At 68.3% G+C, this 56306-nt stretch carries 57 protein-coding genes (1 of these 57 running past the window's edge); 29 read left to right on the forward strand and 28 right to left on the reverse strand.

All coding sequences use genetic code 11. The features are described 5' to 3' along the window. Positions 1-647: 647 nt before the first annotated feature. Both AB0M48_RS23250 and AB0M48_RS23255 read right to left on the reverse strand, forming a co-directional pair. Positions 648-1070, reverse strand: a complete 423-nt coding sequence (locus tag AB0M48_RS23250) for a DUF1203 domain-containing protein (RefSeq protein WP_363845620.1) — start codon at positions 1068-1070, stop codon at positions 648-650. 16 nt (positions 1071-1086) lie between these two features. Continuing rightward, complete coding sequence (locus AB0M48_RS23255) at positions 1087-2001, reverse strand: SAM-dependent methyltransferase (protein ID WP_363845622.1); 915 nt, start codon at positions 1999-2001, stop codon at positions 1087-1089. Positions 2002-2031: 30 nt separating this feature from the next. Between AB0M48_RS23255 and AB0M48_RS23260 the strand changes: the two genes are divergently transcribed. The 5 genes from AB0M48_RS23260 (at position 2032) to AB0M48_RS23280 (ending at position 6355) form a co-directional block, all read left to right on the forward strand. Next, positions 2032-3177: a PrsW family intramembrane metalloprotease gene (locus AB0M48_RS23260; protein ID WP_363845624.1), complete on the forward strand. Its 1146-nt coding sequence runs from the start codon at positions 2032-2034 to the stop codon at positions 3175-3177. A 102-nt stretch (positions 3178-3279) separates the two neighbouring features. Further along, entirely contained in the window at positions 3280-4170 is an 891-nt protein-coding gene (locus AB0M48_RS23265) for a DUF2520 domain-containing protein (RefSeq protein ID WP_363845626.1), read from the forward strand. 1 nt (position 4171) lies between these two features. After that, positions 4172-5071: a pantoate--beta-alanine ligase gene (gene panC, locus AB0M48_RS23270; protein WP_363845628.1), complete on the forward strand. Its 900-nt coding sequence runs from the start codon at positions 4172-4174 to the stop codon at positions 5069-5071. A 1-nt stretch (position 5072) separates the two neighbouring features. Then, positions 5073-5543 carry an aspartate 1-decarboxylase gene (gene panD / locus AB0M48_RS23275; RefSeq protein WP_266044007.1) on the forward strand — a complete coding sequence of 157 codons (471 nt, stop codon included), beginning with the start codon at positions 5073-5075 and terminating at the stop codon, positions 5541-5543. Positions 5544-5554: 11 nt separating this feature from the next. Next, the gene (locus AB0M48_RS23280; protein ID WP_363845631.1) at positions 5555-6355 is read left to right on the forward strand and encodes a type III pantothenate kinase; all 801 of its coding nucleotides are present in this window, start codon (positions 5555-5557) and stop codon (positions 6353-6355) included. On the opposite strand, the gene AB0M48_RS23285 is transcribed toward AB0M48_RS23280, so the two are convergent. Continuing rightward, positions 6345-7100 carry a class I SAM-dependent methyltransferase gene (locus AB0M48_RS23285; protein WP_363845633.1) on the reverse strand — a complete coding sequence of 252 codons (756 nt, stop codon included), beginning with the start codon at positions 7098-7100 and terminating at the stop codon, positions 6345-6347. The two genes, AB0M48_RS23280 and AB0M48_RS23285, sit on opposite strands and share 11 nt — an antisense overlap. A 362-nt stretch (positions 7101-7462) precedes the next feature. On the opposite strand from AB0M48_RS23285, the gene lysS reads away from it, so the two are divergent. The 5 genes from lysS to AB0M48_RS23310 all read left to right on the forward strand — a co-directional run bounded on the left by lysS (position 7463) and on the right by AB0M48_RS23310 (position 12560). Further along, positions 7463-8917, forward strand: a complete 1455-nt coding sequence (gene lysS / locus AB0M48_RS23290) for a lysine--tRNA ligase (protein WP_363845984.1) — start codon at positions 7463-7465, stop codon at positions 8915-8917. 113 nt (positions 8918-9030) lie between these two features. After that, positions 9031-9381, forward strand: a complete 351-nt coding sequence (locus AB0M48_RS23295; RefSeq protein ID WP_030477509.1) for an Lsr2 family protein — start codon at positions 9031-9033, stop codon at positions 9379-9381. Between the two features lie 313 nt (positions 9382-9694). Then, entirely contained in the window at positions 9695-10687 is a 993-nt protein-coding gene (locus AB0M48_RS23300; protein WP_363845635.1) for an iron ABC transporter permease, read from the forward strand. Positions 10688-10698: 11 nt separating this feature from the next. Further along, positions 10699-11766: an iron chelate uptake ABC transporter family permease subunit gene (locus AB0M48_RS23305; protein WP_363845637.1), complete on the forward strand. Its 1068-nt coding sequence runs from the start codon at positions 10699-10701 to the stop codon at positions 11764-11766. After that, the gene (locus AB0M48_RS23310) at positions 11763-12560 is read left to right on the forward strand and encodes an ABC transporter ATP-binding protein (RefSeq protein ID WP_363845639.1); all 798 of its coding nucleotides are present in this window, start codon (positions 11763-11765) and stop codon (positions 12558-12560) included. Before AB0M48_RS23305 ends, AB0M48_RS23310 begins: the two co-directional genes overlap by 4 nt. A 124-nt stretch (positions 12561-12684) precedes the next feature. Here the strand turns inward: AB0M48_RS23310 and AB0M48_RS23315 are convergent, their stop codons facing one another. Beyond that, complete coding sequence (locus AB0M48_RS23315) at positions 12685-13482, reverse strand: (2Fe-2S)-binding protein (protein ID WP_363845641.1); 798 nt, start codon at positions 13480-13482, stop codon at positions 12685-12687. A gap of 318 nt (positions 13483-13800) precedes the next feature. On the opposite strand from AB0M48_RS23315, the gene AB0M48_RS23320 reads away from it, so the two are divergent. The 5 genes from AB0M48_RS23320 (at position 13801) to AB0M48_RS23340 (ending at position 19577) form a co-directional block, all read left to right on the forward strand. Further along, a complete protein-coding gene (locus AB0M48_RS23320; protein WP_363845644.1) occupies positions 13801-16365 on the forward strand; it encodes an ATP-dependent Clp protease ATP-binding subunit in 2565 nt (854 codons plus the stop codon). Positions 16366-16554: 189 nt separating this feature from the next. After that, positions 16555-17256, forward strand: a complete 702-nt coding sequence (locus tag AB0M48_RS23325; protein ID WP_363845646.1) for a YbaB/EbfC family nucleoid-associated protein — start codon at positions 16555-16557, stop codon at positions 17254-17256. After that, positions 17253-17567: a type VII secretion target gene (locus AB0M48_RS23330; RefSeq protein ID WP_363845648.1), complete on the forward strand. Its 315-nt coding sequence runs from the start codon at positions 17253-17255 to the stop codon at positions 17565-17567. Before AB0M48_RS23325 ends, AB0M48_RS23330 begins: the two co-directional genes overlap by 4 nt. Positions 17568-17574: 7 nt before the next feature. Then, positions 17575-18705: a hypothetical protein gene (locus tag AB0M48_RS23335; RefSeq protein WP_363845650.1), complete on the forward strand. Its 1131-nt coding sequence runs from the start codon at positions 17575-17577 to the stop codon at positions 18703-18705. Between the two features lie 2 nt (positions 18706-18707). Beyond that, positions 18708-19577 carry a hypothetical protein gene (locus tag AB0M48_RS23340; RefSeq protein WP_363845652.1) on the forward strand — a complete coding sequence of 290 codons (870 nt, stop codon included), beginning with the start codon at positions 18708-18710 and terminating at the stop codon, positions 19575-19577. Positions 19578-19686: 109 nt separating this feature from the next. Here the strand turns inward: AB0M48_RS23340 and AB0M48_RS23345 are convergent, their stop codons facing one another. Next, on the reverse strand, positions 19687-20319 hold the full coding sequence (locus AB0M48_RS23345) for a hypothetical protein (protein WP_363845654.1): 633 nt from the start codon (positions 20317-20319) through the stop codon (positions 19687-19689). A gap of 96 nt (positions 20320-20415) precedes the next feature. Here AB0M48_RS23345 and AB0M48_RS23350 point away from each other — a divergent pair, with 96 nt between their 5' ends. After that, positions 20416-21435, forward strand: a complete 1020-nt coding sequence (locus tag AB0M48_RS23350) for an endonuclease/exonuclease/phosphatase family protein (protein WP_363845656.1) — start codon at positions 20416-20418, stop codon at positions 21433-21435. Here AB0M48_RS23350 and AB0M48_RS23355 read toward each other — a convergent pair. Genes AB0M48_RS23355 through AB0M48_RS23365 form a run of 3 tightly spaced genes read right to left on the reverse strand, consistent with a single transcriptional unit; the run spans position 21407 to position 23977 of the window. Next, entirely contained in the window at positions 21407-22201 is a 795-nt protein-coding gene (locus AB0M48_RS23355) for a Sir2 family NAD-dependent protein deacetylase (RefSeq protein WP_363845986.1), read from the reverse strand. The two genes, AB0M48_RS23350 and AB0M48_RS23355, sit on opposite strands and share 29 nt — an antisense overlap. Continuing rightward, positions 22201-22512, reverse strand: a complete 312-nt coding sequence (locus AB0M48_RS23360; RefSeq protein WP_089910289.1) for an antibiotic biosynthesis monooxygenase — start codon at positions 22510-22512, stop codon at positions 22201-22203. Before AB0M48_RS23360 ends, AB0M48_RS23355 begins: the two co-directional genes overlap by 1 nt. Positions 22513-22522: 10 nt before the next feature. After that, on the reverse strand, positions 22523-23977 hold the full coding sequence (locus AB0M48_RS23365) for a M1 family metallopeptidase (RefSeq protein ID WP_363845659.1): 1455 nt from the start codon (positions 23975-23977) through the stop codon (positions 22523-22525). Between the two features lie 6 nt (positions 23978-23983). On the opposite strand from AB0M48_RS23365, the gene AB0M48_RS23370 reads away from it, so the two are divergent. Further along, positions 23984-24739: an alpha/beta hydrolase gene (locus tag AB0M48_RS23370; RefSeq protein ID WP_363845988.1), complete on the forward strand. Its 756-nt coding sequence runs from the start codon at positions 23984-23986 to the stop codon at positions 24737-24739. Here the strand turns inward: AB0M48_RS23370 and AB0M48_RS23375 are convergent. The 3 genes from AB0M48_RS23375 to AB0M48_RS23385 form a co-directional block, all read right to left on the reverse strand. Beyond that, complete coding sequence (locus AB0M48_RS23375) at positions 24688-25197, reverse strand: 2'-5' RNA ligase family protein (RefSeq protein WP_363845661.1); 510 nt, start codon at positions 25195-25197, stop codon at positions 24688-24690. The genes AB0M48_RS23370 and AB0M48_RS23375 overlap by 52 nt on opposite strands. Further along, on the reverse strand, positions 25197-26096 hold the full coding sequence (locus AB0M48_RS23380) for an A/G-specific adenine glycosylase (RefSeq protein WP_363845663.1): 900 nt from the start codon (positions 26094-26096) through the stop codon (positions 25197-25199). Before AB0M48_RS23380 ends, AB0M48_RS23375 begins: the two co-directional genes overlap by 1 nt. 77 nt (positions 26097-26173) lie before the next feature. Beyond that, complete coding sequence (locus AB0M48_RS23385; protein ID WP_363845665.1) at positions 26174-26686, reverse strand: carbonic anhydrase; 513 nt, start codon at positions 26684-26686, stop codon at positions 26174-26176. A gap of 153 nt (positions 26687-26839) precedes the next feature. Between AB0M48_RS23385 and AB0M48_RS23390 the strand changes: the two genes are divergently transcribed. Beyond that, positions 26840-27511 carry a hypothetical protein gene (locus AB0M48_RS23390; protein ID WP_363845667.1) on the forward strand — a complete coding sequence of 224 codons (672 nt, stop codon included), beginning with the start codon at positions 26840-26842 and terminating at the stop codon, positions 27509-27511. Here the strand turns inward: AB0M48_RS23390 and AB0M48_RS23395 are convergent, their stop codons facing one another. Both AB0M48_RS23395 and AB0M48_RS23400 read right to left on the reverse strand, forming a co-directional pair. Continuing rightward, positions 27512-28615: a LacI family DNA-binding transcriptional regulator gene (locus tag AB0M48_RS23395; protein ID WP_363845669.1), complete on the reverse strand. Its 1104-nt coding sequence runs from the start codon at positions 28613-28615 to the stop codon at positions 27512-27514. A 116-nt stretch (positions 28616-28731) separates the two neighbouring features. Continuing rightward, positions 28732-29787, reverse strand: coding sequence for a LacI family DNA-binding transcriptional regulator (locus AB0M48_RS23400; RefSeq protein ID WP_363845671.1), 1056 nt, complete (start codon positions 29785-29787; stop codon positions 28732-28734). 222 nt (positions 29788-30009) lie between these two features. Here AB0M48_RS23400 and AB0M48_RS23405 point away from each other — a divergent pair, with 222 nt between their 5' ends. Genes AB0M48_RS23405 through AB0M48_RS23415 form a run of 3 tightly spaced genes read left to right on the forward strand, consistent with a single transcriptional unit; the run spans position 30010 to position 33140 of the window. Beyond that, complete coding sequence (locus tag AB0M48_RS23405; RefSeq protein WP_363845673.1) at positions 30010-31269, forward strand: extracellular solute-binding protein; 1260 nt, start codon at positions 30010-30012, stop codon at positions 31267-31269. 57 nt (positions 31270-31326) lie between these two features. Beyond that, the gene (locus AB0M48_RS23410; protein ID WP_319985286.1) at positions 31327-32244 is read left to right on the forward strand and encodes a sugar ABC transporter permease; all 918 of its coding nucleotides are present in this window, start codon (positions 31327-31329) and stop codon (positions 32242-32244) included. Continuing rightward, positions 32244-33140 (forward strand): carbohydrate ABC transporter permease, encoded by an 897-nt coding sequence (locus AB0M48_RS23415; protein ID WP_363845674.1) that lies wholly within the window; start codon positions 32244-32246, stop codon positions 33138-33140. Before AB0M48_RS23410 ends, AB0M48_RS23415 begins: the two co-directional genes overlap by 1 nt. Before the next feature lie 7 nt (positions 33141-33147). Here the strand turns inward: AB0M48_RS23415 and AB0M48_RS23420 are convergent, their stop codons facing one another. Beyond that, on the reverse strand, positions 33148-33690 hold the full coding sequence (locus AB0M48_RS23420; RefSeq protein WP_363845676.1) for a dihydrofolate reductase family protein: 543 nt from the start codon (positions 33688-33690) through the stop codon (positions 33148-33150). A 181-nt stretch (positions 33691-33871) separates the two neighbouring features. Between AB0M48_RS23420 and ugpC the strand changes: the two genes are divergently transcribed. From ugpC to AB0M48_RS23440, 4 genes are all read left to right on the forward strand, one after another. Further along, positions 33872-34966 (forward strand): sn-glycerol-3-phosphate ABC transporter ATP-binding protein UgpC, encoded by a 1095-nt coding sequence (gene ugpC / locus AB0M48_RS23425; protein WP_363845678.1) that lies wholly within the window; start codon positions 33872-33874, stop codon positions 34964-34966. Between the two features lie 98 nt (positions 34967-35064). After that, entirely contained in the window at positions 35065-35997 is a 933-nt protein-coding gene (locus tag AB0M48_RS23430; protein ID WP_363845680.1) for a zinc ABC transporter substrate-binding protein, read from the forward strand. Next, positions 35994-36785 carry a metal ABC transporter ATP-binding protein gene (locus AB0M48_RS23435; protein WP_363845682.1) on the forward strand — a complete coding sequence of 264 codons (792 nt, stop codon included), beginning with the start codon at positions 35994-35996 and terminating at the stop codon, positions 36783-36785. Before AB0M48_RS23430 ends, AB0M48_RS23435 begins: the two co-directional genes overlap by 4 nt. Next, positions 36782-37597, forward strand: coding sequence for a metal ABC transporter permease (locus AB0M48_RS23440; protein ID WP_363845684.1), 816 nt, complete (start codon positions 36782-36784; stop codon positions 37595-37597). Before AB0M48_RS23435 ends, AB0M48_RS23440 begins: the two co-directional genes overlap by 4 nt. On the opposite strand, the gene AB0M48_RS23445 is transcribed toward AB0M48_RS23440, so the two are convergent. The 6 genes from AB0M48_RS23445 to AB0M48_RS23470 all read right to left on the reverse strand — a co-directional run bounded on the left by AB0M48_RS23445 (position 37583) and on the right by AB0M48_RS23470 (position 45039). Next, complete coding sequence (locus tag AB0M48_RS23445; protein ID WP_319985279.1) at positions 37583-38941, reverse strand: GGDEF domain-containing protein; 1359 nt, start codon at positions 38939-38941, stop codon at positions 37583-37585. The genes AB0M48_RS23440 and AB0M48_RS23445 overlap by 15 nt on opposite strands. Before the next feature lie 319 nt (positions 38942-39260). Further along, positions 39261-40487 (reverse strand): MFS transporter, encoded by a 1227-nt coding sequence (locus AB0M48_RS23450; protein WP_319985278.1) that lies wholly within the window; start codon positions 40485-40487, stop codon positions 39261-39263. A 590-nt stretch (positions 40488-41077) separates the two neighbouring features. Beyond that, the gene (rlmB, locus tag AB0M48_RS23455) at positions 41078-42049 is read right to left on the reverse strand and encodes a 23S rRNA (guanosine(2251)-2'-O)-methyltransferase RlmB (protein WP_319985277.1); all 972 of its coding nucleotides are present in this window, start codon (positions 42047-42049) and stop codon (positions 41078-41080) included. Positions 42050-42054: 5 nt separating this feature from the next. After that, a complete protein-coding gene (gene cysS, locus AB0M48_RS23460; protein ID WP_363845687.1) occupies positions 42055-43449 on the reverse strand; it encodes a cysteine--tRNA ligase in 1395 nt (464 codons plus the stop codon). Further along, complete coding sequence (locus tag AB0M48_RS23465; RefSeq protein ID WP_363845689.1) at positions 43446-44069, reverse strand: HAD-IA family hydrolase; 624 nt, start codon at positions 44067-44069, stop codon at positions 43446-43448. Before AB0M48_RS23465 ends, cysS begins: the two co-directional genes overlap by 4 nt. A 25-nt stretch (positions 44070-44094) precedes the next feature. Beyond that, a complete protein-coding gene (locus AB0M48_RS23470; RefSeq protein ID WP_363845691.1) occupies positions 44095-45039 on the reverse strand; it encodes a TIR domain-containing protein in 945 nt (314 codons plus the stop codon). Positions 45040-45092: 53 nt separating this feature from the next. Between AB0M48_RS23470 and AB0M48_RS23475 the strand changes: the two genes are divergently transcribed. Then, complete coding sequence (locus AB0M48_RS23475) at positions 45093-45389, forward strand: DUF6191 domain-containing protein (protein WP_363845693.1); 297 nt, start codon at positions 45093-45095, stop codon at positions 45387-45389. Here the strand turns inward: AB0M48_RS23475 and AB0M48_RS23480 are convergent. The 4 genes from AB0M48_RS23480 to AB0M48_RS23495 are packed head-to-tail and all read right to left on the reverse strand — an operon-like array spanning position 45386 to position 47464. Then, positions 45386-45781: a PPOX class F420-dependent oxidoreductase gene (locus AB0M48_RS23480; protein WP_363845990.1), complete on the reverse strand. Its 396-nt coding sequence runs from the start codon at positions 45779-45781 to the stop codon at positions 45386-45388. The two genes, AB0M48_RS23475 and AB0M48_RS23480, sit on opposite strands and share 4 nt — an antisense overlap. 2 nt (positions 45782-45783) lie before the next feature. Next, positions 45784-46251: a 2-C-methyl-D-erythritol 2,4-cyclodiphosphate synthase gene (ispF, locus tag AB0M48_RS23485; RefSeq protein ID WP_363845695.1), complete on the reverse strand. Its 468-nt coding sequence runs from the start codon at positions 46249-46251 to the stop codon at positions 45784-45786. Next, the gene (gene ispD / locus AB0M48_RS23490; RefSeq protein WP_363845697.1) at positions 46248-46940 is read right to left on the reverse strand and encodes a 2-C-methyl-D-erythritol 4-phosphate cytidylyltransferase; all 693 of its coding nucleotides are present in this window, start codon (positions 46938-46940) and stop codon (positions 46248-46250) included. The genes ispF and ispD overlap by 4 nt, the downstream gene beginning before the upstream one ends. Positions 46941-46975: 35 nt before the next feature. Next, positions 46976-47464, reverse strand: a complete 489-nt coding sequence (locus tag AB0M48_RS23495) for a CarD family transcriptional regulator (protein ID WP_012782996.1) — start codon at positions 47462-47464, stop codon at positions 46976-46978. 260 nt (positions 47465-47724) lie between these two features. On the opposite strand from AB0M48_RS23495, the gene AB0M48_RS23500 reads away from it, so the two are divergent. Next, positions 47725-48489: a hypothetical protein gene (locus AB0M48_RS23500; RefSeq protein ID WP_363845699.1), complete on the forward strand. Its 765-nt coding sequence runs from the start codon at positions 47725-47727 to the stop codon at positions 48487-48489. Positions 48490-48677: 188 nt separating this feature from the next. Here the strand turns inward: AB0M48_RS23500 and AB0M48_RS23505 are convergent, their stop codons facing one another. Next, positions 48678-49112 (reverse strand): hypothetical protein, encoded by a 435-nt coding sequence (locus AB0M48_RS23505; protein ID WP_363845701.1) that lies wholly within the window; start codon positions 49110-49112, stop codon positions 48678-48680. A 98-nt stretch (positions 49113-49210) separates the two neighbouring features. Here AB0M48_RS23505 and radA point away from each other — a divergent pair, with 98 nt between their 5' ends. Both radA and AB0M48_RS23515 read left to right on the forward strand, forming a co-directional pair. Further along, the gene (radA, locus tag AB0M48_RS23510; protein WP_363845703.1) at positions 49211-50689 is read left to right on the forward strand and encodes a DNA repair protein RadA; all 1479 of its coding nucleotides are present in this window, start codon (positions 49211-49213) and stop codon (positions 50687-50689) included. Between the two features lie 45 nt (positions 50690-50734). Next, a complete protein-coding gene (locus tag AB0M48_RS23515) occupies positions 50735-51268 on the forward strand; it encodes a hypothetical protein (protein ID WP_363845705.1) in 534 nt (177 codons plus the stop codon). Positions 51269-51595: 327 nt separating this feature from the next. On the opposite strand, the gene otsB is transcribed toward AB0M48_RS23515, so the two are convergent. The 3 genes from otsB to AB0M48_RS23530 form a co-directional block, all read right to left on the reverse strand. After that, complete coding sequence (otsB, locus tag AB0M48_RS23520) at positions 51596-54127, reverse strand: trehalose-phosphatase (RefSeq protein ID WP_363845707.1); 2532 nt, start codon at positions 54125-54127, stop codon at positions 51596-51598. Positions 54128-54171: 44 nt separating this feature from the next. After that, positions 54172-55605 (reverse strand): trehalose-6-phosphate synthase, encoded by a 1434-nt coding sequence (locus tag AB0M48_RS23525; protein WP_363845992.1) that lies wholly within the window; start codon positions 55603-55605, stop codon positions 54172-54174. A gap of 69 nt (positions 55606-55674) precedes the next feature. Next, positions 55675-56306, reverse strand: partial view of a threonine/serine exporter family protein gene (locus tag AB0M48_RS23530; RefSeq protein ID WP_363845709.1) — the 3' portion only. 712 nt of this gene lie beyond the right edge of the window; the window shows 632 of its 1344 coding nt (coding positions 713-1344); the start codon falls outside the window, past its right edge — the gene reads right to left on this strand; the stop codon is at positions 55675-55677.

The following is a 56306-nucleotide window of genomic DNA, read 5'->3' on the forward strand; positions in this document are numbered from 1 at the left end:
CACGGGCCGCGAATCCGCCGCCGCACGGTCGAGGGCGCCGCGATCCGGTGCCTGGGTACGTCGGGCAAGGCCGCGCCGGAGGTGGCTGAGTCGGGTTGGCCGCTCCTGCTCGGCCGCTGGGCTTGGCCGCGTCGGGTCTGGCCGTGTCGGGGGGCTTGGGGGCGGGCGTGGCCGCGGCGAGTCTGGATGGGCGGGTCTAGCTGGGGCGGATGCGGCTGGGCGGGCGTGCCCAGTCCGGCTGAATCGGACGGACGTAGCGCGTCAGAGTCGACCGAGTTGGCCCGACCGGGTTGGCGCGACCGGGTTGGCGCGACCGGGTTGGCCCGACCGGGTTGGCCCGACCGGGTTGGCCTGGACTGAGCCGAATCCGCGGCATCGGGGGACTTGTTCGAGTCGGGTCCGGCGACATCGGACCTTGCCGAGCTGGGTTCGGCCATATCGGACCCTGCCGAGTCGGGTCCAGTTGCAGTGGGTTTGGTCGAGTCGGGTCTGGCCGCGTCGACCGTGCAGGTCCAGTCCGGCCTAGTCGGGTCTCGCCGAGTCGGGTGCCGCCGAGTCGGGTGTCGCCAAGCAAGTTCCTGCCGAGTCAGCCCCGCCGAGCCGGGTCGGACCAAGCCGGGTCGGGTCGTATCAGTCCAAGGCCAAGCTCACGACCTCGTGACCGCGAAGAAGAAGCACCCGTGCGACAAGCTCCGCACCTGGATCGCCTCGATTGCGGGATCGTTGAACAATCCTTCGATCACACGATCGAACGATCCGGGCTCCACCACCTCGCCGTCGTGGATCTGGCCTGCGGCGTTGTAGGAACGTAGGATCCGGGGATTGTTCAACAATTCAACGGGGAGACGATCCAACGAAGGCGCGTCCGGGCAGTCGACGTGCGTGAAGATCGGACCGACCTCGCAGTAGGGCCCCTTGCCGACCGACGGCGAGTGCCGGAACAGCCAAACCGGCTCACCGGCCAGCGACTTGCGCAGGCAGCAGCGCAACGGCACGCCGGGCTCGGAGGCGCGGTACTCACGGCCAGGATCGGCCAGCGCGGCCGAAGGCAGGACGTTGTGGATTCGCATGCCCCAACGATCGCCATCAGAACCCCGGAAAGCTGGCGGGATTCGGACGCCAGGGCGGTAGCGAGGGCAGCAGGTCCGCGACCGCCACCCCGCGCCCGTGCAGCAGCCACCCGAAGCCCCCCAGCCCGGAAGGATCGCGCAACTCGGCGATCCGCCCGGCCCGAGCGGCCGACTCCAGCCAGTCCCACCCGGAACCCGACACAGCACCGCTCAACCCCAAGGCGCGCAAAGCATCCCGCTGGGACACCAGCACCCAGTCCCCGCCTGCCGCAAAAGCGCAGGCGTCGAAAGCGACGTGCGCCGTGATGTCGCAGGACCCGTCGAACACGGGCTCCACCTGCTGCCCACCCCGGTACCCGGTCAGCGTGAACCGCCGCGAAGACACGAGATGCCCGTAGTCGATCGCCAACGCCGCACCGCGCACCGACGACACCGCCGAAGCCCAGGCCCGGTCCCGAGGCGCCCCCACCTCGGCCAGGTCGCCAACCCCCAACGAAGGCCACCACCGGGTGATCCACGGGTCGGTGGAAGGCCCGGTCACCACCGGGCAGGGGATCGCGTCGAGCCACTCGTGCCCGACCAGCAGCCCGACGCACGAGGGCACCGACGAGGTCCACCGAACCCCTGGCAGCTCAACGGGAGGACCGAGCTCGACCGCGGTCACCCGAAGGCGCGACGCCAGCGAACCGGACGCCCGCGAGCGCACCGCGAACGCCAGTTCGCCACCGCCCGCACCCACGTCCACGAAGTCCACGACCGGGGGAAATCCGAGCGCGGCGTCCACACGCGACAGCAACGTCAGCAGGGCCTCCGCCAGCTCCGGGCCGACCAGCGGAGACGTCCGGAAGTGCGCTGACGGCTTCTCGCCGCGGGCGAAGAAGCCACCGGGGCCGTACAGCGCGGCGTGCCAAGCGGCTTCCCAGTCGAACATCGGACAAGTGTGCATCTAAGGTCATTTCCCGTGACCGACGCCGACCCCATGCCGACGCCGACGAAGAAGCGCATCGAGCAGCGCCGCTGGACCGTCCTGTTCCCCGTCGTGGCGCTGATCGCACTCGCCGCGGCCGGGCTCGTGCTGTTCGCACTCGGCACGTCGAGCATCGGCATCGAGCCGCTGCTGGTCGGTGCCGCCGCGGCGCTCATCCCCGTCGCGTTCGTGGTGAGCGCCTTCCTCTGGATCGACCGCTGGGAACCGGAACCGGCGAAGATGCTGCTCTTCGCGTTCGTCTGGGGCTCGTGCGGCGCGACCATCAGCTCGCTCGCGTTCAACCAGACGTCCAGGGTGCTCGGCAACCTGCTGACCGACGACGGCACGACGTTCACGGCCGTCGTCGGCGCGCCGATCGTCGAGGAGGCCACCAAGGCCGTGTTCCTCATCGCCGTGTTCGTCCGCCGCCGCCACGAGTTCGACGGGGTCGTGGACGGCATGGTCTACGCCGGCATCACGGCCGCGGGCTTCGCGTTCACCGAGAACATCTGGTACTTCGGCCGGGTCTTCCTGGAGAACGGCCTCGGCGACCTGAGCGGCGGCGTGATCGCGCTGTTCGTGCTGCGCGGGGTGCTCTCGCCGTTCGCGCACCCGCTGTTCACGGCCATGACGGGCATCGGCGTCGGCATAGCGGCGACCACCGGCAACCCCACGGTGCGCGTCATCGCGCCGATCGGCGGCTACCTCACGGCCGTCGGGCTGCACTCGCTGTGGAACTTCTCGACCACCGTCGGGACCGGCTCGGCCTTCATCAACCTGTACTTCCTGATCATGGTCCCGGTGTTCGCCGGCGCCGTCGCGATCGTGGTGTGGCAGCGCAGACGCGAGCAGCGGATCGTCGCGGGGCAGCTCGCCGCGATGGCGCAGAACCGGTGGATCGCCAACAGCGAGGTCGCCCTGCTGGCCAGCCTCAACGGCCGGCGGAACTGGCTGCGGGCGGTCAAGCGCAAGTCGGGTGAGGCGTCGGTCAAGGCCGTGCGGAACTACCAGATCGCCGTCACCGAACTGGCCTTCCTGCGGCACCGCATCGAGCAGGGAACGGCCGGTCAGAGCGCCGAGCAGCGCCACGGGGTGCTGCTCGACACGTTGCACGCCGCCAGGGCCGCCGCCCGTCGGTGAATCCGGTCACCGAGCGGGTCCACGGGCACTCGGCGGAGCTACCCTCGGCGGCGTCGTCCGGTACCCGCACCAGGGACTGGAACGTCAGAAGGAGTTAGTCGCATGGACGCGACCCCACGTCCGGCGAGGCTCGCCGTCGGTGTCATCTCGGCAGGCCGCGTCGGTTCCGTGCTGGGCGCCGCGCTGGCCAGGACGGGCCACGTGGTGACCGGCGTTTCCGCCGTTTCGCAGGCCTCCCGCGACCGCGCGGAGGAGCTGCTGCCCGGCATCCCGATCGCCGACCCCACCGAGGTCGCCGCGCGCGCCGACCTGGTGCTGCTGGCCGTGCCCGACGACGAGCTGGAAGGCCTGGTCAAGGGCCTCGTCGCCACCGGGTCGCTGCGCGCGGGCCAGATCGTCGCGCACACCAGCGGCGCGATGGGCGTGCGGGTCCTCGAACCCGCTGCCGAACTGGGCGCGCTCACGCTCGCGCTGCACCCCGTCATGACGTTCACCGGCCGCTCGGAGGACCTGCAGCGGATGAGCGCCGCGTGCGTCGGCGTCACGGCCGCGGACGGCGACGAGGTGGCCTGGAACGTCGGCGAGGCGCTGGTCGTCGAGATGGACGCGGAGCCCGTCAGGGTCCCCGAGGCCGTCCGCCCGCTCTACCACTCGGCGCTGGCCCACGGCGCGAACCACCTGATCACGCTGGTCCGCGACGCCGCGGACCTGCTGACCAACTCCGGGGTCGCCAACGCCGAGCGCCTGCTCGGCCCGTTGCTGTCCGCCGCGCTCGACAACGCGCTGCGCCACGGTGACCGCGCCCTCACCGGTCCTGTCGCCCGTGGCGACACGGGTACCTTGCGCAAGCACCTCGACGTGCTCGCGCAGCAGGCACCCGAGATCCTTCCCAGCTACCGCGTGCTCGCCCGCCGCACCGCCGAGCGGGCCGAGGACTCCGGGCTGCTCAAGCCCGGCGCGGCCAACGACGTTCGCACCACTCTTGAGGACTGACGTGACGAAGCCACTGACCAAGGACGACTACCGCCCGGACGACGTCACGGTGCACCGCGACCCGGTCCGCCTCAACAGGGTCATCAGGGCGCTGCGCAACGCCGGGCGCAACGTCGCGCTGGTGCCCACGATGGGCGCCCTGCACGCGGGCCACCGGCAGCTGATCCGCGAGGCGCAGGTCATGCAGAACACGGTGGTCGTCGTGTCGATCTTCGTGAACCCGTTGCAGTTCGGGCCGAACGAGGACCTCGCGAAGTACCCGCGCCAGTTCGAGTCCGATGTGGACATCTGCCGCGAGGAGCGCGTGGGCATCGTCTTCGCACCGTCCGTCGAGGACATGTACCCCGAGGGCGCGCAGGTCACCGTGCATCCCGGCCCGCTGGGCGAGGAGCTGGAGGGCGCTGTCCGCCCCGGCCACTTCGCGGGCGTGCTCACCGTCGTGTCGAAGCTGTTCAACATCGTGCAGCCCACGTACGCGGTGTTCGGGCAGAAGGACTACCAACAGCTGCAGCTCATCCACAAGATGGCGCGCGACCTCAACTTCCCGCTCGACGTCGTCGGCGTGCCGACCGTCCGCGAGTACGACGGCCTCGCGCTGTCGTCGCGCAACGCCTACCTGAGCCCGGAGCAGCGCCACCACGCCGTGACGCTGTCGGCCGCGCTCACCGCCGGCGCACACGTGTCGTCGCAGGGTGCGGACGCGGTGCTCAAGGCCGCGAACGACGTGCTGGCGCAGACGCCCGAGGTCGAAGTGGACTACCTGGAGCTGCGCGGGGCCGACCTCGGTCCCGCACCCGAGAACGGCGACGCCCGGCTGCTGGTCGCGGCCCGCGTCGGTTCCACCCGGCTGATCGACAACATCGCGGTGTTGCTCGGCGACGGCGACGAGCAGGGGGAGTGACATGTTCCGCACGATGCTGAAGTCCAAGATCCACCGCGCCACCGTGACGCAGGCCGACCTGCACTACGTCGGTTCGGTGACGGTGGACGAGGACCTGATGGAGGCCGCCGACCTGCTGGCGGGCGAGCAGGTCGCGATCGTCGACGTCACCAACGGCGCCCGACTGGAGACCTACGTCATCCCCGGCGAGCGCGGCACCGGTGTGCTGGGCATCAACGGCGCGGCGGCGCACCTGGTGCACCCCGGCGACATCGTGATCCTGATCGCGTACGGGCAGATGGACGACGCGGAGTCGCGCACCTACCAGCCGCGGGTCGTGTTCGTGGACGCCGACAACAAGGTCGTCGACCTCGGCAGCGACCCCGCGCACGCCCCGGAGGGGTCCGGTCTGGTGAACGGCTCCACGAGCGCGCCTTCGTCTGAGACCGTGGAAGCGACAGCGCTCGACGCGTTGATCCAGGCCGAGAACTAAGGAAACGCACCGTGCTGCTCGCCATCGACGTCGGCAACACCAACATCGTGCTCGGTCTGTACGACGGGGTCGGCGACTCGGCCCCGCTCGTGCGCGACTGGCGGATGCGCACCGACGCCAGGATGACCGCCGACGAGCTCGCGCTGACCATGCGCGGGCTGCTCGGCGAGTACGCCGACAAGATCACCGGCATCTCCGCGCTGTCCACCGTGCCCGCGGTGCTGCGCGAGCTGCGGGTGATGCTCGGCCGCTACTACGACGCGGTGCCGAAGATCCTGGTGGAGCCGGGTGTGAAGACCGGCGTCCCGCTGCTCGTCGACAACCCGAAGGAGGTGGGCTCGGACCGCGTGATCAACACGCTGGCGGCCCACCACCTCTACGCGACCTCGTGCATCGTGGTCGACTTCGGCACGTCCACGAACCTCGACGTGATCTCGTCTCGCGGCGAGTTCCTCGGCGGCGCGCTGGCACCGGGCATCGAGATCTCGGTCGACGCCCTCGCCTCCCGCGCCGCCCAGCTGCGCAAGGTGGAGCTGGTCAGGCCGCGCAACGTGATCGGCAAGAACACCGTGGAGTGCCTGCAGTCCGGCATCGTCTACGGGTTCGTCGGCCAGGTGGACGGGCTGGTGCGCAAGATCACCGAGGAGCTCCAGCAGACCGACCCCGGTCCCGTGACGGTCATCGCCACGGGCGGGCTCGCTCCTCTGGTCGTCTCCGAGTCCTCGACGATCGCGCACCACGTGCCCGACCTGACCCTGCTGGGCCTGCGCATGGTGTTCGAGCGCAACCTGCCCGCTACTCCTACTCGCTGACGCGCACCATCCGGTAGACCTCCGCGCGCAGGGGGACGTCGAACGGTCCGTTCGACGTCTCCGGCCGCGCGCGGAGGAACGCCAGGATCTTGTCGTTGATCGCGGCCCGCTCCGCCTCGTCGATGACGAGCAGGCGTGAGTGCGTGTTGATCCACGCGATCGTGTCTTCCGGCGAGTCACGGCGGTGCGTGTGCGGGAACGTGGCGCGCTCCGCCTTCGTGAACGACGGGTGCGCCATGAACGAGACGGGGTCCTGCCGCTGCGACTCGACGCTGGTCGCCGACACCTGCTCCAGTTCGCGCACCCACTCGACGTCCATGACCGGCTCGACCCACATGGCCGTCAGCACCCCGCCGGGCCGCAGCACACGCGCGATCTCCGGCAACGCCTTCTCCTGGTCGAACCAGTGGAACGCGGTGCCGACGAACACGGCGTCGACGGTCTGGTCGGGAACGGGGATGTGTTCGGCATGACCCGGCAGCGCGCGCACGCCGTGAACGCGGCGCACCAACTCGGACAACATCTGCTCGTTGGGTTCCACGGCTGTCACGCGGTGGCCCTCCGCGCACAGTCCCGCGGTCAGCTTGCCGGTGCCGGCGGCCAGGTCGAGCACGTCGAGCCGCTCGTCGGTGCCCAGCGGCTCCAGAGCCCACCGGATCGCCGCCACGGGATAGTCAGGCCGGTGTTCGGCGTAGGCCTCGGCCTGCTCGCCGAACGAGTCCGCTCGCCTCGCGTGTAGATCCATCACTCCAACTTAGTGAGTGGCGCGGTGCCCAGAATGGTCTGGTGAGGTTCTTCGAGGCGCAGGACGAGTCGGTTCGCACGTCTGACGTAGTGGCCGATCGCCCGCGCGGCACGGCCGTTCGCGATACCAGGAGGCGGCTCGCCCGTCGCGGTCAGGGATTTGAGCGGTACCACCGGTGTCAGGAGGACGACGGCGGCTCGTCCGCAGGTTCAGCCTCTCGTGCAGCGCGTCGGCGTGTTGCGGCCACCTCGTGAAACGGGTATCCGGTTCGCTTCGGCCTCACGGGTGTCCGTACCCTTCTCCGCGTGAGTGAGCAGCCGAAGCAAAACCTCGTGACCAGCGAAGAAGACCTGCCAGAGCAGATGCGCGTGCGCCGGGAGAAGCGTGCGCGGCTGCTCGCTTCCGGCAAGGAGCCCTATCCCGTCGAAGTCGCGCGCACGCACACGTTGCGCGAGATTCGCGACGCGCATCCCGAACTCGAACCCGACACCCGGACCGGGCAGCAGGTCGGCGTCACCGGGCGCGTGATGTTCATGCGCAACACCGGAAAGCTGTGTTTCGCGACGTTGCGCGAAGGCGACGGCACCGAACTGCAGGCGATGCTGAGCCTCGCCGGTGTCGGTGAAGAAGCACTTTCCGAGTGGAAGACCGACGTCGACCTCGGCGACCACGTTTTCGTGAGCGGTGAGGTCATCAGCTCACGTCGTGGCGAGCTTTCCGTGATGGCGGACGGGTGGCAGCTGACGTCGAAGTCGCTGCGTCCGTTGCCGGTCGCGCACAAGGAACTCGGCGAGGAAACCCGCATTCGTCAGCGATACGTCGACCTGATCCTCAGGCCGATGGCGCGCGACACTGTTCGGACCCGTGCGAACGTCGTTCGTTCTCTGCGCGACTCGTTCCACCGGCGTGGATTCCTCGAAGTCGAGACGCCGATGTTGCAGACGCTGCAGGGAGGTGCCTCCGCGCGTCCGTTCATCACGCACTCGAACGCGCTCGACATCGACCTGTTCCTGCGCATCGCGCCGGAGCTGTACTTGAAGCGCTGCGTCGTCGGTGGCATCGAGAAGGTCTTCGAGATCAACCGCAACTTCCGCAACGAGGGCGTGGACTCGTCGCATTCGCCCGAGTTTTCGATGCTGGAGTACTACGAGGCGTACGCCACGTACGACTCGAACGCGGTACTGACGCGCGAGCTGATCCAGGAAGCGGCGGAAGCCGTGACGGGTTCTCAGATCGTCACGTTGGCGGACGGCACCGAGTACGACCTCTCGGGTGAATGGACGACGCTGAGCATCTACGAGTCGTTGTCCGGAGCGGTTGGTGAGGAAATCACCCCCGAGACGTCCGTCGAGGCGCTGCGCAAGCTTTGTGACCGGCACGAACTCGAGCTGAACCCGAAGTTCGGGCACGGCAAGCTGGTCGAGGAGCTGTGGGAGCACCTGGTGTGCGACTCGCTGTACGCGCCGACGTTCGTGCGGGACTACCCGATCGAGACGTCCCCGCTGACCAGGCAGCACCGCAGCAAGCCGGGTGTGGCCGAAAAGTGGGATCTCTACGTGCGCGGATTCGAACTCGGAACCGGTTACTCCGAACTGGTCGACCCGGTCATCGAGCGGGAACGCCTGGAAGCACAGGCGCGTCTCGGGGCGGCCGGTGACCACGAGGCGATGCCGATCGACGAAGACTTTCTGCGATCACTGGAGTACGGAATGCCACCGAGTGGTGGTGTCGGAATGGGTATCGATCGGCTGCTGATGGCGCTCACCGGTCTGGGTATCCGGGAGACCATCTTGTTCCCGCTCGTTCGCCCTGAATGAGTAACTTTCCGGATGTCGATAGGTGCAATGCGGCACCCGTGCGCTAACCTGCCTCGCAGAAGGCTTTAGTTGGCACGCGGGTGACCGCGCATTCGGGGTCCAGGAGGATACGCATGGCGCAGAAGGTCACGGTGACCCTCGTCGACGATCTGGACGGTTCCACCGCTGAGGAGACCGTCGAGTTCGGACTGGATGGTGTCAGCTACACCATCGACCTTTCCTCGGGCAATGCGGGCAAACTGCGGGATGCTCTTGCCGACTTCGTGGGAAGTGCACGTCGCGCGGGTGGTCGTAAGCGTCTTGGGCCCGGCCGTCCGGCCGGCAGCGTGAAGGCGCGCCCCGCATCGGCGGATCGTGAGCAGAACCAGGCCATTCGCGAGTGGGCCCGCAAGCAGGGCATGAAGGTGTCGGACCGCGGCCGCATCCCGGCCGAGGTGCTCGACGCCTACCACCAGCAGGGCTGAAATTCGGCAAAACACGAAGGGGTTCCGGGGGACGATTCCCGGAACCCCTTCGTGCTATATGCGTGACCGATCAACTACCGCTTGGTGCACAGAAGGTGGAACGGTGCTATCCAAACGAGATCGTGAACACTCTTGCTGCTGACTTTTTAGTTGACCCGACAACGGGTTGGCCGAACATTGTTTCGCGATCTTTCCGGGCTCGTTCTTCTGCGGTGGGGCCGGCGGTGTGACCGGAACCGCCGCCCTGGACCTCGGTGCGACCACTTGGTTCGGTTAGGCTTACCTCTCCTGTCTTGATCGAGGAGGGTGGGCCTTGGGTCGTAGGTCGTTCGGCCTGCTCTTCCTGCTGGTCGTGCTGGTCGCCGTGTGCGTGGCGAGCATCGCGATCGGCTCGAAGGAGATCCCGCTTTCCGGGGTGTGGCACGGTCTCTTCACGCCGACCGGCGTCGAGGACGACGTGGTGGTCCGCGAGCTGCGGATCCCGCGCACGTTGCTCGGCGTCGCGGTGGGCATCGCGCTCGGTGTGGGTGGCGCTCTCATGCAGGGCCACACGCGCAATCCGCTGGCGGACCCCGGCATCCTCGGAGTCACGCACGGCGCGGCGCTGGCGGTCGTGCTCTCGATCTTCCTGCTCGGCGTGAACTCCCTGGTCGGTTACATCTGGTTCGCCTTCGCGGGCGCGATGGTCGCGAGCGTCCTGGTGTTCCTGCTCGGGTCGGCCGGGCGAGGCGGGCCGTCGCCGGTCACGCTGGCGCTGGCCGGTGCCGCCGTCTCCGCGCTGATGAACGGCCTGGTGTCGGCGATCGTGCTGCTCGACCAGCAGTCGCTCGACGCGTTCCGGTTCTGGCAGGTCGGCGCGATCGCCGGTCGCGACCTGACGGTGCTGGCGCAGGTGGCGCCGTTCCTGCTGGCCGGCCTGGTGATCGCGGCCTTCAACGCGCCGGGCCTCAACGCCATGTCGCTGGGCGAGGACGTCGCCAAGTCGCTGGGCGTCCACGTCGGCAGGACGCGGTCGCTGGGCATCTTCGCCATCACGCTGCTGGTCGGCGGGGCCGTCGCCGCGTGCGGGCCGATCGGGTTCCTCGGGCTCGTGGTGCCGCACGTCGCGCGCGCGTTCACCGGGCCCGACTACCGCTGGATCCTGCCGTACTCGGCACTGCTCGGAGCGACCCTGATCCTGATCGCCGACATCGTCGGACGGGTGGTCGCCCGTCCCTCCGAAGTGGAGGTCGGCGTGATGCTGGCGCTGCTCGGCGCTCCGTTCTTCATCTTCCTGGTGCGGCGCAAGAAGCTGGTGAAGATTTGACGACGACCGCTGTGAAGACCCCTGCGGCCGAGGCGCCCGCCCTGCGGCTGGGCGCGGCCTCGTTCCGGCTGCGCCGCCGGCCGATGCTGGTGGTGGCGACCTCGCTGGTCGTGCTGGCGGCGTTGCTGGTCGCCGACATCATGGTCGGCGACTTCCCGCTGACGGTGATGCAGGTCGTCGACACGCTGCTGGGCGGCGGCACCCGCCGCGACCAGTTCGTGGTGATGGAACTGCGGATGCCGCGAGCGTTGACGGGCCTGCTGGTCGGCGGCGCACTGGGACTCTCCGGCGCGATCTTCCAGGCCATCGTGCGCAACCCGCTGGCCTCGCCGGACATCCTCGGCGTGACGTGGGGAGCCGGCGCCGGCGCGGTCTCGGTGATCACGTTCGCCGGTTCGCTGGGCGTGGTGACCGGCACCGCTGCCTCGATCGGCGTCCCGCTGGCGGGCCTGGCCGGTGGCCTGCTCGCGGGCCTGCTGGTCTACGCGCTGGCGTGGCGGCAGGGCATCGAGGGCTTCCGGATGGTGCTGGTCGGCATCGGCATCACCGCCGTGGCCGGCAACTTCACGCACTACCTGCTGACCGTCGGCGACGTGCAGGACGCGGGCCGGGCGATGGTGTGGATCACCGGGTCGCTGAACGGCCGCGGCTGGGAGCACGTCGTGCCGGTCGCGCTGGCGCTGGTCGTGCTCGTTCCCGTGGCCTTGATCGGTGGCCACGTCCTCGGGGCTCTGCAGTTCGACGACCAGACCTCGCGCGGGCTCGGCGTGCGGGTGAACGCGGCGCGGTCGTTCCTGATCATCGTGGCGATCGTGCTGGCCTCGGTTGCCACCGCCGCGGCCGGGCCGATCATCTTCGTCGCGCTGGCGTCGCCGCAGATCGCTCTGCGTCTGTCCGGCACCGCTCAGCCGCCGTTGTTCGGCTCGGTGGTGATCGGTGGTGCGCTGGTGATGTTGTCTGACCTGGTCGCTCGGACCATTTACCGCACTGAGCTGCCGGTCGGTGTGGTCACCGCGGTGCTCGGGGCGCCCTATCTGATGTTCCTGCTGATCCGAAGCCGCCGGGAGGCGCGGGTATGAGTGTGCGTCTTGAGGCTTCGTCGTTGTGCGTGGGCTACGGGGAGCGGCAGGTCGTCGACTCCCTCGACCTGTCGATCATCGGTGGCACCGTTACCGCGGTGATCGGGCCCAACGGGTGTGGCAAGTCGACTCTGTTGAAGGCTCTTGGGCGGTTGTTGCCTGCTCGCTCTGGTGCGGTGTTGCTGGACGGCAAGCAGATCGATTCGATGTCCACTCGGGATGTTGCCCGGGTTCTCGGGATGTTGCCGCAGGCTCCTTCTGCGCCTGAGGGGCTGACCGTGGCTGATCTCGTTGCTCGGGGGCGGCATCCGCATCAGTCCTGGTATCGGCAGTGGTCTTCTGATGACGCTGCTGCTGTTGATGCTGCTCTGGCGATGACCGGGATTCTGGATCTGGCTGAGCGGACTGTGGACGAGCTGTCCGGGGGGCAGCGGCAGCGGGCCTGGATCTCGATGGCTCTTGCCCAGGGGACTGATCTGTTGCTGTTGGACGAGCCGACCACCTACCTGGATCTTGCTCATCAGATCGATGTGCTGGATTTGGTGCAGGAGCTGCATTCGTCCATGGGGCGGACGATTGTCATGGTGTTGCACGATCTGAACTTGGCTGCTCGGTATGCGGACAACATCGTGGCCATGCGGGATGGGCGGATTGTGGCTTCCGGGGCGCCTGGGGACGTGCTGACCGAAGCGATGTTGCTGGAGGTTTTCGGCCTGGATGCTCGGGTTGTCGAGGATCCAGTTTCCGGGACGCCGTTGGTGGTGCCTGTGGGGTCTCGGCATCGGTTGCCGTAGAGCCGTTACCGGGCGCGGCCTGGCGGGTGGTCGCCTTTGCGGGCGGCGAGCTCGTGATGGGACCCACCGCCCAGCCCGTATGGAAAGCTGGCTCGCCTTCGGCCTCGCGAGCGGTTGGGCGTGGTTATTTGCAGGTTCGCGGGCAGGCCGTGCACGGCTCTGCGTTCGGAAGGACGTAGTGGAAGCAGCAGCTGTTGCGCTTGCGCTTCCAGCCCTCGTCGGTGAAGTGGAGGGAGGAGGCCGCCACGAACGGCTCGAGCTTCTCCGGGAGGATCATCGCCGCGTCCGTGACGCCTGCGTTCTCGTCGCCGAACTGGCGGCCTGCTGCCCATGCGCCGTACTCGAGCATGTCGGTCGCCGCTGCCCAGAGTTGGCGGCGGCCGAAGCGGACCACCTGGCCGAAGGAGGCCACGAACTGGGCTGCGTGGGCCGCGTAGCGGGCGCGGAGGATTGCGGCCAGGGCCGCTTCGTTCGCCACCACGGTTGCCGCTGGGTGGTTCGAGGCCGGGTCGTCCGGGAGGCAGGCGAACTCGTCGCACATCACGGCCGTGCCGTCGGGGTGCGGGCGGCCCGTCGGGTTGATGCGGAACGCCATGTCCGAGGGCCTGAGCGTCGGTACTCGGCGGGCCGTGTGGAAGAGGAGACCGGCGAGGTAGCCGGGCTGGTGCAGGTACCAGCCCATGATGTAGCCGGCCGTCGCCCGGTCGTCGGACTCGCCGTACTGCTCGACCATCCACTCCGCGAGGTCTTTGCGCCACAGGTCGAACCGGGTGGGCTCCGCCAGCAGGTCCGAGCAGATCGTCCAGTCCTCGGACGGTGTGCCGAAGACGATCTCGGCGCCGGTCTGCAGGCGGGCGATGGATTCGGCCAGTGGCGTGAGCGCACGCGGGTTCTGCTGTGAGACCCTCGCAGGTACGGTCAACGCGCAAGTCCAATCTCATGCGTATGAGGCTTGCCTAACCTTACCCAGGATGCTCTTCTTTCGCCTCCCCAGGTGTCCCCGATCACAGGAGCATCGCTCAACGGTCGGTTGTTCGCGTTCAGCGGACATCGCCCGATCTGTGGAATCCGTTGCTTCCGACCTGCGTTGATGCTGATGTCAATGTTCGCCGGACGCGGCTTGCCGCTGATGGGAGCCACAGGCCTCGGGACCGCCCACTACAGTGGAGCCACGGTGCCGCGCTCACCAGGGTAGATCGGTGGAGCCGAGGACCGCCGACGCAGCAGTCAGGGAGTGCGAATGTTCGAAAGGTTCACCGACCGCGCGAGGCGGGTGGTTGTCCTTGCCCAAGAAGAGGCTCGGATGCTCAACCACAACTACATCGGCACCGAGCACATCCTCCTGGGTCTGATCCACGAGGGTGAAGGTGTCGCCGCCAAGGCGCTCGAGTCGTTGGGGATTGCGCTGGAGGGCGTCCGCCAGCAGGTCGAAGAGATCATCGGCCAGGGCCAGCAGGCTCCGAGTGGACACATCCCCTTCACCCCCCGTGCGAAGAAGGTCCTGGAGCTCTCGCTGCGCGAGGCGCTTCAGCTCGGCCACAACTACATCGGCACCGAGCACATCCTGCTCGGCCTGATCCGCGAAGGCGAGGGCGTCGCCGCCCAGGTCCTCGTGAAGCTCGGGGCCGACCTCAACCGGGTGCGTCAGCAGGTGCTGCAGCTGCTGTCCGGTTACTCCACCGAGAAGGGCGCGGCGGAGTCGACCGGTCGCGGCGAGGGCACGCCGTCGTCCTCCTTGGTGCTCGACCAGTTCGGGCGCAACCTCACGGCCTCTGCCCGTGAAGGCAAGCTCGACCCGGTGATCGGGCGCGCCAAGGAGATCGAGCGGGTCATGCAGGTGCTGTCCCGCCGCACCAAGAACAACCCGGTCCTCATCGGCGAGCCCGGCGTCGGCAAGACCGCCGTCGTCGAGGGGCTGGCGCAGATGGTCGTCAAGGGCGAGGTGCCCGAGACGCTCAAGGACAAGCAGCTCTACACGCTCGACCTCGGCTCGCTGGTCGCGGGCTCGCGCTACCGCGGTGACTTCGAAGAGCGCCTGAAGAAGGTCCTCAAGGAGATCCGCACGCGCGGCGACATCATCCTGTTCATCGACGAGATCCACACCCTCGTCGGTGCGGGTGCCGCCGAGGGCGCGATCGACGCCGCGTCGATCCTCAAGCCGATGCTGGCTCGTGGCGAGCTGCAGACGATCGGTGCCACCACGCTCGACGAGTACCGCAAGCACGTCGAGAAGGACCCCGCGCTGGAGCGCCGCTTCCAGCCGATCCAGGTGGGCGAGCCGTCGCTCGAGCACACCATCGAGATCCTCAAGGGCCTGCGCGACCGGTACGAGGCGCACCACCGCGTCTCGATCACCGACTCCGCGCTGGTCGCCGCCGCCACGCTGGCCGACCGGTACATCAACGACCGGTTCCTGCCGGACAAGGCGATCGACCTCATCGACGAGGCCGGCGCGCGCATGCGCATCCGCCGGATGACCGCGCCGCCAGACCTGCGCGAGTTCGACGAGAAGATCGCGGACGTTCGTCGCGACAAGGAGTCCGCGATCGACGCGCAGGACTTCGAGCGCGCGGCGAAGCTGCGTGACGCGGAGAAGCAGCTCCTGGGCCAGAAGGCCGAGCGGGAGAAGCAGTGGAAGGACGGTGACCTGGACGTCGTCGCCGAGGTCGACGACGAGCAGATCGCCGAGGTCCTCGCCAACTGGACCGGCATCCCGGTGTTCAAGCTCACCGAGGAGGAGACCACGCGTCTGCTCCGCATGGAGGACGAGCTGCACAAGCGGATCATCGGCCAGGTCGACGCGGTCAAGGCCGTGTCGCAGGCGATCCGCCGCACCCGCGCCGGTCTGAAGGACCCGAAGCGCCCCTCCGGCTCGTTCATCTTCGCCGGCCCGTCCGGTGTCGGTAAGACCGAGCTCTCGAAGGCGCTCGCGAACTTCCTGTTCGGCGAGGACGACGCGCTCATCCAGATCGACATGGGCGAGTTCCACGACCGGTACACCGCGTCGCGGCTCTTCGGTGCCCCTCCCGGTTACGTCGGCTACGAAGAGGGCGGCCAGCTCACCGAGAAGGTGCGCCGCAAGCCGTTCTCCGTCGTGCTCTTCGACGAGATCGAGAAGGCCCACCAGGAGGTCTACAACACGCTGCTCCAGGTGCTGGAGGACGGCCGCCTGACCGACGGTCAGGGCCGGACGGTGGACTTCAAGAACACCGTCATCATCTTCACGTCGAACCTGGGCACGTCGGACATCAGCAAGGCCGTCGGCCTCGGCTTCACCTCGGGTCAGGACACCGCGTCCAACTACGAGCGCATGAAGAACAAGGTCAACGACGAACTGAAGAAGCACTTCCGGCCCGAGTTCCTCAACCGCATCGACGACATCATCGTCTTCCACCAGCTGACTCAGGACGAGATCATCAAGATGGTGGACCTGATGATCGCCCGCGTCGAGACGCAGCTGAAGAACAAGGACATGGCGATCGAGCTCACGGATCGCGCGAAGATGCTGCTCGCGAAGCGCGGTTTCGACCCGGTGCTGGGCGCCCGCCCACTGCGCCGGACGATCCAGCGCGAGATCGAGGACACCCTGTCGGAGAAGATCCTGTTCGGCGAGATCCAGCCGGGCCAGATCATCATCACCGACGTCGAGGGCTGGGACGGCGAGTCGGACCAGCACGACAAGGCGAAGTTCGTGTTCCGCGGCGAGGCCAAGCCGAACCGCGTGCCCGACGCCCCGCCCGTCGACCTCACCGCCACGGCTCCCGCCGCCGAGTCGCAGGACGCTCCGGCGAACGAGACCGAGTGATCTAGGCAGTGCACGAGAACGGCCCCCAGGCTTCCGGCCTGGGGGCCGTTCTCGTCTGCAGCGGCTGTCCGCATCCGGGTTCGCACGGTCGTCGGACGGCCCTCTGTCGCTCAAGTCACTCGGACACACCGATTCGTCCGTTTCGCGGCGCGCGCGAAACTCCACCTGCCACTATGGCGCCCGCTCCGCGTGATCTTGCGCGAGCAGGTGTCCCAGGAGGAGGTCCCAGTGCCGTCGGCGGCGTTCGAGCAACTGGTAGCTCAGTTCGAGCAGTTCCAGTCACGGATGCAGCGTGTTGACCAGCAGTTCGCCAACATCGGCGAGATGCAGCAACAGCTGACCGAGATGGAAGCGGTGGCCACCTCGGCCGATCGCGCTGTGACAGTCGTGGCAGGTCCGTCCGGCAGCATCAAGGCCATCAAGCTGACCGAGCACGCCATGCGCAGGTCCGCGCACGCCCTGGCCGCCGAACTGATGTCGACGCTGCAGCAGGCCGTGGCCGAAGCCGCCCGCCGCCAGGCAGGCATCGTCGAGGACGCCATCGGGGACGGCATGAAGCTCTCCGACCAGGTCCTCGAAACCCAGGCGCAGCTCTTCGGGATGTCCAAAGAGGAGCTCCGGGCCGTGAGCTCCGACGACACCGCCCCCGCCGCGCCGCCTCGCCCGCCGACGCCTCCCGCACCGCCGATGCCCGCGCCTCCGAACGCGGGCCAGGTCCGGCAGCCGCCCGTGCCGTCGCGCAGGCCCGCGCCTGAGCCGCAGGACGACTTCACCGACCAGAACATCCTGCGCGGCAACGCGTGGAATGACAGGTCGCCACAGCCTCCTGCGGCTCCGCCCAAACAGGACGGCAAGTTCCTCAACCTCTTCGACGACGAGGACGGCCGGTGAGCGGGTTCAGCGTCAGCCCGGAGGAGCTGCGGTCGTTCGCCGGCAAACTCGACGGCCACCACAGCACGGCGAGCAAGATCGCCGAGCTGGTCGCGATGGCCGACATCGGCGACAAGTCCTGGGGCGTGGTCGGGATTTTCGTCAAGGACCAGTACACGCAGATGCTCGGCGACCTCAAAGAGACGATGCAGGCGATGCAGGACGGCCTGCAGTCGGGTGCCGACAAGTTCCGCGACACCGCCGAGGGCTATGCGCGACAGGAAGAAGCGTTGAAGCAGCTCCTCGACGGCATCCATGTCGAGCGGGGGTAGCGCGGCCGTGACGGAATCAGACCTCACCGTTCCGGGCCTGACCGGCGGCGGTGACGAGAGCAAGATCCAGGTCGAGGAGAAGACCACAGGAGAGAAAGCGCTCGAGGCCACGCCGTTCGTCGGCAGCTTCATGAAAGCCCTGGAAGCCTCGGGAAACGTCGGAGAGCCCGGTGGTATCACCGCACTGGCTTCGGAAGGCAGTGCGCTGGTCAGCTCGTTCAGCGAGGCCGGTCAGATTGCGGTGGACCCGATCGGGTGGCTGGTCAACCAAGGTCTGAGCTTCCTCATCAGCATCTGCGAGCCGCTGGAAGACGCGATCCACTTCGTCAGTGGCGACGGGCCCGCGCTTCAGCAGGCAGGCGAGAACTTCGGCAAGCTGGCGGAGGGCCTCACCAAGCTGAAAGAAGGCTTTACCCAAGACCTCTCGAGCTCGGTGCAGAGCTGGGGAGGTGAGACTGCGGACGCGGCCGCGTCGAAGCTCGGTGAGTTCGCCAGCGGCATCGACGGTGTCATCGGTCAAGCCGGTGAGCTTTCCCAGCTCCTGCTCATGTCCTCGATGATCATGCAGGTCATCGAGGACCTCATCAAGGCCATCCTGACCGAGTTGATCATTTGGCTTGTCATGATCTGGATACCCGCCCTGGCGGCCGCCGTCCCGAGCCTCGGGTCGTCGACCGCCGCGGCAGGCGCTGCGACCGGTGTACGGGTCGCGAGCACCGCAAGCCGGGTGTCGCGCATCGTCGCGCGGCTCAAGGGCTTCCTCGGCAAGATCCTTCAGTTCCTGCGCAATCTGGTGACCCGGACGAAGAATCTGGGCGCCGGCATGAAGAAGGCCATGGCGGACAAGAAGGCCAACGTGTCGGTCGCGGACGACCTCCTGAAGAAGAAGGAGAACCAGGGCCTCTTCAAGAGCTGGGGTGCCAAGAAGGACGGCTCGCACGGCATCGTCGGCGAGCGGATGAACCAGGGCTTCTGGAGGTCGATGGGCGAAGCCGTCGGCATCGAGGCGGCCGCCCAGGTCGACGGGCGCAATGAAAAGGGACTGCGAAACGAAACGCTTCGGCAGCAGTCCGCTGAAGCGGGCGAGACCGGAACCGACTACTCGAAGCACCAGATCAAGGGATACCTGGACATCTGATCATGGACAAGCTCATCAAGGGTCTCTCGGAATTGCTGACCAGCCCGTTCTTCTTGGCGATGGTCGTTGGAGCCATCGCGGTCACCCTCGTTCGGCGGTGGCTCCACATCCGCAACCACAGGACGGCACGGGACGAGCAGATCGCCGCGTTGAGCCCGTTGGCCGCGAGACTCGGCGGAACGGTGATCAATCCGGAGCAGGGTGACACCGCGGCCTGGTCGGCCGGTTTCCTGGAGCCCGTGAGGAGCGACGGAAGTGCCTACGACACGGTGCTGAAGGGGAAGTGGCTGCGGCGGTCCAAGCCCCAGTGGGACCTCGCCTTGGACTTCCGGCGGGGCGACTGGCACGTCCGGGTGACCGAGGCGGCGGTGCGGATCGCGGCGTACACCGGCTACGGGGTGCGCTGGGAGCAGGAGCACCGGATCGAGGTGGCCACCGCGCGCATGGCGCCGATGCGGATGGTCCGGCCGACCAGGTACATCGCCCCCGGCCAGCCGGTCTTGGCCGCGGACTTCGAGAACCAGTGGAAGGACTGGCTGTCCGAGCCGCCGTCGATGGTGGGGGATCAGGCGGAGTGGCAGTGCGTGCAGCTCCCGTCCCCGATGGACAAGGAGTTCTTCGTCTGGGGGAGCGACCCTGCCGCGGCGGCCAGGGATCTGAACTTCGAAGCACTGCACTGGCTGATCGAACACGGGAAGCATCTGCCACCGCACGCGGAGTCGATGCGGGTCACGTTCGAGGCCGGGATTGCCTACGTCGTCCTGGACAACCACATCGATCAGACCAGTCTGATGGCTGTGGTCGACATGGTGGTCGGGTTGCTCGACCGCATGCCCGGCGCACGGCCGCGGCACCCTGCTGCGACTGTTTGACGACGCAGTCATGGGAAGCGCGGCTCTGGCTCTGCGGAGGGCTCGGTAGCCGGCGGACCTGCGAGATTCCGAGAACCTTCGGGCACGAGGACCGTCGGCTTCCCGGCAGTCAGCGGGGCGTCACGGCGTAGCCCGCCAGCACGACCTCCTCCAGCTCCGGGTCGTCGTCCTCGTACGCGCCCTCGTAGTTGAAGCCGAACAGCTCGCGCAGGGCGGCCTCGGCCAGGTCGAGCGGGTGGAAGCGGAACGGGTACTCGTCGTCGGGGTCGAGGCTTTCGAGGAACTCCGGGTCGCCCGCCCGGTACTTCTCCTCGAACGGTAGGGGAGTGCCGACGTCGGCGATCACACCGCTGTCCGGGGAGAGGCTGTACGCGCGGCGCAGCGTGCCGTCCGGCTCCCAGATGGCGTACGAGAAGAAGTCGACGACGCTGTGCATGGCGTGCAGGTACAGGGTGCGGCCGGCGGCCTCGCGGACGAAGTGTTCCGGCAGGTCGGTGTAGGAGTCGCCGGCGGCCTCCCACGTGCAGATGATCGACAGGCAGGGGAAGACGCCGGCGTAGACGGTGCCTTCCGGCGGGTTGCCGTAGTGGAGGTTGCCGTCCTCGATCGGGCGGATGTCGTGCGCCGGGTAGAGGCGTTCCACGAAGGCCGCCGTGGCTTCGCGGTCGATCTTCGGTGCTGCGCGCAGGACCTTGCTGACGTCGTCGGATGCGTAGAAGAGCATCCAGTCCTTGGCTCCCATCTGGCCCCCCTCTGAGTCGGTTGTGATCAGCATGGCGGAGGGGTCTGACAATTTCCGGCGGGCAACGGGACAGGGGCGCTGACCGTCCTTTCAGGTGTGAGCACACCGAAGACCGACGCGCGCTCGGGCACACTGCACGACGTGGTCACCACCGAGGTGAAGCCGCCTCGAAGCGGTTTCACCACGTTCCTGCTGGTCGTGTGCGCGATGGCGTTCGTCACGGCGGCGCTGGTCAGGCTGCTCGGCATCGACGGCACGCGGTACATGATCGCCGCGACGTCGCTGACCCCGTACATCACCGTCGTGGGCCTGCTCATCGGGCTGTTCGCGTTGTTCCGCAAGAGGTGGGTCACCGGGCTGACGATGACCCTGGTGGGGGTCGTGCTGGTCGCGAACGTGGCGCCGCGGGCGTTCTCCGACGGACGGCCGAACGGGGTGGGCCAGCAGGTCAGGCTGATGACGTCGAACCTGCTCACCGGCATCGCGGACGCGGAGTTCATCGTGCAGGAGGTCAGGAAGCGCAACATCGACGTCCTAGCCCTGCAGGAGCTCACGCCGCAGATGGTGGGCGACCTCGACCGGGCCGGTCTCCGGCAGGTGCTGCCCAACCGGGTCTTCCTCGACGAACCGGGCGGGTCGGGCAGCGGTCTCGCCTCCCGGTTCCCGCTCTCGCGGCGGGACCTGACGCCGCCGGGCACTTTGCAGCAGGCCGGGGCGCTCGTCGACCTGCCGGGCAAGGACATCGAGGTCGTCTCGGTGCACCCGTTGCCGCCGGTCGTCACCGCGGGACCCGAGGCGTGGCAGCGGGAGCTCGCCGGGCTGCCCGCACCCGACTCGACCGGTGCGATCAGGGTGCTCGCCGGCGACTTCAACGCCACGCTCGACCACGTCGGCCTCACGCGGCTGCTCAACAAGGGCTACGTGGACGCGGCCGACCAGGTCGGCAAGGGGCTGATCCACACCTGGCCGAGCGACAGCGGGTTCTGGCCGCCGCCGGTCACCATCGACCACGTGCTGGTCGACTCGAAGGTCCTGGTGGACACGGTGGACGTGTTCGACGTGCCCGGCAGCGACCACCGGGCCGTCGTCACGCAGTTCGTCGTGCCAAGGCTGTGAGGGCTTCCAGCGCGCCGACCGGCAGCGACACCCCGCGGTTGTGCCGGATCTCCGGCTCGCGGACGTTGATCCGGATCAGCGCACCGTTGGCCGCGCTGGCCAGCTCGGCCTGACGCCGCACGGTCGGCACGGCGGTGCCGGCACCGATCTCGATCACGACCAGCCTGCGCTGGTTCCTGCGCCACGCCGTCAGCTCGTCGAGCTGCCGCTGGCTGCGGTGCGGGACCCAGCCCCAGTCGCCGAACATCAGGATGTTGGGCCGCGCCAGCCCCCCGCACGAGGGGCACGACGGCAGTTCGCCGGCCGCCCGCATCGTCTCGGGATCGACCGCGACGTCGAACGCGCACTCCCAGATCTCGTCCGTGCACGGTTCTACGCACTGGGCGTGGTGAATCGACCCGTGGACCTCGGCGACGTCCGGGAAACCCGCCTTCTGGAACTGCCCGTCCACGTTGGACGTGAACACGCGCGCACCCCACGACCGCAGCACGGCGAAGCCCTCGTGCGGCACGGTCGCGCGGTACAGGCCGAGCCGATGGCCGTAGAAACCCCACGCCAGCGCGGGGTCGTCCGCGAAGTGCACGGGGTCGGCGATCTCCTCGAACTTCAGCCCGAGCCGCTCGTAGGGCGGATACGCCCGCCAGAAGCCCTCGGTGCCGCGGAAGTCGGGAAGACCCGAGTCGACCCCCATGCCGGCACCGGCGCAGACGAGCACGGCGTCCGCACCGGTGATCAGCTCGGCGGCTCTGTCGTAGGCGTCCTCGATCACTGCTTGGGCTTGCTCCCCAGCACGACCTCGAACTCCAGCAGGTCGGCACCGCTCGACACGGGCCGTGCGCGCTCGCCGGAGTGCGCCGCCGCACCGGCCTGCCCGTCGCGCCACGCGACGAAGGCCTCGTCGGTCTCCCAGTGCGTGACGACGAAGTAGCGGTCCTCGCCCGCGACCGGGCGCAGGAGCTCGAAGCCGAGGAAGCCGGGCTGGTCGTCGACCGCGCCCAGACGGGCGGCGAACCGCTTCTCGAGCTCAGGGCCGTTGCCCTCGGGAACCTTGATCGCGTTGATCTTCACGACTGCCATGACACCGACTCTAGCGGCGCACACCGGCAGGCAGCAGGTACTGATCTTCCGGAATGCCCGACTTGCGGAACCACGCCGAGAAGAAGCCGTCCAGCGGCTGCCCCGACGCCTGCTTGAAGTGCTCCTCGAACTCCGGCCAGGAGGCGTTGCCGTCGCGGTGCTTGGTCAGCCAGGTCTGCAGCGCCTTGAAGAACACGTCGTCACCGACCTGCTTGCGCAGCGCGTGCATGCCCATCAGGCCCTTGTCGTAGACACCGCGGAACTCGTTGCCCTTGCCCATGTCGTAGAGCTTCGGCGCCCAGAACGCCGCCCGGTCGCGCCGCTGCTGCACGTTGTCGCGGTAGCGCTGGTCGAGGTCCGTGCCCTCCTTCTCCAGCCACAGCCATTGCGCGTAGGACGCGAGGCACTCGTTGAGGCAGATGTCCGCCCAGTTCTCGATCGACACCGAGTCGCCGAACCACTGATGGGCGTTCTCGTGCACGACCGTCTCCAGGTCGGCCCAGGCGGCGTAGATCGGACGGGTCTGGGTCTCCAGCGAGAACCCGATCTGGTCCGCGACCCAGATGCTGCCCGCCGCGCGCTGCGGGTACGGGCCGAACTTCGTCTCCAGGTACGCGAGGACCTCCGGGCCCTGCGACTGGATCGGCTTCTTGGCGGCGGACGTGCCGGGCGCGTAGGCGTCGACCACCGGTGTGCCGTTGGGCAGCTTCGAGCGCACGACCTCGAACTTGTCGATGGCCACGGTGGCCAGGTAGGTCGCGAGCGGCGTCTCCTCCGACCAGGTGAACGTCGTCCAGCCGCCGTCGCGGGTCGCGGGGCCTTCGAGGCCGTTCGAGATCGCCGTCCAGCCGTCCGGGACGCGGGCCGCGACCTTCAGCGCCGCCTTGTCGCGCGGGGTGTCGTTGGCCGGGAACCACGTCGTCGCGGAGTGCGGCTGACCTGCGGCGAACGCCCCGCCGGTGGACGAGATCTGCCAGCCGCTGCGGCCCAGCGAGGCGTCGTCGATCGTCGTGGGCTCGCCGCCGTAGGTGAGGACGGTGGTGAACGGCTTGCTCTTCGCGAGCGGCGAGGCCGGCGTGATCACCAGCTCGTGGTCGCCCTCCTGGACGAACTTCGCGGGCTGGCCGCCGACCTTCACCTCGCTCACCTTCAGGCCTTCGAGGTCGAGGTTGAAGCGCGAGAGGTCCTGCGACGCGGTCGCGGTGATGGTCGCGACGCCGTCGAGCTTCTTCGAGCCCGGGTCGTAGGTGATCGCCAGGTCGTAGAGCGTGACGTCGTAGCCGCTGTTGCCGTCCGTCGGGTAGTACGCGTCGCCCGCGCCCGCGCCTGCCTCCACCGCGGCCTGCGGTGACGTCTCCTGACGCTGCTGTTGCGCGGGGTCGCCGCCCGGCGTTCTGAACACCACGAGCAGACCTGCGACGAGCACGATCAACACGACGGCGATCAGGTACGGGCGGGCCTTCATGCGTTAATCATCCCTGTGTCGGTGGTGGAGTTCGGCGGAACGGGTCAAGGCGTACTGCTCCTGCACGGTCTGATGAGCAGGGCCACCGCCTGGTGGCCGGTCGCGCAGTGGCTCAGGCCGTTCGGGCGCGTGGTCGGCTTCGACCAGCGCGGGCACGGCCGCAACCCGGTGCGGGGACCGTTCCGCACCGAGGACTTCGTCGCTGACGCCGCCACGGCGATCGAGGAACTGGACCTCGGGCCCGCCGTGGTGATCGGGCACTCCATGGGCGGGCTGCACGCGTGGTGTCTCGCGGCGACCCGACCGGACCTGGTCAGCGCGATTGTGGTCGAGGACTTCGCCCCGGACAACAGGGGCAGGACGATCGACGAGTGGAAGTGGCTCTTCGACGCCTGGCCGGTGCCCTTCCAGTCGCTCGGGCACGTGACGTCGTACTTCGGCGCGCCGCTGTTCGCCGAGTACTTCGAGGAGCGCGAGGACGGCTGGCACCTGATCGCCGAGATGGACGACCTGTACGAGATCGCCGGCCACTGGGGCACGCGGGCGTACTGGGACTTCATCGACGCCGTCGAATGCCCGTCGCTCGTGATCGAGGCGGGCAAGGGCGGCCAGCTACCAGGGCAGATGCAGGAGGCGGCACGGCGTTCGGGAGGCCAGTACCTCTACGTCGAGGAGGCCGGGCACGTCGTGCACGACAGCGCGCCGTGGGTCTACCGGGGCGCTGTGGAGGCCTTCTTGAGCACGTCGATCTCGCCGGTCTGAGTGTCGACGATCGACACCTCGCGGACCTTCGCGCGGATCGGTTCGACCGGGAACACCTTCGCGAACGCGGCCTTCGTCTGCTCGTCGTCGAGGCCTTGGACGAGGGTGCAGTGGGGGATCCAGTTGCCCGGCAGGTAGTAGGCGCTGGGGTTCTTGACCTTGCTCGCGAGGACGTCGTGGATCGCCGAGTGGACGGCGAGGAGTTCGTTGTCGACCACCGCGCCGAGCATCAGCACGTTGTCCGTGGTGGAGAACGTGCCGAGGGTGTGCAGCCACAGGTCCGGCATCCACAGCCGTTCGAGGTCCTCGCGCAGCTCCTTGCGGACTTTGGGGCCGATGCTGCTCGCGGCGGCATAGGTCAGGTGCGGCCTGTGGGATTGTTCAACACCCAGATCGTTCAACAATCCAACGATGCTACGTTCCGCCTCGGCGTCGAAGAAGGCGACGAGAGAGTGCATCAGGCTGTCTCCTTGTTGGATTGTTGAACAATCCCTTCACCTGGCAGGTGGAAGAGGCCGTCGGCGGATTGTTCAACAAGTCCATCACTCAACAAGGACACAAGGCACTTCTCGCGCTGGGTGATGTCGTTCCAGACGATGTCGAGCTGCATCTTGGGCACCGGTCCCGGCGCACCCCGCAGCACGTCCAGCAGCCTGCCCCGCACCTGGCGGTCGGTGCCGGCGAACTTCTGCACCTTCTTCTCCGGCCCCGCGTAGGCGGGCCGCCCGGCCAGCTGCCACGCGCACTCGGCGAACAACGGGCAGTCCGCGCACTTCTGGTTCTTCGCCGTGCAGATCAACGCGCCGAGCTCCATCAGCGCCGCCGAGAACACCGCGGCGTCCTCCTGGCCCTCGGGCAGGATCGCCTCGACGTCACGCAGATCGCGCTTGGTGGACGGCGGCCCCGCGTCCCCAGCACCGTGCACGGCCCGCGCGACCACGCGCCGGACGTTCGTGTCGACGACGGCGCACTTCTGCCCGTACGCGAACGTGGCCACCGCACGAGCCGTGTAGCTGCCGATGCCGGGCAACGACTCCAGCGTCTCGATGTCCGACGGCACAACGTCGCCGTGGTCGCGGGCGATGGCCGTCGCGGCCTCGTGCAACCGCATGGCGCGCCGCGGGTAGCCGAGCTTGCCCCACATCCGCAGAACCTCACCCTGCGAGGACGCCGCCATCGCGGAAGGCACCGGCCAGCGTGCCAGCCACTCGTGCCAGATCGGTTCGACGCGGGAGACGGGCGTCTGCTGCAGCATGATCTCGCTGACCAGCACACCCCAGGCGGTGCAGTCGGGACGGCGCCACGGCAGGTCTCGGGCCGCGGTGTCCCACCAGCCCAGCAGCAACTCGTGATTCATCGCCGCCATTGTCGCAAACGCACGCGGGGCCCTTTCGTACTCTCATGCAGTACGAAAGGGCCCCGCGTGCGGAGAAATCAGGCGGCGGCGGTCTCGGCGGCGTCTACCTCGCGCAGTTCACCGGTGTGCACGTCGTAGACGAACCCGCGGATCTTGTCGGTGTGCGGGATGAACGGGCTGCGCCGCAGCCGCGCCATCGACCCGCGCACGCTCTGCTCGACGACCTTGAACGCCTCGACGGCCCAGGTCGGGCGCAGACCGGTGTCGGCCTCCAGCTCGTCCTTGAAGTCGTCCTCGGTCACCATCTCCAGGCCGCAGTTCGTGTGGTGCACGAGCAGGACCTCACGCGTGCCGAGCTTGCGCTGGCTCAGCGCGAGCGAGCGGATCGCGTCGTCGGTGACGACACCACCCGCGTTGCGCAGCACGTGCGCCTCACCCTGCTTCAAGCCGAAGATCTCGAACACCCGGATGCGCGAGTCCATGCAGGTCAAGATCGCCACCTGCAGGGACGGCTTCGCGGACGAACGGTCTCCGGGAACCACGTTCCCGAGCTCGTAGTTCCGCTTGAGCAGTTCGTCGATCGCGGTCATGTGACACACCTCCATGGCCTACCGGCGGACCCCGCGTCGATTGGAACCGGAGTTAGCGCACGTTCACAAGGGGTTTCGCTCAATATCACGTTCACCGGATCGAGCGATGCTCGCCTCCCGCTGGATCAGACCTGGTCGAGCTACGTTCGGGCCGTGATCGAGCCCACTGGTCCGCTGCCGTCCACGGTGTACTGGCGCCGCCGCCTCGCCGCGATCGGGGCCGCGCTGGTCACACTCCTGCTCGTGATCTGGATCGTCGGGATGTTCGGCTCCGACGCCGAGACCGGGCAGTCCACGAACGCCGCCGCGGCGTCCTCCTCGAACCCTCCGCCGAGCATGTCCGAGAGCCCCGCGGCCGGGTCGTCCTCCTCCGCGACCCCGCCGCCCTCACCGACGGAGACCACGCCGCCGCCCCCGCCTCCCGGGCCGCCGCAGCCGTGCCCGGACGACGTGATCGGGGTCGTGGCGAAGGCGAACAAGCCCTTCTACACCGTCGGTGACCAGCCGGAACTGTCCATGGACGTCGTCAACACCGGTCCGGTGCCGTGCATCAGGGACATCGGGCGCCAGCACCGCGAGCTCACGGTGCTGACCGCGGACGGCGCAACGGTGCTGTGGTCGAGCAACCACTGCCTCTCGGCGGTGGGCACGGAGACCCGCGTGATGCAGCCGAAGGAGACCTTCAACTACGGCACGAAGTGGGCGGGTTCCACCTCGAAGCCGGGGTGCGGGGCCCACACGAGGGTCGGCCCTGGCGACTACCTGCTGGTGGCGAAGCTGGCCGGGAAGGCCAGCTCACCCACCCTCTTCAGGCTGCAGCACTGATCACGGCCCGAACCAGCGCTCCTCGGCACCGCCGCGCGGCCCGGCCGACGTCTTGCCGATGATCAGCTCGGTCGCGAGGTTCACCGACCGCGGCCGCGAGCGCTCGTTCGTGTCGAGCAGCAGCTTGCCCGCCGCCCGGCCCTTCTCCAGCACCGGCTGACGGACCGTCGTGAGCCCGGCCTCCTCGCCGGCGCGGATGCCGTCGAAGCCGGTCACGGTGATGTCGTGCGGCACGCGCAGGCCGCGGCGGCCCGCCTCGGTCATCGCGCCCAGCGCCAGGACGTCCGAGGTGCAGATCAGGGCGGTGACCTGCGGGTCGCGGTCGAGGACCTGGGCCGCGCCGGACGCGCCGGAGGCCGTGTTGTGGTCGAAGCGCTCGACGACTGGCACCTGCGACCAGTCGACGCCGGCCTCGCTGAACGCCTCGGCCAGGCCGGACAGGCGGTTGCGCTGCACGTGGAAGTGGGCGGCGTGCTGACGGTCCGGCGTCACGAAGCCGTCGTTGCGATCACGCGCGAGACGCATGCACACGACGCCGATGCGGCGGTGGCCCAGGCCGATCAGGTGCCTGGCGAGTTCGTACATCGCGCCGCGGTCGTCGATGCCGACGCGGTCCACGGTGCCGAGGTCAGGCTGGTCGCAGACGACGGTGGGCACCGGGCGCTCCAGCACGGCGGCGAGGTGCGGGTCGTCGTCCGGCACCGAGTAGACGACGAAGCCGTCGACGCCGGCGCGGTGGACGGACGCGACGTCCTCGCGTTCGGGGTTCGCGGGCACCAGCAGCAGGCCGGTGCCGGCGTCCTCGCACGCCAGGGCGAGTCCTTCGAGGAAGCCGATGGCCGCCGGGTCGCGGAACGCGTAGGAGAGGTTCTCGGTGAGCAACAGGCCCACCGCCCCTGCTTTGCGCGTGCGCAACGAGCGCGCCACAGGATCCGGGCCGGGATAACCCAGCCTTCGGGCCGTGTCCAACACCCGCCGACGCAGCTCGGGCGAGAGCTGGTCGGGCCGGTTGTACGCGTTGGACACCGTTGTCCGGGAAACGCCCAGCTCAGCGGCCAGAGAGGCCAACGTTGCCGGACGTCGCACATGCATCGACCGCGCCATGAAAGGACCGTAACGGTTCAGAACCAATACGTGAAGTCAGGGTGACCTGCGTCCCTCAAATGACGCATCCGCGCTGGTTGGCCCATCTGCCTTGTTCAGAAGTTGGTCCAGACCAATTAGGGCAACCGGTCATCTGGTTTCGCGGGCGCAGACGATTCCCTGACGACGAGCCGCGGCCGGAAGACGCGGGTGTAGTTGTCGGTGCTCTGCCTGCGGCGATCCGGGTCCAGGCGGAGCACGAGCTCGTCGATCGCGGCCGCCGCCATCTCCTCGATCGGCTGTGCGAGCGTGGTCAAAGCGGGCGACGAGTAGGCAGCCAGCGGAATGTCGTCGAACCCGACGACCGACAGCTCCTCGGGTATCGAGATCCCCCTTTGGTGTGCCTCGCGCATGACGCCGAGCGCCATGTGGTCGGAGGAGCAGATCACCGCGGTCGGGGTCACCGTGTCGAGCAACCGCGCCACGGCCTGACCGCCGCCCTCCGCGCTGAACGGCGCGTGCGAGACGTACTCCGAACCCGCCGGCAGGTGGTCCTCTTCGAGCGCCGCCGCCCAGCCGGCGCGCTTCAGCCGGGACGGCAGCGAGCGAGCGGGGCCCGAGACGAACCCGATCCGCCGGTGCCCGAGCTCGATCAGGTGCCTGGTCGCCATGTAGCCCGCGAGCTGCTCGTCGACCGTCACGTCGGGCACGTCCAGTGCGGGCGTGGCGCCGTTCAGGAAGACCATGTGGACGCCGTCCGCGAGGAGCTTCGCGTAGTAGCTCGGGCGTGGCGCCTGACCGAGCGGCACCTCGACGTTGGTGATCTCCGGCGACACGAACACCATGCCCTCGACCCCGCGGGCCAGGAGCATCCGGACGTACTCCTCCTCGCCCATGGGGGCGCCGCTGCGGGTGTTGCACAGCAGCGACGAGTAGCCCAGGCGTGCGGCCCGCGTCTCCAGCGCCTCGGCGAACGCGGGGAAGACCGGGTTCGAGAGCTCCGGCACGAGGAGGCCGATCACGCCGGTGCGTTGCAACGCACCGAGGCCGCGCGGGGTGTACGGCATCTCCGCGAGGACCGACAGCACCCGCTGCCGGGTCTCCTCGTTCACACCTGCGCGCCTGTTGAGAACACGGCTGACGGTCGAGATGGACACCCCGGCTGCCCTCGCGATCTCGGACAGTCCGGACACGTTGCCTCCCAGCTCAGATCAGGTTCCGCGCAAGCCTGCCGCGTTCAGAAAAATTTTGCAACGCGTGTTTGCAAGACAGGGCCGTTACGGCTTGGTTACGGTCCATGTCTTGACCTGACCATGGTTCTGGTAGTGAAATCGCCCGCAACATTCTCGCAAAACCTTGCAAGACCCTCGTCTCACTCGGAGATGAGGCCCCAGCTGGAGGGAACGGCAGCAACGATGCGACGGACAACCCTCGTGACCGCCATGGCGACGGGTGTCGCCCTCGTGCTCACCGCCTGCGGAAGCGGTGGATCGAGCAGCAACAGCGGATCCGACTCGGGCGAAGTGACCTTCTGGGACACCAGTGGTCCCAACGAGAGCCCGGTGTTCAAGAAGATCGCGGAAGGCTGTGCCACCAAGGACGGCTACAAGGTCAATGTCGAGACGCAGGCGTTCGACGGCGCGCTCAACAACTACAAGACCGCGGCCCAGGGTGGTCAGGGGCCTGACGTCTTCCGCTCCGAGGTCGCGTGGGTGCCGCAGCTCGCGAAGCTGGGCTACGTCGCCGACCTGTCCGACACCGACCTCGCGAAGGACACCTCCGACTTCCTGGAGGCCCCGCTGGGCTCCACGAAGTACGAGGGCAAGACCTACGCGGTGCCGCAGGTGACCGACTCGCTCGCGTTGCTCTACAACAAGAAGAAGCTCGCCGACGCCGGTGTCGAGCCGCCGAAGACGTGGGACGAGCTCAAGGCCGCTGCCGCCAAGCTGGGTGGCGAGAAGTCGTTCTTCCTCAACAACGACGCGTACTACGCGCTGCCGTTCATCTACGGCGAGGGCGGCGACCTGGTCGACGCCTCCGCCAAGAAGATCGTCGTGAACTCCCCGCAGAACGTGAAGGCGCTGGAGACCGCGAAGGGCCTGCTCGACGCCAAGGCCGCCACCACGGCGCTGGACGCGACGAACTCCTACTCGAACATGCAGGCCGCGTTCACCAGCGGTGAGGCCGCCATGGTCATCAACGGTCCGTGGGCCGTCGCCGACTACCTCAAGGGCGCCGCGTTCACCGACAAGGCGAACCTCGGCATCGCGCCGGTTCCCGGCCCGTCCGCCGGCAAGGGCAGCGCCCCGGTCGGTGGCCACGACTACGTGATCCGCCAGGGCACCAAGGCGAAGCAGTCGTCCATCAAGTTCATCCAGTGCATGGCGTCGGTCGAGTCGCAGGCGACCATCGCCAAGGAACTGGGTCTGCTGCCGACCCGCAAGTCGGCCTACCAGAACGCCGACGTCAAGGCCAACGAGGTCGTGGCGGCGTTCGAGCCGGTCACCAAGGTCGCGCACGAGCGTCCGTGGATCCCCGAGGGCGGCGAGCTGTTCGACCCGCTGAAGGTCGGCTACGCGGACTTCCTGGCCGGCAAGAAGGACGCCAAGACGGCTCTTGACGACGTCGCGAAGGCGTACAAGGAGAAGGTCGTCACCGAGTACTCGATCGGCTGATCGTGTTGAACGGCCGGGGCCTCACCGCCCCGGCCGTTCGCCGGAAGGAGAGTCTCGGTGCGTCGGTTCCTGGACAGGTACTGGTACGCGTATGCGATGGTGCTGCCGGTCGTGGTGGTCATCGCGGTGTTGGTGCTCTACCCGCTCGCACAGGGCGTGTTCTTCACCTTCACGAACATCAACGAAGGCAACATCGCCAACCCGATCCTCGATCGGCCGGCCACCTACGACGTGGTGGGCTTCAAGAACTACCTCAACGTGCTGTCCGGCGGAGAGTCGTTCGGCGCGTTCTGGGACACGCTCGTCCGCACGCTGATCTGGACCTTCTCGTGCGTGTTCCTGCACTACACCGTCGGCCTCGGCCTGGCGATGCTGCTGAACCGCCAGGTGCGCGGCCGTGCGCTCTACCGCGTGATGCTGATCCTGCCGTGGGCCGTGCCCGCGTTCATCAGCGCGTTCGCGTGGAAGTACATGTTCAACGCGCAGTACGGGATCATCAACCAGCTCCTGCGCTCGGTCGGCCTGCCCGACCCGGTGTGGCTCGGCCAGTCGAACTGGGCGCTGGTCTCGGTGATCATCGTGAACGTCTGGCTCGGCGTCCCGTTCATGATGGTGGCGCTTCTCGGTGGCCTGCAGTCGATCCCGGGCGACCTCTACGAAGCGGCCGAAATGGACGGTGCCACGCCGTGGCAGCGGTTCCGGCACGTCACCCTGCCCGGCCTGCGTTCCGTGTCGTCGACGGTGGTGCTGCTCGGCATCATCTGGACGTTCAACATGTTCCCGGTGATCTACCTGATCGCCGGCCCGAACCCGAACGCCCGGATCCTGGTCACCTACGCGTTCGAGCGGTTCTTCTCCGGCGCGTCCCGCGACTACGCCATCGCGTCGACCTACGGCGTGCTGATCCTTTCGGTGTTGTTGGTGTTCGCCACGATCTACCGGCGAGCGCTGCGCAAGCAGGGCGAGGTGTGGTGATGACGCTCGACGCTTCGTCCCTGAAGGTCGTTCAGGCCACGGGAAACCGGCTGCGCAGGACCGACCGGTCCAAGGGCGCCTCCATCGCCCTGCACGCCACGCTGATCGTCGCGTCGATCATCGCGGTGTTCCCGGTCTTCTGGGTGTTCGTCACCTCGCTGAAGCCGGACGCCCGCGCGGTCGAGCCGACGCCGAAGTTGTTCAACGAGTCCTCTTGGGACAACTACACCCGCGTGCTGTCGGGCGAGAAGGGCGACTTCATCGCCTGGTTCGGCAACTCCGTGGTGATCGCCCTGATGACCACGGTGATCGGTGTCTTCATCTCGGCCACCGCCGGGTACGCGGCCTCGCGGTTCCGGTTCCCCGGCAAGCGCGGCCTGATGATGTCGTTCCTGCTGGTGCAGATGTTCCCGTTCGCGGTGCTGATCGTGCCGCTGTACAACATCCTCATCGCCCTGGGGCTCAACGGAACCTCGATCGGCCTGGTGCTCGTCTACTGCACGACCGCGGTGCCGTTCTGCACGTACATGCTCAAGGGCTACTTCGACACGGTGCCGTCGGACATCGACGAGGCCGGCCGGGTGGACGGGTTGTCGCCGTTCGGCGTGTTCTGGCGGCTGATCATGCCGCTGGCCAAGCCGGGCCTCGCCGTCACGTCGTTCTACGCGTTCCTCACGGCCTGGGGCGAGGTGGCGTTCGCGTCGGCGTTCCTGTCCGCGGCGGACGAGTCGAAGACGCTGGCGGTCGGGCTGCAGGTGTTCGTGCAGCAGAACAGGACCGAGTGGGGGCACCTCGCCGCCGCGTCCATCCTGGTCGCGATTCCCGCGATCGTCGTGTTCTACCTGGTGCAGCGCTTCCTGGTGCAGGGCCTCGCGTCCGGCGCCGTCAAGGGCTGACGGTTTCTCACTGGCTGGTCTCCCGCACCGGCCGATACCGCACGTCCACCTCCGAGTGGGGGTCGGCGGTGTCGAGCCGGTGCAGGTGGATCGGCACCCCACCGGGATTGTCGTAGAACCGGACGCCGTCACCGAGCAGCACGGGCGCGATGTGCAGGGCGATCTCGTCAAGGAGCCCTCGCTCGATCAGCTGACGGCCGATGGTCGGCGAGAACACCTCGAGGTCCTTGCCGTCCGCGGCCTCGAGCCCGATCCGCACCGCCTCGGCCACGTCACAGGTCAGGAACGTGACGCCCTCGGCGGGCGTCGCGTCCTCCGGGTGGTGGGTCAGGATGAAGAGCTTCCCCACGAACTGGCCGCCGTAAGCGGTGCTGGGATCCGGGAACTGGTCCCAGCCCTTGCGGCCGCCGAGGATGGCGCCCGTGCGCTCGGCGTAGCCGCTGACGAGCTCGGGTCGGTCGGTCGTGTGGGCCAGCCAGCCGAAGCCGTTGTCCGGGGCGGCCACGAAGCCGTCCAGTGACATCGAGAAGTGCAGTCGCACGTTGCCCATCGGGTCTCCTCCTGTGTTCGGTGTTCGGAGAGGTAGACCGGGGCGCCGTGGAGAACTCATCGGCCCTTGTGGACGTAAGCGCTTACGTTGCCCCGCAGCGAAACGTAAGCGCTTACGTCTGTTCACGTAAGCGCTTGCAAGCCCTAACGTCGCGTCCAGACAAGGGTGAAAGGTGCGTCACATGGCAGAGGTGTCCTACGTCAAGGCGTCGCGGATCTTCTCCGGCAATCCGCCGGTGCGCGCGGTCGACGAGCTCTCCCTCGAGGTGAGCGACGGCGAGTTCCTGGTGCTGGTCGGTCCTTCCGGTTCCGGTAAGTCGACGGCGCTGCGCATGCTCGCGGGTCTGGAGGACATCGACGAGGGCGCCATCCAGATCGGTGGCAAGGACGTCACGAACGTTCCGCCGAAGGGCCGGGACATCGCGATGGTGTTCCAGTCGTACGCGCTGTACCCGCACATGACCGTCGCGGAGAACATGGGCTTCGCGCTCAAGCTGCGCGGTGTGCCGAAGACCGAGATCAAGGCGAAGGTCGAAGAGGCCGCCAAGATGCTCGACCTCACCAAGTACCTGGAGCGCAAGCCGAAGGCGCTCTCCGGTGGTCAGCGCCAGCGCGTCGCCATGGGTCGTGCCATCGTGCGTGAGCCCTCCGTGTTCCTCATGGACGAGCCGCTGTCCAACCTGGACGCCAAGCTGCGCGTCGAGACGCGTGCGAACATCGCCGCCCTCCAGCAGCGCCTCGGCACCACCACGATCTACGTCACGCACGACCAGGTCGAGGCCATGACGATGGGCCACCGCGTCGCGGTGCTCAAGGACGGCCTGCTGCAGCAGTGCGACACGCCTCGCGCGCTGTACGACCGCCCGGCCAACGCGTTCGTCGCGGGCTTCATCGGCTCGCCGGCCATGAACCTCAAGACCGTCCCGATCACGTCGGAGGGCGCCAAGCTCGACGGCATCGTCGTGCCGCTGTCCCGTGACGCGATCGCCGCCGCCAGCGGGCTGGACGAGGTCACCTTCGGCATCCGTCCCGAGGCGCTCGGCATCGTGTCGTCGAGCGAGGAGGGCATGGACATGACGGTCGAGCTGGTCGAGGAGCTCGGCGCCGACGCGCTCGTGCACGGTGCGGTGAAGATCGGCGACGCGTCGCAGCGCTTCGTCGTCCGCGTCGACGGCCGCACGCCGCCGACCCTGGGCCAGCACGTCAAGGTGGCCGTCCGCGACACCACCGAGATCCACCTGTTCCACCCCGAGTCGGGCGAGCGCCTGGAGGCGTGAGTCACTTCGAAAAGCCCCCGGCGTGACCGTCGGGGGCTTTTTTGTGTCGTAAACTGAACTCGACAACGGTTTCCATTACCTGATCGAGGGACGGCGTGATGACTCTCCGCAACGCTCTGGTCGGCGCTCTCGCCGTCGCAAGCCTGGCCGCCTGCGGCACGACGACGCCTGCCGCCGACAGCGGCAAGATCCAGGTCGTCGCCTCGACGAACGTGTGGGGCAGCGTGGTCAAGGCCGTCGGCGGCGACGAGGTCGACGTCAAGGCCCTGCTGGACGACCCGTCGGCCGACCCGCACTCCTACGAGAGCAAGCCCGCGGACGCGGCACTGGTCAAGGACGCCAAGCTCGTCGTGTTCAACGGCGGCGGCTACGACGACTTCTTCCCCAAGCTGATCACCAGCGACGCCACCAAGAAGGTCGAGGCCTTCCCGCTGCGCGACAACCACGCGGAGCCCAAGACGAGTGAAGCCCCCGCGACCTCGGAGGCGCCCGACGCCGACGGTCACGACCACAGCGTGAACGAGCACGTCTGGTACGACCTGCACACCGTGCAGGCGGTGGCCGAGGCAGCGGCGAACGAGCTCGGTGCCATCGCGCCGGACAAGAAGACGACGTTCGAGAAGAACACCGCGGACTTCACCGCCAAGCTCGAGGAGCTGGAGAAGAAGATCGCCGGCATCGGCCAGGGCAAGAAGGTCGCCGCCACCGAGCCCATCGCGCACTACCTGCTCGACGAGTCCGGCGCCGAGGACGTGACGCCCGAAGCGTTCAGCAAGGCCATCGAGGAGGAGTCGGACGTGCCGGCCGCCGCGCTCGCGGAGATGAACCAGCTGGTCGAGGGCAAGCAGATCTCCGTGCTGCTGGAGAACACCCAGACCGAGAACCAGGTCACCAAGAGCGTCGTCGAGAAGGCCAAGGCGGCGGGCGTGCCGGTCGTCGCGGTCACCGAGACGCTGCCCGAGGGCGTGACCGGCTACCTTGACTGGATGAGCAAGCAGGTTGACGAGCTTTCGCGGGCGCTCAAGGCATGAGCGCGATCTCGCTGCGCGGGGCCCGGCTGTCCTACGGGGACAGAGTGCTGTGGGACGGGCTCGACCTCGACGTCGAGCCCGGTGAGTTCCTCGCGGTCCTGGGGCCCAACGGTTCCGGCAAGACCAGCCTGATGCGCGTGCTGCTCGGTCTGCAGCCGTTGTCCGCGGGCTCGGTCTCGGTCGCCGGCGGCAACCACGCCATCGGGTACATCCCGCAGCAGCGAGCGCTCGACCAGTCCATGACGTTGCGCGGCCGCGATCTCGTCGGGCTGGGTCTCGACGGCCACCGCTGGGGTCTCGGCCTGCGTGGCCGCCGGGAACGCAAGATCCGCGTCGACGCGGCCATCGAGGCCGTGGGCGGCACCCCGTACGCGGACTCGCCCATCGGGGTGCTGTCCGGCGGTGAGCAGCAACGGTTGCGGGTCGCGCAGGCCCTGGTCGGCGACCCCACCGTGATGCTGTGCGACGAACCGTTGCTGTCACTGGACCTCGCGAACCAGCGGGTCGTGTCCGAGCTGATCGACAAGCGGCGTCGTGAGTCCGACACCGCAGTCCTCTTCGTGACGCACGAACTGAATCCCGTGCTGCCGCTCGTCGACCGGGTCCTGTACCTGGTGGGCGGGCGGTTCCGCGTCGGTACGCCGGAAGAGGTCATGAACTCCCGCACGTTGTCCGAGCTGTACCAGACGCCGGTGGAGGTCGTGCGGGTGCGCGACCAGATCCTGGTGGTCGGCGCCGGCGCCTGCGAGGAGCAGACGCACCACCTGACGGCCGGGGCCGCGTCGTGAGCTTCCTCGACCTGCTCGAACTGGACTTCGTGCAGACCGCGTTGATCGCGGCCGCAGTGCTGGGCCTGGTCGCCGGCGTGCTGGGACCGCTCGTGGTGACCCGCAAGATGGCGTTCGCGGTGCACGGCACCAGCGAGCTCGCGTTCACCGGTGGCGCGGCGGCGTTGCTGCTCGGCATCGGCATCGGGTACGGCGCGCTGGCCGGGTCGATCATCGCCGCGGTGCTGCTCGGGGTGCTGTCCCGGCGCGAGAGCGACCGCGACTCGGTGATCGGCGCGATCCTCGCGTTCGGGCTCGGCATGGGCATTTTGATGCTCGCGCTCTACAAGGGGCGTACCTCCAACAAGTTCGGTCTGCTGACGGGTCAGATCGTCGGTGTCGACTCGACGGACCTCAAACTCCTGCTGATCTCGTCCATCGCCGTCCTGGCGGTGATGGCGTTCATCTACCGGCCGCTGTTCTTCGCGTCGGTGGACCCGGACGTGGCGATGTCGCGCGGAATTCCGGTGCGGACGCTGTCGATCGTGTTCGCGGTGCTGGTCGGTGTCGCGACCGCGCTGTCCGTTCAGGTCGTGGGCGCGTTGCTGGTGCTGGCGCTGATGATCACGCCGGCGGCCGCCGCGATGCGCCTCACCGCGTCGCCTTTGCGGGCTACGGTTCTTTCCGTCGTCTTCGCCGAGATCGCGGCGGTGGGAGGCATCCTGCTGTCGCTCGTACCAGCGCTTCCCGTGAGCGCTCTCGTAACAGCCTTGAGCTTCGTGATCTACCTGGTCTGCCGGGCCGTGTCCTGGCGACGTTCACGCAGTACGTGAGGTGATCGGCTTGGTCGCGTCGTCCTGCCGGGGTGCGGGCATCAGGCGCGGCGGGATGTCCAGGCCTGCCACCCGGACCTGGTTGCGGCCGTTCTCCTTGGCCTTGTACAGGGCGGCGTCCGCCGAGTGCTGGGCCGTGGCCATGTCCGGGCCGTTGTCCGGGATCACCGCTACGCCGATGGAGGCCGAGATCGCCTGCAGCGACTCGCCTTCGGGTTCCGGGGGCTGGATCTCGCGGCCGTAGAGGGTGACGACGTTGCGGTGCTTGTCGGTCGTCGGGACGGCCAGGGAGCCGATGGCCTCGCGGATGCGTTCGGCGATCGTCACGCCCTGGGCCACCGGGGTGTCCTTCAGCGCTACTACGAACTCCTCGCCGCCGTCGCGGCCCGCCACGTCTCCTGGGCGGAGCTTTTCGCGGAGGATTCGGCCCACTTCTGCCAGGACTGCGTTGCCTGCGGGGTGGCCCCAGGTGTCGTTGATGCGCTTGAAGTGGTCCAGGTCGATGACGAGGACGGTCATCGGTTCGCCGTCCAGGCGGCAGCGTTCGGCCAGGCGGCCCGCGTACTCGGTCAGGCCGTTGGTGTTCAGCAGGCCCGTCCGGTAGTCGGTGTGGGCGTCCGCGGCGAGGCGTTGGTGCAGCTGTTCCTGTTCGCGCAGCAGGCGTTCCAGGTGGGTTCGGCGTTCGCCCGCGCGGGACAGCAGGGCGTTCACGAGGATCACCGGGACCGTGAGCAGCAGAGGGCCCACCCAGTGGCTCGTCATCAGCATGCCGAGCATGGCGCCGGCGCCGAGGGTGCTCATTTCGAGCATGTTGTCGACCTTGGAACCCAGGAAGTCGAGGACCTTCGAGTTCGGGGTCACGATCTTGAAGGCGGCTGCGACGGTCATGACCTGGACGAACCAGTAGACGACTGCGGCTATCGCGAGGATCAGGACGAGGCTCAGGTCCGTCGGGACGTTTCCGGTGGCCGCCAGCGAGACGCCTGACAGGTGCACCAATGCCCAGGACAGGAGGGTGGAGGCGAGCATCGAGGCGGTGCCGAAGACGAAGCGGTAGGGCTGACGGCGGGCGATCGGCTGGATCAGGATGCGCATCCAGATCGTGGCGATCACGGCCAGGCCGCCTGGGAGTGCCACGGCGGCGGCGAAGGTCCAGACCGAGGTGAGGTCGATGTGGGGGCCTGAGGCCTCGTTGCGGCGTGCCTCTTCGGCTCTGCGCACGACGGTCAGGTGGATGGTGATCGCGGCGATGAGCGCGCCGAAGCGCAGCCAGTCGTCGGTGGAGACGGCGGTGAGCTTCGTCAGGAGCCAGATGGCGGCTACGGCGACGGCCGCTTCGAGCACGAAAAAGTACGCGATCGCGCTGGGCGCAACGGTCCAAAGGTCCCAGTTGCGAATCGGAGTCAAGCCGAGTACCCGCGATCGCCTGCGATCAGTCAAACTGTTCTTCACCACGACCCCCTACGCTCATGGCACTTCATGAGCTAAGCCGCCGCTGACCAGGTCGTAGACCACCACGCTGCCGCTCGTCGCAACGAGGAGGTGTCCTTCCATGTGCAACCGAGACTTCTGAACGCCACCTTCCTGTACCCGGTTCCAAACTCGCACCCCGATCATCATGGTGCCTCTACAGACGGATATCGCTAATGGTGACCGTTCTGTTTCAGATTGCCACCGCCTTCGTGTCGTCGCGACCGCGAGCACGTCGCAAGGCGAAGGTGGCCTGGGTCGCCAGCAGCAGTCCGATTCCGCCCGCTCCCGCGATCGTGGCCGTCACCGATCCGATGGAACTGGCGACGACACCGGCCAGCGCCATTCCTCCGCCCTGGCTCGAGCGCAACGCCGCTCGCCCAATGCCATAAGCCCTTCCGCGGTACTGGTCCGGCAGCAGCCGCATCCACGCCGAACGAGCGGGTGTGTGATAAGCCCCGCCTATACCGGCGAACACCAGCAAAACGATCGTCCAGGTCAGGTTCGGGTTGAAAGCGAACATGATCAACGGCGCCAGCGACAGGATCGCCAGCGGGCCGATGAGACGTTCGCGCTTCGCCGGATCCCGGACGAGGCGGAAGAGCAGCGCCACGCCCAGCACGTTCGCGGCGGGTTCGATGGCGAGGATCAGGCCGACCGCCCAGACCGCGTTCAGACTGGCCGCCAGGGGGATCGCGAGTCCTTCCGGGACCATCGCGAGTCCCGCGAGCAGACGGACGCCCAGGAGCGTCCTCAGGCGCGGCTCGGACACCATCAGCGTCAGCACGCCGCGTGGTTCGTCGTCGGGTTTCTTCTTGCGGCCCAGCGGGTCCGCGGCCGGGCGGTGCTTCACGGACGTCTGCACCAGGATCGCCAGGGCGGCGAACGTGGCGGCGTTGACCGCCAGCGCCAGGCCCGGACTCGTGTGCGCGACGAGGAAGCCGGCGGCCGCGAGGCCTGCCATCTGGGCTATGTCGACGGACGTGCCGAACAGCGCCACCCCGTCGTCGTAGCGCTTCGGCGGCAGCACGTGCGGGAGGCTCGCCTCCTGGGCCGCGAGGTACGGCGAGGAGATCGCCAGAACCACCACCAGCAGCACGATCATCGCCCACAGCGGCATGCCGGGAATGGCCATCGCGGCCATGAACGCGGCCTGCAACCAGGCCGTCGTCACCATTACCGTGCGTCGCGGGAACCGGTCGGCGACCCAGCCGAGCAAGGGGCCCGAAATCAACGGCGGGAAGAGCGTCAGCGACCACGTCAGGGCGGTCGCGGCGACGGATCGTGTTCGTTCGAATACGAGCAGTGATAGCGCGACTGCCGCGAGCTGGTCGCCGGCGGTCGAAACGGTCGAACCGATCCACATGGCGCGGAACTCGCGCAAACCCACGAGCTCGCGGAGGGTCCCGCGGGTCGTCATGCGCGACCTCGCGGAGCCGCTGCCCGCGCGCGGCGAATCGGCACGTCCCGATTCGTCCTACGCCGAGTCACGTCGCCCCCGCCGGTGGTAATCAATTCCTATCGACAATCACGGTAGAAGCTGTCTGACCGTTCAACGTCTGTCCTACCACAGTGTGTACCTAAACGGAGCAGGGCAGTTACCTAAAGTAGTTACAATAGCGAAACGTAGACCTGATCTTCTTCACAGTTGACCTCGGGATCGCCTGATTGGCCCCCAAATGGTCACGTAGTGTGTCAGCTGGTGCCAAACGGTGCCCGCAGCTCGGCCAACCGGTGCAGCCAGCACCGACTCCAGCACGGCCGGACAGGCGAATTGCGATCTACGTGAAGGTACCCCGCGCTCGGGAGTGGCGCGAAATAGGCCACGCGGTTTGTCATCCCGATCAGTTGCGAAGTTCTGGCAAGTGTGGAGATCTCGTTTCCCCGCCTGCGTGACGAAACCGGTTTCGCAGGCGGGAAAACGATCACTAACGTCGGCAATGAACGCGCTTAGCGTCGCGCACCGGCCTATATCGTCAGACAACGGTCAGACAAGACCCGTCAGTAGGTTCAGCCCTTGGCCGCGATACGACGGCGACGGGCGACTTCGGCCAGCACGACACCGGCCGCGACGGACGCGTTGAGCGACTCGACGCCGGTGGCCATCGGGATCGACACGGTCTGGTCGCAGGTCTCCTTGACCAGACGACCGAGACCGCGGCCCTCCGAGCCCACCACGACGACGAGCGGGCCCGTCGCGAGGTCGAGACCGTCCACGTCGACGTCACCGTCCGCGTCGAGGCCCACGATCATCAGGCCCGCCTCCGCCCAGTCGCGCAGCGTGCGGGTGAGGTTCGTGGCCATCGCGATCGGGATCTGGGCGGCCGTGCCCGCGCTGGTGCGCCAGGCGACCGCCGTCATCGACGCGCTGCGGCGCTGCGGCACCACGACGCCCTGCGCGCCGAACGCCGCGGCGGACCGCACGACGGCACCCAGGTTGCGCGGGTCCGTCACGCCGTCGAGCGCCACCAGCAGGGGCGGCGCACCGGAGCGCTGAGCCAGTTCGAGCAGCTCGTTCGGGGTCGCGTACTCGAACGGAGGCACCTGCAGGCCGAGGCCCTGGTGCATCGCGCCGCCGGTGATCCGGTCGAGCTCGCCGCGGGCCACCTCCAGCACGGAGATGCCCCGGTCGGCGGCCAGGCGCACGGCCTCGGCCACGCGGTCGTCCGCGTCGATGCCCAGAGCCACGTACAGCGCCGTCGCGGGAGTGCCCGCGCGCAGACACTCGACGACGGGGTTGCGGCCCGCCACGGTCTCCGCGGTGGCCTTCTCCTTCGTCTGCCGGCGCTGCGTCTTGCTCGCGTCGATCTTCGCCGCCACCTTGGCCCGCTTGTAGGCGGGGTGGTTCGGGCGTTCGGTCGCCTTCGGGGTCGGACCCTTGCCCTGCAGCCCCTTGGACTTCTGTCCGCCGGAGCCGGTGACCGCGCCCTTCTTCGAGCCCGGATTGCGCATCGCGCCCTTGCGCTTGGAATTGCCAGCCACGGAAGTCAGTCGTCCTTCAAAGTCCACTGCGGACCGTCGGGGGTGTCCTCGACGGCGATGCCCGCGTCGTGCAGCTGGTCGCGCAGTGCGTCAGAGCGCGCGAAATCCCTGCTCTTGCGGGCTTCTTGGCGTTCGACGAGAAGTCGATCCACCAGGGTGGTCAACGCCTGCCGCATGCCGAGGTCGGCAGTCGACGCGTCGTTCCACTTCGGCGACAACGGGTCGACGCCGAGGATGTCAGCCATCCGGCGCACGCACTCGGCGGCCGCACGGGCCGTCTCGTGGTCGCCGTCGGCAAGTGCCGTGTTGCCCTGGCGCACCTTGTTGTGCAGTGCCGCCACGGCTTGGGGGGTGTTCAGGTCGTTGTCCATCGCCACGACGAAGTCCGGGCACATCTCGCCGCGCAGCTGGACCTGACCAGTGCGTTCGGCGACGCGGCGCAGGAACGACTCGATGCGCCCGTAGGACGTCACCGCCTCCTGCAACGCCTCTTCGGAGTACTCGATGTGCGACCGGTAGTGCGGCGAGACCAGGTAGTACCGCAGCTCCTGGGCGCGGACCAGCTCCAGCATCGCCGGGATGGACACGGTGTTGCCCAGCGACTTGGCCATCTTCTCGCCGGACATGGTGACCCAGTAGTTGTGCATCCAGTAGTTCGCGAAGCCGTCACCGGCCGCGCGCGACTGGGCCTGCTCGTTCTCGTGGTGCGGGAAGATCAGGTCGAGCCCGCCGCCGTGGATGTCGAACGTGCTGCCGAGGTAGGTCGTGGCCATCGCCGAGCACTCCAGGTGCCAGCCGGGCCTGCCGTCGCCCCACGGGGTGGGCCAGGACGGCTCACCGGGCTTGGCGGCCTTCCACAGCGTGAAGTCGCGCGGGTCGCGCTTGCCGCGCAGCTCGGTCTCGCCCTGCTGCTGGTCGTCGAGCTTGCGGCCGGACAACGCGCCGTACTCGGGGAACGAGCGCACGTCGAAGTAGACGTCACCGTCGACGTCGTACGCGTGGCCCTTGTCGATCAGCCGCTGCATCAGCTCGACCATCTGCGTGACGTGCCCGGTGGCGCGCGGCGCGTACGACGGCGGCAGGCAGCCCAGCGCGTCGTAGGCGTCCTCGAAGGCGCGCTCGTGCGTGTACGCCCACTCCCACCAGGGCCGGTCGTGCTCGGCGGCCTTGGTGAGGATCTTGTCGTCGATGTCGGTGACGTTGCGGACCAGCGTGACGTCAGCGCCGTCGCGGGCGAGCCAGCGACGGAGGACGTCGAAGTTCAGGCCGCTGCGGACGTGCCCGATGTGCGGCACGCCCTGCACGGTCGCCCCACACACGTAGATCGACGCCGTTCCGTTGACCTGCGGGTGGAACTCCCGCATGGACCGGCTCGCCGTGTCGTAGATGTGGAGGCTCACACGGGAATGGTACGGGCCACATCCAAAAGAGCATTGGGGCGGTCACTCGTCGGAACCGGGTTGACGAGCCGGAAGGAGCAACCGATCGACTCCGCTCCGCCGTCGGCCTCCTCGCTGTCGCCGACCATGACGGCGTCGCGGGGATCGACGCCCAGCCGTTCGCACGCGGTGGTGAAGATCTTCGGGTCCGGCTTGATGACGCCTTCTTCGTAGGACAGCACGAACTCGTCCACGAGGTGCGTCAGGCCGTGCAGCTCGAAGACGCTGCGGATGTCCCAGCCGATGTTGCTGACCACGGCGACGGGGACGTCCTTCAGGTGCTCCAGCGTGGCCCTGGTGTCCGGGTAGGGCACCCACGACTCCGGGTTCAGCAGCTGGTCGTAGAACGCCTCGGCGTCCGCGACCAGCGCGTCCTTCAGGACCCTGACGTGGACCCAGCGGTGGACGTCGGGGTCGAGGTCGCGGCGGTGCCAGGCGTCCACGAGCTCGGGGTCCATGCCGTCGGCGATGCCGACCGGGGCCGTGAGGGCACGCATCAGGGGACCGTTCGACTCGAGCTCGGGGTGCTCGAGCCGGAACAGCGTGCCGGAGAAGTCGAAGAGCGCGGCGCGGATCGTCACGCCCCCGACTCTACGTGCCGAACGGCTAGGTGGTCTGGACCTTTTTGAGCTCGGCTTCCACCGGCGACGGGTCGTAGGACAGCGTGAGCACCAGATCGCCCGCACCGCGCTCGCTGGCGGTCGCGAACTCCTCGACGAACTGCTCGATCTGCTTGAGCGGCTGGTCGGCGAGCTGCGCGGCGGTGGCGTAGAGGGTGGTGAACCGGTCGGGCGTCGTGGTGCCGCGCAGGTCGGCGGACCAGTCGAGCAGGTTCTCGTACTGCTCGACGAAGCGGTTGGCGAGCAGGCGGATCTTGTCCTTGTCGCCCGGCCGGCCCGCCGGACCGAACGCCCACTGCTGCTTGCCCGGCGAGAGCAGCTCCGAGATGCCGTTGATGATCCCGTCGAACGTGCGCGAACGCGCCGTGAAGTAGTCCAGCGCGTCGGTGTCCGTGGTGATCGTCCGCCCGGCCGAGGCGAAGCCCATCTCGTGGCTGATCCGCTTGTCCTTGAGGTTGCGCATGTGCAGCCCCACGGTGTCGGAGAACAGCTGGTACTCCCAGCCCGCAGGCGGCGCGGCGACCGCGGCCCCGACCTTCTGCGCGATCATCCCGGCCAGTTCGCGCGGGGTGAGACGGCGCAGGTCGAGGTAACCGGTGCCGATGCGCAGCGCCGGGAGGTCGGTGTCGTCGAACCGGACCGGCAGCACGTACTCGGTGTCCGAGATCAGCGCGCGGTCGAACGCGGACTGCCGCTCGTGCTTGGTCCACATCTTCCTGGCGTAGTGCTCCGACACGAACATCACGCAGAAGCGCGAGTCGTGGCGGTAGATCTGGTCCAGGTGCTCGATGAGGTTCTTGCCCCAGAGATCGGCTTGCTCGTCGGTGTCGTAGAAACGGCTTACGCCCAGTTCGGTGAGGTGGCGGGCCACCTCGTCGACGTAGGGGCGGTCTTCGCCGGCGAAGGAGAGGCACACGTCGTACTTGGGCACGAGGCGCATGGTAGTGGCGGGAACCACACCGCTGTGCGGGGAGTTGGACAGGTATGAGCCTGGGGTTCCTGTTCGCGATGTCGTTACCCGCTCTGGTGGCGGCGCTGTTCCTGCTCGCCGTGGTCGAGCGGTTCGTGCGGAACAAGAAGAAGGGCACGCCGATGGCCACCGCGGGCATCGGCGAGCTCGGTGCCACGTTCGAGGCGGGCAAGCGCGACGAACTGGAGTACCGCAAGGAGGAACGGCAGCTGCGCGACGACGAGGGCGACCACGCGCCGCCGCGAAGCCGGGTGGACCTCGACGGCGGCACGGCCGTGCTGAAGGTGCCGGCGCAGCGGCAGCCCAGTTAGGCGTTGCCGGTGGTCTTGGTGACCTTGACGCGGACGATGACCCGGACGTTGTCCGTGCCGGCGTCGCCGGGGTAGTCCTTGCCGAGGTACTTGTGCGACAGCTCGTTGATGAGCTCGGCGCCGCCCTCGGTCGTCAGCGACGCCTCACCGCGGAACTCGCTGTACTGGTACGGGTTGTCCTTGTTGATGACGGTGATGCTCACCCGCGGGTCGTTGCGCAGGTGGCGTTCCTTCGCGCGGCCGACGACGGTGGAGAACAGCACGTCGTCACCGTCGCGCTTGATCCAGACGACGGAGGTCTGCGGGCTGCCGTCCTTGGTCAGGGTGGCGACAACCGCGTAGTTCGGGCTGTCGAGGAGTTCGCGCTGCGTTTCTGAAAGCGTGGCCATGATCGTCAGGCTACGGGGAGGAGCAGGGCCGTCGCGATCGCTGCGATGCCCTCGTTCCGCCCTGTGAGACCCAGGCCGTCCGTGGTGGTGCCCGCCACCGAGACCGGGCCGCCGACCGCGTCGGAAAGCGTTTGCTGGGCCTCTGCGCGGCGCTTGCCGATGCGCGGCTGGTTGCCGATCACCTGGACTGTGGCGTTTCCCACACGGAAGCCGGCCTCTTCGACGAGGCGGCGCACCTCCGTCAGCAGGACCACGCCGTGCGCGCCCGACCAGCGCGGATCCGACGTGCCGAAGACGGCGCCCAGGTCGCCCAGGCCCGCCGCGGAAAGCAGTGCGTCGCACAGCGCATGGGAAGCGACGTCGCCGTCGGAGTGGCCTGCACACCCGTCGACGCCTTCCCACAGCAGACCGGCGATCCAGCACTCGCGACCTGCTTCGATCGGGTGGACGTCGACGCCCTGGCCGATCCTCACTCCTGGCCTCCGCTGAACAGTGCTTCCGCGACCGCGAGGTCGAACGGGGTGGTGATCTTCATGGCGTGGGGGTGCCCGGGAACCGTGTGGACCGGGACACCGTTCTTTTCTACGAGACCAGCGTCGTCAGTCGCGGCAATACCGGAGCGATAGGCGGCTCTGAGAGTCTCGGCGCGGAAACCCTGCGGGGTCTGCACGACCCGCAGCGCGGCTCGATCAGGTGTGGAGACGACCACTCCGACCTCGTCCACCTGTTTGATCGTGTCGGCGACCGGCAACACCGGGATGACGGCGTCGTACCCGCCGCGCACGGCGGCGACGACACCGGCGATGACCTCGGGAGGGGTGAAGGCACGAGCGGCGTCGTGGACCAGCACGATCGAGGTGTCCGGAATCACGCGGAGCGCGTGGTCGAGGGCGAGCCGCACCGAATCGGAGCGTTGCGCGCCCCCTGAAAGCACGTGCACCGCCCCGCCGGCCGGGGCCAGCGAGGCGGTTGCGGTGTGCACTTGGTCCACATCGGAAGGTGGGGCGGCGATGACCACGTGCTGAACCTGGCCCGACTCGAACAGACCCTGAACGGCACGCGTCAACAGCGGTACACCGTTGACCGGCACGAGCGCCTTGGGCATCCCGTAGCCCAGACGCTCACCTCGCCCTGCCGCGGGCACGAGCGCGACAACACTCATGTTCGCGACTTACATCCGATGCTCTTGTTGAAGAACTACGAGGCAGTGGCGAGAACTTCGTCGAGGAGAACCTCGGCCTTGTCCTCGTCGGTGCCCTCGGCCAGCGCCAGCTCGCTGACCAGTATCTGCCGCGCCTTCGCCAGCATCCGCTTCTCGCCGGCGGAAAGCCCGCGATCCTTCTCGCGCCGCCAGAGGTCGCGCACCACTTCCGCAACCTTGTTCACGTCGCCAGAGGCGAGCTTCTCAAGGTTGGCCTTGTACCGCCGAGACCAGTTGGTCGGCTCCTCGGTGTGGGGAGCACGCAAGACCTCGAAAACCTTGTCGAGCCCTTCCTGGCCGACAACGTCACGCACGCCTACGATTTCGGCGTTGTCAGCGGGAACCCGAACGGTGAGGTCGCCCTGCGCTACCTTGAGAACGAGGTACTTCTTTTCCTCGCCCTTGATCACGCGGGTCTCGATTGCTTCGATGAGAGCGGCACCGTGGTGCGGGTAGACGACGGTCTCTCCGACCTTGAAAACCATGTGTCCTCTGCCCCTTTCGATGCCTCCATCCTAACACGTCCAGCAACCCTCCGATTGCTGCTCGAAGATCCGTTAGTGCTGGTCAGGGCCATGCGGGGGGTTGACAAACCACCTGTTCGCGTGCAAGGTACGTCCCATCGAAGATCGACTGGCAGCCCGTCGCGTCCTCGATTCGGGTCCCGGTTAGGCTCCTTGCCTGGTGGTTGTTCCCTAGGAAGGACGCTGGAGCCGTGAACTCAGGAGTGTCTCGCCGGTTTATCGTGACGGCAGCGCTGGCCGCTGGCCTCGGCCTGGTGGCGGTCGGCTGCAGCGCCGGTCAGGTCACCCAGACCGACACCCAGGTCGCCGCCGTCGACGGGGCGAGTGGCAACGCCGGCCCGATCGCGGTGCGCAACGTCATGCTCGCCTTCCCGGCGCACGACAACCGGTACAAGGACGGCGAGGACGCGCCGCTGACCTTCGTCATCGCGAACTCCGGGGCCACCCCGGACAAGCTGCTGTCGATCAAGTCGGAGGCCTCCGAGGCCGAGGCCGAGATCGTCGGCTCGAAGGACATCCCGGCGCAGTACGCGCTGCGTGCCGAGTACGACGCCTCGAAGGCGCCGACGAAGACCTCCGCGCCTTCGTCCTCCGCCGCCTCGTCGTCGGTCGTGCCGACCTCAGGTGTCCCGTCGTCGTCCGGCTCGGTGACGCCGTCGTCCGGTGCGCCGTCGTCTTCCGTCTCGTTGACGCCGTCCTCGGGTGCTCCCTCTTCGGGTGCGCCGTCCTCGGGTGCGCCGTCGTCCGCCGCGTCCTCGACCGGCCGCCCGTCGAACTCCTCCGCCGCGCCGACGGCCGTGGACCCGGGCCTCGAGGTGCTGCAGATCCGTTGCACGCTGAAGAAGCTCAACCGCGAGGTCGTGGCGGCTCAGACCGTCAAGATCACGTTCCTGTTCGAGAAGGCCGGTTCGCTGACGCTCGAGGTGCCGGTGGCACCGTCCGACCACAAGCGCACGAGCGAGAACCACGAGTCCGGCGGGCACTGACTCTTTGGCCGCGCCTCCGGCGCGGCGGCGAGTTCGCCGGGAAGCTGGTCGTCCGTCCGCCGCTTCGCCCCGATTGGGCTTCGCCGAATCGAGACGAAGAGGCGAACGGACGACCAGCGCGAACTCGCGGCAACGTGAGCATGCGACAACGCCGCTCCCCTGAGTTGGGGAGCGGCGTTGTCGTTTTTTCAGGAGGCCTGGAGCATCGGGCGGAACTTGTCGCGGTAGGCCCAGGCGAGGCCGATCTCGGCGGCGACCACGAGCAGCGCCATCACCATGCCGCTGGGCTCCAGGAAGACGTGGAACAGGAAGATGTTCACGACCATCGGGGCCAGCAGCGCCAGCGCCAGCGGCACGAACCGGCCGATGACCAGCAGGACGCCGGCGAGCAGCTGGACGCCCGACGCGAGCTGCAACATGTACCCGGTCGCGTAGAGCGCGGCGCTGAACGCCACACCTTCGGGTGCCATCGTGCTGGGGTCAGGGGCGGGCATGAACATGATGAAGCCGTTCAGGCCCGTCGTGGCGAAGAGCAGGCCGGTCAGCACGCGGGTGACGACGGTGGCGTAGCGGCCGAAGGCGAACTTGCGGGTCTGCGTCGCGGAAGCGGTTGCGGTGCTCACGGTGTCCTCCAGGTGTGTCGTGTCCTTCTGCTGATGCGTCGAACGGGCACGACGCCGGATCGACAAACCCGCCGAAAAATCTTGGAAGTTTCTCGAAGATGCGCCTGACCTGCGCATTCACGTTTCTGTCTTACCCTTGCTCTAACGTTCGATCTGTGGCGAAGACAGCGCGGCCGATCTTCCGGTGTGCCGAGTGCGGGCACGAGGTGGCGAAGTGGTTCGGCCGCTGCCCCGAGTGCCAGGCCTGGGGCAGCATCGAGGAACGAGGCACCGCGTCCGTGACGCGGGTGGTGGCGGGCGCCCCGACGTCGGCGGCCCGGCCGATCGGCGAGGTCGACATCGAGTCGGCACGGGCGCTCTCGACGGGCGTCAGCGAGTTCGACCGGGTGCTGGGCGGCGGCCTGGTGCCGGGTGCCGTCGTGCTGCTCGCCGGTGAGCCCGGCGTGGGCAAGTCGACTTTGTTGCTGGAGACGGCGCACCGGTGGGCTGAGAGCCACGGGCGTTGTCTCTACGTCACGGGTGAGGAGTCGGCGGGGCAGGTGCGGCTGCGCGCCGAACGCACCGGCAACCTCCACCCCGAGATGTACCTGGCGGCCGAGAGCGAGCTCAGCGCGTTGCTCGGGCAGGTCGACCAGGTGAAGCCGTCGATGCTGATCGTCGACTCCATCCAGACCATGTCGACGGTGAGCGTCGAGGGCGTGCCCGGCGGCGTCACGCAGGTGCGCACCGTCGCATCCGGACTGATCGCGATGGCCAAGGAACGCGGCCTCCCCGTTGTCCTGGTCGGACACGTCACGAAGGACGGATCCGTTGCCGGGCCTCGGGTTCTGGAGCACCTGGTCGACGTGGTGCTGCAGTTCGAGGGAGACCGCCACTCCAGTCTGAGGCTGCTGCGCGGCATCAAGAACCGCTACGGCGCGGCCGACGAGGTGGGCTGCTTCGAGCTGCGCGACGACGGCATCGCGTGCGTGCCGGACCCGTCGGGGCTCTTCCTCACGCGGCGCGAGAAGGCCGTCGAGGGCACCTGCGTCACGGTGATCGTCGAGGGCAAGCGTCCGATGCTCGGCGAGGTGCAGGCGTTGGTGGCCAAGACGAACCTGCCCGCGCCCCGGCGTGCGGTGAGCGGCCTCGACTCGGCGCGGATCTCCATGGCGCTCGCCGTGCTGGAGAAGCGCGGCAAGGTCAACCTGTTCCAGAAGGACGTCTTCACCGCGACCGTGGGCGGCATGCGGCTGGTCGAACCGGCCGCGGACCTCGCCGTGGTGCTGGCGGTGGCGTCGGCGGAACGCGAGATCGCACTCCCGGCCGACCTGGTCGTGCTCGGCGAGGTGGGGCTGGCCGGCGAGATCCGGCGCGTGAACGGCGTCGGCAAGCGGCTCAGCGAGGCCGCACGGCTCGGGTTCAAGAAGGCGCTGGTGCCGCCGGACCACGGGCCGCTGCCGGACGGTGTGCGGGCGCTGGTGGCGCACGACCTGGTGTCGGCGCTGGAGGTGCTGGGGCTCAACAGGAGGCGCAGCAGCAAGGGCGGCGACGGCAAGGGCGACGACAAGGGCGACGGCGGCACCGGCGACGACTGAGCGGCCCGGCGCGTGGGTCTGCGCGGGCCGTGATCGAATACGTGGGTGTTGGGGAGACACGACAGCGAGATCGGTGAGTTACTGCGGTTCGCGGCGGCCATGGTGCCCCCGGAGGTGCGGAGCGCCGACCTGCTCGACTACCTGGAACTCGAAGAGTGGGAGCTGGCTCTCCAACTGCTGGGGGAGTTCGACGGTCACACCTGGCAGACACCGCGTTACTGGGCCCTGCTGGCCGAGGCAGCGGCCGCGATGGACCAGGACGACGCCTGGTTCCGGTGGCGGTGCGTGGAGTCGATCCAAGGCGTGCTGCGGGTCGAGCTGACGCTGGCCGTCGACGCGGAACCGTTGCAGGCCAGGGGAGAACGCCCGATGTGGGACGTCACGGGCAAGCACCAGCGTGCGGCTGCGCTGTGGATCGAGTCCAAGCCCTTGCTGGGGCCGGGTGAACGCGCCACGGCACGGCTGAGGCCGTTCGTGCCGCCGGGGTGGGCACATCTCATCCGCGGCGACGTGATCGCGTTGCTGGGCGCCTCGCCGGGCACCGCGAAAATCATCGAGAAAGTTCCGCCGCGACCCTGAACACTCGACGTGAGGGAGCGTCAGGGCTGTCGCTGGACGAGGCGGACGCGGCCATGAGACGCGGGGTACTCGGCACACACACAGGTCCAGTACGACTTCATGCGCGGAATGGAGCGCCTTTCGGACGGTGAGCTGGACGAGGTGGGCGACGTGCTCAAGCTCGCCGTCGCTCAGGTGCCGCCGGAAGCGCGTACCAGTGCGGGGCTGGGCCGGGCCGACATCGAGGACGGTGACCGGATCGTCTACCAGCAGTACGGCCAGGACCAGGGCACCGCGACGATCATCGAGAAGGTGCCGCCGCGCCCCCAGGAGCGCGGCGGCGACACATCACTGCGAGAGCAGCTGGGCGCAGCGGATCAGGCCCAGGTGCGAGTACGCCTGCGGGTGGTTGCCCAGCGAACGCTCGGCGACCGGGTCGTACTCCTCGGGCAGCAGGCCGGTGGGGCCGGCCGCATCGACCATCTGCGTGAAGAGCTCCTCGGCCTCGGTGCGGCGACCCGTCAGCAGGTACGCCTCGATCATCCAGGCGGCGCAGAGGTGGAAGCCGCCCTCGTCGCCCGGCAGGCCGTCGTCGCGGTGGTAGCGGTACACGGTCGAACCGGACCGCAGCTCCGCCTCGATGGCGGTCACCGTCGACTGGAAGCGCTCGTCGGCCGGGTCGATGAGGCCCGACAGACCCACGAACAACGAGGCGGCGTCGAGGTCGTCGCCGTCGTAGGCCGTGGTGAACGACTGGACCTCGTCGTTCCAGCCGTTCTTGAGCACGTCCGTGGCGATCGTGTCGCGCAGCGGGACCCACGACGGGTCCAGCTCGCGGCCGAACTGCTCGCCGAGCTTGATCGCGCGGTCGATGGTCAGCCAGCACATGACCTTCGAGTACACGTGGTGGCGCGGCGCGTGCCGCTCCTCCCAGATGCCGTGGTCGGGCTCGTGCCAGCGGCGGGAGACGGCCTCGGCCATCGCCTGGACCATCGTCCAGTCGGCGTCCGACAACGAACCCCGCGCGGTGGCGAGAGAAACGACCAGGTCGACGACCGGGCCGAACACGTCGAGCTGCACCTGCTGGTTCGCGAGGTTGCCGACGCGCACGGGACGTGAGCCCGCGTAGCCGGGCAGCGACTCGATGACGGCCTCAGCGCCCAGCTGGGTGCCGTGCAGCGTGTACAGCGGGTGCAGCCGCTCCGGGCCCGGAATGGTCTCCAGGACGCGGTGCAGCCACGCCAGGAAGCCGTCGGCCTCCGCGTACGAGCCCACCGACACCAGCGCGGCGGCGGTCATCGCGCCGTCGCGCAGCCAGCAGTAGCGGTAGTCCCAGTTGCGGACACCGCCGAGCTCCTCGGGCAGCGACGTGGTGGCCGCCGCCATGATCGAGCCGGACTCCTTGTGCACCAGGCCGCGCAGCGTCAGTGCCGAACGCAGCACCAGGTCCGTCTGGACGGTCGGCAAGCGAAGCCCCGCCGCCCAGTCCGACCAGTAGCCCGCGGCGCGGTCACGACGCACGGACTCGGGCTGAGCGTGCTCGGAGAGGTCGTCGGTGCCGCAACGCAGTTCCAGCAACACCGGAGCGCCCTCGCGCGGCCGGACCACGGCGCGTGCGGTCTCCTGCATGCCGTCCGAGGTGATCTCCCAGTCGACACCGGGGGAACGCAGCACCATCGGGTCCGACGTGCCGACGACGCGCAGGCCGTCGCGCTCGCGCAGCAGCCGCACCGGCACCTGCCCGAACTCGGGTCGCGGCGCGAACGTGATCACCGCGTTGGTGGAGCCGCTGATCCGCCGGACGAGGTCCGTGCGGTGCGAGGCCAGGTCGTGCTCCAGGTAGTCCGACACCAGGAGGCGCGACCAGCGGGTCTCGACGATCATCGTGCCCGGCAGGTAGCGCTGGCCCAGCGGCAACGAGCCGTGCTCCGGCTTGATCGAGAAGTGGCCGGCGGCGGGGCCGCCGAGCAGGTCCGCGAAGATCGCCGCGGAGTCCGGCTCGGGGTGGCACAGCCAGTTGACCTTGGCGTCCGGCGTCACGAGAGCCACGGACCGCTCGTTCGCGAGCATGGTCAGGCGCTCGATCGGCACGGCCTGGTCGCCGTGCAGCCACGCGCGGCGCTCCTCCAGGAGGAACGCCAGCACCGTCGCCACGTCGGACGGGTCGGCCACGTAGTGCTGGGCCAGCGACTCACCGGGACCCACGCGGATGCCGAGGTCGGGGCCGTGCAGGCGCTCGAACGCCTTCTCGTCCGTCACGTCGTCGCCCAGGAAGATCGCCGCGGTGGCGCCGACCTGGTGCCGCAGGATGTCGAGGGCGTGGCCCTTGTTCGTCTCGACGACGGCGAGCTCGATGACGGCCTTGCCCTCGGTGACCTGCACACCTTCCCAGGTGCACGGGCCGGAGCGGACGGCGTCGAGCACCGCTGCGCCGATGGCCTCGCTCGCCGCACGGCGGACGTGCACGGCGATCGACGCGGGCTTCACCTCGAGCTGCACGCCCTCCTGGCCCTCGACGATCTCTTCGAGGTCGGTCTCGATGCGCCGCAGCAACGCCTTGGCGTCCGCGTCCAGCGCGTGGACGAAGCCGACGTCGAACTCGGAGCCGTGCGAGCCCACCAGGTGGACCTCGCCCGGCAGGCGGGAAAGGGTGGCCAGGTCGCGCAGCGCGCGACCCGAGATCACGGCCGATGTCGTCTCGTGCAGCGACGCGAGTGAACGCAGCGCGTTCACCGACTCCGGAAGCGGGCGGGCCTGCTCCGGGTCGCTCACGATCGGCGCGAGTGTTCCGTCGTAGTCGCTTGCGACCAGCAGTCGCGGGGTCCTGGCCAGCTGCACGATGGCACGGCGCAGTTCGGCGGGGAGGGCCTCGGCGGTCAACGCCCCTCCTGGAGCACTCGATGGGTCATGGGATCTGAAAGGATTCAGACCGAGGTCTGCGTGCCCAACGCCTCCAGGAACGACCTTGCCCAACGGTCAACGTCGTGGGTGAGGACCTGACGGCGCAGCGCGCGCATCCTACGGCGGCCTTCTGCGGGATCGATGTCGAGGGCGGCCTGAAGTGCGTTCTTGACACCGTCCAGATCATGGGGGTTCACCAGGAACGCACTGGTCAGTTCTGCGGCGGCGCCGGCGAACTCGCTGAGCACCAGAGCTCCACCAAGATCATATCGGCAGGCCACGTACTCCTTGCACACGAGGTTCATTCCGTCCCGAACGGGCGTGACGACCATGACGTCCGCCGCGCTCATGAACGCGACGAGCTCCTCGCGGTTCACCGACTGGTGCAGGTAGTGCACGACGGGCTTGCCGACGCGGCCGAACTCGCCGTTGATCCGGCCGACGGACTGCTCGATGTCCTGGCGCATCGTCTTGTAGTGGTCGACCCGCTCGCGGCTGGGTGTCGCGAGCTGGATCATCGCGACGTCCTCGGGGTCCACGCGTCCGTCCGCGATCAGCTCGTACAGAGCGCGGATCCTGACGTCGATGCCCTTCGTGTAGTCGAGACGGTCCACGCCCAGCAGGATGCGCTTCGGGTTGCCGAGATCCTCTCGAATCTGCCTCGCGCGGGCCTGCGTGTCCTTGCGGCGGGCCACCGCGTCGAGGCCAGCGCTGTCAATCGAGATGGGGAACGCGCCGACGCGCACGGTGCGGTCGCCGACCTGCACGACACCGGGCCTGGTCCGGACACCCACGGTGCCGCGGCTGGGCTCCAGACCGACGAGCCGGCGGGCCAGCCAGAGGAAGTTCTGCGCGCCACCGGGCCGGTGGAAGCCCACCAGGTCGGCGCCGAGCAGGCCGCGGATGATCTCCGTACGCCACGGGAGCTGCATGAACAGCTCGACCGGCGGGAACGGGATGTGCAGGAAGAAGCCGATCTTGAGGTCGGGCCGCTGCTCGCGCAGCATCGCCGGGACGAGCTGCAGCTGGTAGTCCTGCACCCACACCGTCGCGCCCTGGGCGGCGACCTTCGCCGTGGCGTCGGCGAACCGCTGGTTGACCTTCACGTAGGTGTTCCACCAGTGCCGGTGGAAGGCGGGCTGCGCCACGACGTCGTGGTAGAGCGGCCAGAGCGTGCCGTTGGAGAAGCCCTCGTAGTAGTCCTCGACCTCCTTGGCCGAGAGCTCGACGGGGTGCAGCAGCAGGCCGTCGTCCTCGAACGGCGGCACCTCGGTGTCGGCGACGCCGGGCCAGCCGACCCAGGCGCCGCTGTGTGAGCGGAGGAACGGTTCGAGCGCGCTCACGAGCCCGCCCGGGCTGTGTTTCCACCGCTCGGTGCCGTCAGGCAAGCGCTCCAGGTCAACCGGCAACCGGTTGGCCACGACTACGAATTCCGCCCCGTTCTCGCCAATCTCCATGCTCACGGAAAAGAGGCTAGTGCGGACGCGTCCTCTCGGCGTGTCGTGTAACCCCCGTCACAGCGAGTTTCACTCCAAACGACGTTCGGTGGGTTTGAGAGGTCCAGACATGCGCGGACCAGCGAACTTGCGCTCCAAACGGCCCAGTCCGGTGCGCACCGGCTGTGCCAGATACTCGCCGAACACGACACCTCCGGCCAGAGCGAGAGCAATGCCACTCGCGAAGACGAGGGTGCTCAAACCGGCCGGATCGCCCTCGGCGGTGAGCTGGAACAGGCCCCGGTACGTCGTCCAGCCCGGCAGCAGCGGGACCACGCCGGCCTGGACGACGACGAGCGTGGGGATGCGCAACCGGCGGGTCATCGTGGCGCCGCCGAACCCGGTGATCGCGGCGGCCACGGCGGAGCTGAGCAGTGCGTCGAGCCCGAGGCTCGTCATGAGGCCGTACGCGGCCGTGCCGATCGCGCCGGAGATGGCGGCGGCGACGAGCGCGCGGGGCCGGGCGTAACAGGCGAGCGCGAAGAACGCACTCGTCGCCGCGCCGGCCGCGAACTGCATCGGCACCGCGGAGATCAGGGCGGGCAACGGGTCGCTGAGCCGGATGTCCAGTCCGAAGTGGACGGCCGCGCGGATCGCCAGCGCGACCCCGGCGATCAGGCCCGCGCTGAGCAGCACGGTCTCGACCGTGCGGCCCGCGGCGG

The organism is Lentzea sp. NPDC051208 (genome assembly GCF_040682435.1).
GTDB lineage: Bacteria > Actinomycetota > Actinomycetes > Mycobacteriales > Pseudonocardiaceae > Lentzea > Lentzea kristufekii.

What these genes read in the sequence shown, in the direction of transcription:
- AB0M48_RS23250 (WP_363845620.1), bottom strand. Translation starts at nt 1,070, where the DNA reads ATGCGAATCCACAACGTCCTGCCTTCGGCCGCGCTGGCCGATCCTGGC.
- AB0M48_RS23255 (WP_363845622.1), bottom strand. Translation starts at nt 2,001, where the DNA reads ATGTTCGACTGGGAAGCCGCTTGGCACGCCGCGCTGTACGGCCCCGGT.
- AB0M48_RS23265 (WP_363845626.1), top strand. Translation starts at nt 3,280, where the DNA reads ATGGACGCGACCCCACGTCCGGCGAGGCTCGCCGTCGGTGTCATCTCG.
- panD (WP_266044007.1), top strand. Translation starts at nt 5,073, where the DNA reads ATGTTCCGCACGATGCTGAAGTCCAAGATCCACCGCGCCACCGTGACG.
- AB0M48_RS23285 (WP_363845633.1), bottom strand. Translation starts at nt 7,100, where the DNA reads ATGGATCTACACGCGAGGCGAGCGGACTCGTTCGGCGAGCAGGCCGAG.
- lysS (WP_363845984.1), top strand. Translation starts at nt 7,463, where the DNA reads ATGCGCGTGCGCCGGGAGAAGCGTGCGCGGCTGCTCGCTTCCGGCAAG.
- AB0M48_RS23295 (WP_030477509.1), top strand. Translation starts at nt 9,031, where the DNA reads ATGGCGCAGAAGGTCACGGTGACCCTCGTCGACGATCTGGACGGTTCC.
- AB0M48_RS23310 (WP_363845639.1), top strand. Translation starts at nt 11,763, where the DNA reads ATGAGTGTGCGTCTTGAGGCTTCGTCGTTGTGCGTGGGCTACGGGGAG.
- AB0M48_RS23320 (WP_363845644.1), top strand. Translation starts at nt 13,801, where the DNA reads ATGTTCGAAAGGTTCACCGACCGCGCGAGGCGGGTGGTTGTCCTTGCC.
- AB0M48_RS23340 (WP_363845652.1), top strand. Translation starts at nt 18,708, where the DNA reads ATGGACAAGCTCATCAAGGGTCTCTCGGAATTGCTGACCAGCCCGTTC.
- AB0M48_RS23345 (WP_363845654.1), bottom strand. Translation starts at nt 20,319, where the DNA reads ATGGGAGCCAAGGACTGGATGCTCTTCTACGCATCCGACGACGTCAGC.
- AB0M48_RS23360 (WP_089910289.1), bottom strand. Translation starts at nt 22,512, where the DNA reads ATGGCAGTCGTGAAGATCAACGCGATCAAGGTTCCCGAGGGCAACGGC.
- AB0M48_RS23365 (WP_363845659.1), bottom strand. Translation starts at nt 23,977, where the DNA reads ATGAAGGCCCGCCCGTACCTGATCGCCGTCGTGTTGATCGTGCTCGTC.
- AB0M48_RS23375 (WP_363845661.1), bottom strand. Translation starts at nt 25,197, where the DNA reads ATGCACTCTCTCGTCGCCTTCTTCGACGCCGAGGCGGAACGTAGCATC.
- AB0M48_RS23380 (WP_363845663.1), bottom strand. Translation starts at nt 26,096, where the DNA reads ATGAATCACGAGTTGCTGCTGGGCTGGTGGGACACCGCGGCCCGAGAC.
- AB0M48_RS23385 (WP_363845665.1), bottom strand. Translation starts at nt 26,686, where the DNA reads ATGACCGCGATCGACGAACTGCTCAAGCGGAACTACGAGCTCGGGAAC.
- AB0M48_RS23395 (WP_363845669.1), bottom strand. Translation starts at nt 28,615, where the DNA reads ATGGCGCGGTCGATGCATGTGCGACGTCCGGCAACGTTGGCCTCTCTG.
- AB0M48_RS23405 (WP_363845673.1), top strand. Translation starts at nt 30,010, where the DNA reads ATGCGACGGACAACCCTCGTGACCGCCATGGCGACGGGTGTCGCCCTC.
- AB0M48_RS23415 (WP_363845674.1), top strand. Translation starts at nt 32,244, where the DNA reads ATGACGCTCGACGCTTCGTCCCTGAAGGTCGTTCAGGCCACGGGAAAC.
- AB0M48_RS23420 (WP_363845676.1), bottom strand. Translation starts at nt 33,690, where the DNA reads ATGGGCAACGTGCGACTGCACTTCTCGATGTCACTGGACGGCTTCGTG.
- ugpC (WP_363845678.1), top strand. Translation starts at nt 33,872, where the DNA reads ATGGCAGAGGTGTCCTACGTCAAGGCGTCGCGGATCTTCTCCGGCAAT.
- AB0M48_RS23430 (WP_363845680.1), top strand. Translation starts at nt 35,065, where the DNA reads ATGACTCTCCGCAACGCTCTGGTCGGCGCTCTCGCCGTCGCAAGCCTG.
- AB0M48_RS23435 (WP_363845682.1), top strand. Translation starts at nt 35,994, where the DNA reads ATGAGCGCGATCTCGCTGCGCGGGGCCCGGCTGTCCTACGGGGACAGA.
- AB0M48_RS23450 (WP_319985278.1), bottom strand. Translation starts at nt 40,487, where the DNA reads ATGACGACCCGCGGGACCCTCCGCGAGCTCGTGGGTTTGCGCGAGTTC.
- AB0M48_RS23475 (WP_363845693.1), top strand. Translation starts at nt 45,093, where the DNA reads ATGAGCCTGGGGTTCCTGTTCGCGATGTCGTTACCCGCTCTGGTGGCG.
- ispD (WP_363845697.1), bottom strand. Translation starts at nt 46,940, where the DNA reads ATGAGTGTTGTCGCGCTCGTGCCCGCGGCAGGGCGAGGTGAGCGTCTG.
- AB0M48_RS23495 (WP_012782996.1), bottom strand. Translation starts at nt 47,464, where the DNA reads ATGGTTTTCAAGGTCGGAGAGACCGTCGTCTACCCGCACCACGGTGCC.
- radA (WP_363845703.1), top strand. Translation starts at nt 49,211, where the DNA reads ATGCGCCTGACCTGCGCATTCACGTTTCTGTCTTACCCTTGCTCTAAC.
- AB0M48_RS23525 (WP_363845992.1), bottom strand. Translation starts at nt 55,605, where the DNA reads ATGGAGATTGGCGAGAACGGGGCGGAATTCGTAGTCGTGGCCAACCGG.